General features: G+C 67.1%; 54 protein-coding genes and 1 pseudogene. 11 read left to right on the top strand and 44 right to left on the bottom strand.

Translation table 11 applies throughout. From position 1 onward, the window contains the following. Positions 1–93 precede the first annotated feature (93 nt). Entirely contained in the window at positions 94–528 is a 435-nt protein-coding gene (locus tag LL236_RS13725; RefSeq protein WP_228179396.1) for a GNAT family N-acetyltransferase, read from the top strand. A gap of 90 nt (positions 529–618) precedes the next feature. Here LL236_RS13725 and LL236_RS13730 read toward each other — a convergent pair whose 3' ends face one another. From LL236_RS13730 to LL236_RS13740, 3 genes are read right to left on the bottom strand one after another with little or no spacing between them, the layout of a single operon-like run. Then, positions 619–1,404 carry a dienelactone hydrolase family protein gene (locus LL236_RS13730; RefSeq protein ID WP_228179397.1) on the bottom strand — a complete coding sequence of 262 codons (786 nt, stop codon included), beginning with the start codon at positions 1,402–1,404 and terminating at the stop codon, positions 619–621. Between the two features lie 8 nt (positions 1,405–1,412). Next, positions 1,413–2,216, bottom strand: coding sequence for an alpha/beta fold hydrolase (locus LL236_RS13735; protein ID WP_228179398.1), 804 nt, complete (start codon positions 2,214–2,216; stop codon positions 1,413–1,415). A gap of 47 nt (positions 2,217–2,263) precedes the next feature. Continuing rightward, positions 2,264–3,220, bottom strand: a complete 957-nt coding sequence (locus LL236_RS13740; RefSeq protein ID WP_228179399.1) for a LysR family transcriptional regulator — start codon at positions 3,218–3,220, stop codon at positions 2,264–2,266. 85 nt (positions 3,221–3,305) lie between these two features. On the opposite strand from LL236_RS13740, the gene LL236_RS13745 reads away from it, so the two are divergent. Then, positions 3,306–3,995 (top strand): aspartate/glutamate racemase family protein, encoded by a 690-nt coding sequence (locus LL236_RS13745; protein WP_228179400.1) that lies wholly within the window; start codon positions 3,306–3,308, stop codon positions 3,993–3,995. Positions 3,996–4,019: 24 nt separating this feature from the next. Here the strand turns inward: LL236_RS13745 and LL236_RS13750 are convergent, their stop codons facing one another. After that, positions 4,020–4,433, bottom strand: a complete 414-nt coding sequence (locus LL236_RS13750) for a VOC family protein (RefSeq protein ID WP_228179401.1) — start codon at positions 4,431–4,433, stop codon at positions 4,020–4,022. Between the two features lie 107 nt (positions 4,434–4,540). On the opposite strand from LL236_RS13750, the gene LL236_RS15165 reads away from it, so the two are divergent. Beyond that, complete coding sequence (locus LL236_RS15165; RefSeq protein ID WP_414683113.1) at positions 4,541–4,801, top strand: hypothetical protein; 261 nt, start codon at positions 4,541–4,543, stop codon at positions 4,799–4,801. After that, complete coding sequence (locus LL236_RS15170) at positions 4,779–5,213, top strand: hypothetical protein (protein WP_445241961.1); 435 nt, start codon at positions 4,779–4,781, stop codon at positions 5,211–5,213. Before LL236_RS15165 ends, LL236_RS15170 begins: the two co-directional genes overlap by 23 nt. On the opposite strand, the gene LL236_RS13760 is transcribed toward LL236_RS15170, so the two are convergent. Further along, a complete protein-coding gene (locus LL236_RS13760) occupies positions 5,191–5,598 on the bottom strand; it encodes a helix-turn-helix transcriptional regulator (protein WP_228179402.1) in 408 nt (135 codons plus the stop codon). The genes LL236_RS15170 and LL236_RS13760 overlap by 23 nt on opposite strands. 63 nt (positions 5,599–5,661) lie before the next feature. Between LL236_RS13760 and LL236_RS13765 the strand changes: the two genes are divergently transcribed. Continuing rightward, the gene (locus LL236_RS13765; protein WP_228179403.1) at positions 5,662–6,051 is read left to right on the top strand and encodes a TIGR03618 family F420-dependent PPOX class oxidoreductase; all 390 of its coding nucleotides are present in this window, start codon (positions 5,662–5,664) and stop codon (positions 6,049–6,051) included. Between the two features lie 29 nt (positions 6,052–6,080). Next, positions 6,081–7,370, top strand: coding sequence for an NAD(P)/FAD-dependent oxidoreductase (locus tag LL236_RS13770; RefSeq protein ID WP_228179404.1), 1,290 nt, complete (start codon positions 6,081–6,083; stop codon positions 7,368–7,370). Between the two features lie 17 nt (positions 7,371–7,387). On the opposite strand, the gene LL236_RS13775 is transcribed toward LL236_RS13770, so the two are convergent. The 7 genes from LL236_RS13775 to LL236_RS13805 form a co-directional block, all read right to left on the bottom strand. Continuing rightward, positions 7,388–8,095, bottom strand: a complete 708-nt coding sequence (locus LL236_RS13775) for a substrate-binding domain-containing protein (protein WP_228179405.1) — start codon at positions 8,093–8,095, stop codon at positions 7,388–7,390. Continuing rightward, positions 8,092–9,066 (bottom strand): aldo/keto reductase, encoded by a 975-nt coding sequence (locus LL236_RS13780; protein ID WP_228179406.1) that lies wholly within the window; start codon positions 9,064–9,066, stop codon positions 8,092–8,094. Before LL236_RS13780 ends, LL236_RS13775 begins: the two co-directional genes overlap by 4 nt. Beyond that, positions 9,063–10,019 carry a Gfo/Idh/MocA family oxidoreductase gene (locus tag LL236_RS13785; protein WP_228179407.1) on the bottom strand — a complete coding sequence of 319 codons (957 nt, stop codon included), beginning with the start codon at positions 10,017–10,019 and terminating at the stop codon, positions 9,063–9,065. The genes LL236_RS13780 and LL236_RS13785 overlap by 4 nt, the downstream gene beginning before the upstream one ends. An 80-nt stretch (positions 10,020–10,099) precedes the next feature. Further along, positions 10,100–11,458: a protocatechuate 4,5-dioxygenase subunit alpha/beta gene (locus LL236_RS13790; protein WP_228179408.1), complete on the bottom strand. Its 1,359-nt coding sequence runs from the start codon at positions 11,456–11,458 to the stop codon at positions 10,100–10,102. A gap of 2 nt (positions 11,459–11,460) precedes the next feature. Beyond that, positions 11,461–12,396 carry an amidohydrolase family protein gene (locus tag LL236_RS13795; RefSeq protein WP_228179409.1) on the bottom strand — a complete coding sequence of 312 codons (936 nt, stop codon included), beginning with the start codon at positions 12,394–12,396 and terminating at the stop codon, positions 11,461–11,463. A gap of 2 nt (positions 12,397–12,398) precedes the next feature. After that, positions 12,399–13,091, bottom strand: coding sequence for a 4-carboxy-4-hydroxy-2-oxoadipate aldolase/oxaloacetate decarboxylase (gene ligK / locus LL236_RS13800; RefSeq protein ID WP_228179410.1), 693 nt, complete (start codon positions 13,089–13,091; stop codon positions 12,399–12,401). A 10-nt stretch (positions 13,092–13,101) separates the two neighbouring features. Further along, a complete protein-coding gene (locus LL236_RS13805) occupies positions 13,102–14,130 on the bottom strand; it encodes an amidohydrolase family protein (protein WP_228179411.1) in 1,029 nt (342 codons plus the stop codon). Between the two features lie 133 nt (positions 14,131–14,263). Between LL236_RS13805 and LL236_RS13810 the strand changes: the two genes are divergently transcribed. Then, positions 14,264–15,169, top strand: coding sequence for a LysR family transcriptional regulator (locus tag LL236_RS13810; RefSeq protein WP_228179412.1), 906 nt, complete (start codon positions 14,264–14,266; stop codon positions 15,167–15,169). Between the two features lie 87 nt (positions 15,170–15,256). Here LL236_RS13810 and LL236_RS13815 read toward each other — a convergent pair whose 3' ends face one another. The 6 genes from LL236_RS13815 to LL236_RS13840 all read right to left on the bottom strand — a co-directional run bounded on the left by LL236_RS13815 (position 15,257) and on the right by LL236_RS13840 (position 19,894). After that, positions 15,257–15,910 carry a hypothetical protein gene (locus LL236_RS13815; protein WP_228179413.1) on the bottom strand — a complete coding sequence of 218 codons (654 nt, stop codon included), beginning with the start codon at positions 15,908–15,910 and terminating at the stop codon, positions 15,257–15,259. A gap of 55 nt (positions 15,911–15,965) precedes the next feature. Then, positions 15,966–16,709, bottom strand: coding sequence for an alpha/beta fold hydrolase (locus tag LL236_RS13820; RefSeq protein ID WP_228179414.1), 744 nt, complete (start codon positions 16,707–16,709; stop codon positions 15,966–15,968). A 49-nt stretch (positions 16,710–16,758) separates the two neighbouring features. After that, positions 16,759–17,199 (bottom strand): TA system VapC family ribonuclease toxin, encoded by a 441-nt coding sequence (locus LL236_RS13825; RefSeq protein WP_228179415.1) that lies wholly within the window; start codon positions 17,197–17,199, stop codon positions 16,759–16,761. Next, positions 17,196–17,423 (bottom strand): hypothetical protein, encoded by a 228-nt coding sequence (locus tag LL236_RS13830; protein WP_228179416.1) that lies wholly within the window; start codon positions 17,421–17,423, stop codon positions 17,196–17,198. The genes LL236_RS13825 and LL236_RS13830 overlap by 4 nt, the downstream gene beginning before the upstream one ends. A 31-nt stretch (positions 17,424–17,454) precedes the next feature. Next, positions 17,455–18,744 carry a hemolysin family protein gene (locus LL236_RS13835; RefSeq protein WP_228179417.1) on the bottom strand — a complete coding sequence of 430 codons (1,290 nt, stop codon included), beginning with the start codon at positions 18,742–18,744 and terminating at the stop codon, positions 17,455–17,457. 94 nt (positions 18,745–18,838) lie between these two features. Then, a complete protein-coding gene (locus LL236_RS13840; protein ID WP_228179418.1) occupies positions 18,839–19,894 on the bottom strand; it encodes a TerC family protein in 1,056 nt (351 codons plus the stop codon). Between the two features lie 243 nt (positions 19,895–20,137). On the opposite strand from LL236_RS13840, the gene LL236_RS13845 reads away from it, so the two are divergent. Continuing rightward, the gene (locus LL236_RS13845) at positions 20,138–20,974 is read left to right on the top strand and encodes a formate/nitrite transporter family protein (protein ID WP_228179419.1); all 837 of its coding nucleotides are present in this window, start codon (positions 20,138–20,140) and stop codon (positions 20,972–20,974) included. Positions 20,975–21,000: 26 nt separating this feature from the next. Here the strand turns inward: LL236_RS13845 and LL236_RS13850 are convergent, their stop codons facing one another. Both LL236_RS13850 and LL236_RS13855 read right to left on the bottom strand, forming a co-directional pair. After that, positions 21,001–22,512: an MATE family efflux transporter gene (locus LL236_RS13850; RefSeq protein ID WP_228179420.1), complete on the bottom strand. Its 1,512-nt coding sequence runs from the start codon at positions 22,510–22,512 to the stop codon at positions 21,001–21,003. A gap of 465 nt (positions 22,513–22,977) precedes the next feature. Then, complete coding sequence (locus LL236_RS13855; RefSeq protein ID WP_228179421.1) at positions 22,978–23,319, bottom strand: ArsR/SmtB family transcription factor; 342 nt, start codon at positions 23,317–23,319, stop codon at positions 22,978–22,980. An 80-nt stretch (positions 23,320–23,399) separates the two neighbouring features. Here LL236_RS13855 and LL236_RS13860 point away from each other — a divergent pair, with 80 nt between their 5' ends. Further along, the gene (locus LL236_RS13860) at positions 23,400–25,433 is read left to right on the top strand and encodes a heavy metal translocating P-type ATPase (RefSeq protein WP_228179422.1); all 2,034 of its coding nucleotides are present in this window, start codon (positions 23,400–23,402) and stop codon (positions 25,431–25,433) included. Between the two features lie 40 nt (positions 25,434–25,473). Here LL236_RS13860 and ccsB read toward each other — a convergent pair whose 3' ends face one another. The 24 genes and pseudogenes from ccsB to LL236_RS13980 form a co-directional block, all read right to left on the bottom strand. After that, the gene (ccsB, locus tag LL236_RS13865) at positions 25,474–26,508 is read right to left on the bottom strand and encodes a c-type cytochrome biogenesis protein CcsB (RefSeq protein WP_228179423.1); all 1,035 of its coding nucleotides are present in this window, start codon (positions 26,506–26,508) and stop codon (positions 25,474–25,476) included. A 34-nt stretch (positions 26,509–26,542) separates the two neighbouring features. Continuing rightward, the gene (locus tag LL236_RS13870) at positions 26,543–27,250 is read right to left on the bottom strand and encodes a M23 family metallopeptidase (RefSeq protein ID WP_228179424.1); all 708 of its coding nucleotides are present in this window, start codon (positions 27,248–27,250) and stop codon (positions 26,543–26,545) included. Positions 27,251–27,441: 191 nt separating this feature from the next. Next, positions 27,442–29,055: an apolipoprotein N-acyltransferase gene (gene lnt / locus LL236_RS13875; protein WP_228179425.1), complete on the bottom strand. Its 1,614-nt coding sequence runs from the start codon at positions 29,053–29,055 to the stop codon at positions 27,442–27,444. Then, positions 29,055–29,999, bottom strand: a complete 945-nt coding sequence (locus LL236_RS13880) for a cytochrome c oxidase assembly protein (protein WP_374198037.1) — start codon at positions 29,997–29,999, stop codon at positions 29,055–29,057. The genes lnt and LL236_RS13880 overlap by 1 nt, the downstream gene beginning before the upstream one ends. A 19-nt stretch (positions 30,000–30,018) precedes the next feature. Next, positions 30,019–30,279, bottom strand: a complete 261-nt coding sequence (locus tag LL236_RS13885) for a TFIIB-type zinc ribbon-containing protein (protein ID WP_228179427.1) — start codon at positions 30,277–30,279, stop codon at positions 30,019–30,021. After that, positions 30,276–31,968: pseudogene (gene resB, locus LL236_RS13890) on the bottom strand (cytochrome c biogenesis protein ResB). The gene LL236_RS13885 and the pseudogene resB overlap by 4 nt, the downstream one beginning before the upstream one ends. Then, positions 31,949–32,713, bottom strand: a complete 765-nt coding sequence (locus tag LL236_RS13895; protein ID WP_228179442.1) for a cytochrome c biogenesis CcdA family protein — start codon at positions 32,711–32,713, stop codon at positions 31,949–31,951. The pseudogene resB and the gene LL236_RS13895 overlap by 20 nt, the downstream one beginning before the upstream one ends. Further along, a complete protein-coding gene (locus LL236_RS13900; RefSeq protein WP_228179428.1) occupies positions 32,713–33,315 on the bottom strand; it encodes a TlpA family protein disulfide reductase in 603 nt (200 codons plus the stop codon). Before LL236_RS13900 ends, LL236_RS13895 begins: the two co-directional genes overlap by 1 nt. Further along, positions 33,312–33,647 (bottom strand): DUF6804 family protein, encoded by a 336-nt coding sequence (locus LL236_RS13905; protein ID WP_228179429.1) that lies wholly within the window; start codon positions 33,645–33,647, stop codon positions 33,312–33,314. Before LL236_RS13905 ends, LL236_RS13900 begins: the two co-directional genes overlap by 4 nt. Continuing rightward, on the bottom strand, positions 33,644–34,186 hold the full coding sequence (locus tag LL236_RS13910; RefSeq protein WP_228179430.1) for a signal peptidase II: 543 nt from the start codon (positions 34,184–34,186) through the stop codon (positions 33,644–33,646). The genes LL236_RS13905 and LL236_RS13910 overlap by 4 nt, the downstream gene beginning before the upstream one ends. Continuing rightward, positions 34,176–34,682 carry a hypothetical protein gene (locus tag LL236_RS13915; protein WP_228179431.1) on the bottom strand — a complete coding sequence of 169 codons (507 nt, stop codon included), beginning with the start codon at positions 34,680–34,682 and terminating at the stop codon, positions 34,176–34,178. The genes LL236_RS13910 and LL236_RS13915 overlap by 11 nt, the downstream gene beginning before the upstream one ends. Before the next feature lie 10 nt (positions 34,683–34,692). Next, positions 34,693–35,712: an NAD(P)-binding domain-containing protein gene (locus LL236_RS13920; protein ID WP_228179432.1), complete on the bottom strand. Its 1,020-nt coding sequence runs from the start codon at positions 35,710–35,712 to the stop codon at positions 34,693–34,695. Further along, positions 35,712–36,377, bottom strand: a complete 666-nt coding sequence (locus tag LL236_RS13925; protein ID WP_228179433.1) for a DsbA family protein — start codon at positions 36,375–36,377, stop codon at positions 35,712–35,714. The genes LL236_RS13920 and LL236_RS13925 overlap by 1 nt, the downstream gene beginning before the upstream one ends. A 91-nt stretch (positions 36,378–36,468) precedes the next feature. After that, on the bottom strand, positions 36,469–36,936 hold the full coding sequence (locus tag LL236_RS13930) for a hypothetical protein (protein ID WP_228179434.1): 468 nt from the start codon (positions 36,934–36,936) through the stop codon (positions 36,469–36,471). A gap of 326 nt (positions 36,937–37,262) precedes the next feature. After that, the gene (locus LL236_RS13935) at positions 37,263–38,099 is read right to left on the bottom strand and encodes a F510_1955 family glycosylhydrolase (RefSeq protein WP_228179435.1); all 837 of its coding nucleotides are present in this window, start codon (positions 38,097–38,099) and stop codon (positions 37,263–37,265) included. A gap of 27 nt (positions 38,100–38,126) precedes the next feature. Next, entirely contained in the window at positions 38,127–38,738 is a 612-nt protein-coding gene (locus tag LL236_RS13940; RefSeq protein ID WP_228179436.1) for a DUF305 domain-containing protein, read from the bottom strand. 96 nt (positions 38,739–38,834) lie between these two features. Continuing rightward, complete coding sequence (locus LL236_RS13945; protein ID WP_228179437.1) at positions 38,835–39,272, bottom strand: DUF6153 family protein; 438 nt, start codon at positions 39,270–39,272, stop codon at positions 38,835–38,837. Between the two features lie 35 nt (positions 39,273–39,307). Next, a complete protein-coding gene (locus LL236_RS13950; protein ID WP_374198036.1) occupies positions 39,308–41,491 on the bottom strand; it encodes a heavy metal translocating P-type ATPase in 2,184 nt (727 codons plus the stop codon). Between the two features lie 40 nt (positions 41,492–41,531). Then, positions 41,532–43,805, bottom strand: coding sequence for a heavy metal translocating P-type ATPase (locus LL236_RS13955; RefSeq protein ID WP_228179438.1), 2,274 nt, complete (start codon positions 43,803–43,805; stop codon positions 41,532–41,534). Further along, on the bottom strand, positions 43,802–44,131 hold the full coding sequence (locus LL236_RS13960; protein WP_228179439.1) for a heavy-metal-associated domain-containing protein: 330 nt from the start codon (positions 44,129–44,131) through the stop codon (positions 43,802–43,804). The genes LL236_RS13955 and LL236_RS13960 overlap by 4 nt, the downstream gene beginning before the upstream one ends. 32 nt (positions 44,132–44,163) lie before the next feature. Continuing rightward, a complete protein-coding gene (locus LL236_RS13965; RefSeq protein ID WP_228179440.1) occupies positions 44,164–44,445 on the bottom strand; it encodes a metal-sensitive transcriptional regulator in 282 nt (93 codons plus the stop codon). Positions 44,446–45,031: 586 nt separating this feature from the next. Beyond that, complete coding sequence (locus LL236_RS13970) at positions 45,032–46,207, bottom strand: thiolase family protein (RefSeq protein ID WP_005055005.1); 1,176 nt, start codon at positions 46,205–46,207, stop codon at positions 45,032–45,034. Between the two features lie 30 nt (positions 46,208–46,237). Then, positions 46,238–47,440 (bottom strand): acyl-CoA dehydrogenase family protein, encoded by a 1,203-nt coding sequence (locus LL236_RS13975; RefSeq protein ID WP_194384091.1) that lies wholly within the window; start codon positions 47,438–47,440, stop codon positions 46,238–46,240. 3 nt (positions 47,441–47,443) lie between these two features. Beyond that, positions 47,444–48,766 (bottom strand): CaiB/BaiF CoA transferase family protein, encoded by a 1,323-nt coding sequence (locus LL236_RS13980; protein ID WP_228179441.1) that lies wholly within the window; start codon positions 48,764–48,766, stop codon positions 47,444–47,446. 151 nt (positions 48,767–48,917) lie between these two features. On the opposite strand from LL236_RS13980, the gene LL236_RS13985 reads away from it, so the two are divergent. Beyond that, on the top strand, positions 48,918–49,673 hold the full coding sequence (locus LL236_RS13985; RefSeq protein ID WP_135950158.1) for an SDR family NAD(P)-dependent oxidoreductase: 756 nt from the start codon (positions 48,918–48,920) through the stop codon (positions 49,671–49,673). 96 nt (positions 49,674–49,769) lie between these two features. Next, on the top strand, positions 49,770–50,669 hold the full coding sequence (locus LL236_RS13990; protein WP_135950159.1) for a LysR family transcriptional regulator: 900 nt from the start codon (positions 49,770–49,772) through the stop codon (positions 50,667–50,669). Positions 50,670–50,745 lie beyond the last annotated feature (76 nt).

Raw genomic sequence — 50,745 nt, forward strand, 5'->3', positions numbered from 1 at the left:
ACTTGAAATCCGTCATCGTTCCGTCCGTCCAATCTCCGCCAAGCATGCTCAAGCTTCACGATTTTTGCAACAGAGCCCGAGACGCTGTACCGGATGCTGTGGCTTCGGCTTCGCGTGTTCGTGGTCGAGCAGCGCGCGGCCTACCCGGAACTCGACGGCCGCGACATCGAGCCCGGCGCGGAGCTGATGTGGGCGAGCGACGGCGATGAGGTGCTGTCCACCCTGCGCATCCTCGTGGACCCGACCGAGATGCGCATCGGGCGGGTTGCCACTGACGCCGCAGCCCGCGGGCGCGGCATCGCGGCAGAGCTCATGCGTCGCGCCGTCGCTCGATGCGAGGAGCGGGAACCCGGGGTGCCGATCGTGCTCGACGCACAATCTCAGCTCGCCGACTGGTACGCGCGTTTCGGGTTCGAGGTATCGGGTCCGGCGTTCTCGGAGGACGACATCCCGCACGTACCGATGCGCCGCCCCGCGGGAGGCGGCTGGCGCCCGTCGAACCCCCGCCAACAAGCCCGATCCCGCTGAGCCAGCCCGCACTGCCGGCTCGTTCGGCGCGTGCTGGCTCGTTTGGTATTGGTGGAGGATGCCGACCTCGCGATCTGAGGGCTCGACGCCTTAACCGGTCAGGCGCTCGCGCAGGAAGTCGACCAGGAGTTCGTTCGCGCGATGGGTCGGGTGGGCGGGGACGTCTGCCGAGGCATCCGTCAGTACGGAGTGCGCGTTAGCGGGGATGCCGTGAGGATTGCCGGGCGACGAGTCGATCTCGAACGCACGCCAGCCCTCGCCGAGCAGGCGCTCGAAGGCGGCGAAGCGCTGCGGCGGCACGCTGCGGTCCTGCGTGAATCGAAGTCCGAGGGCACACAGGCCGTCCGCGGCGCGGCGGCTGACCGCCGCCTCCTCGATAATGCTCAGACCCGTCGCCGACTTACCTGCCCCGATCGGCGGCGGCATCGCCGGCTGCGAAAGCACGGGGGCCAGCACGCTCTCGTCAGCTGCTGCGGCGAGCGCGAATCCGCCCGAGAAGCACATCCCGATCACGCCCACACCGGGCCCGCCGCATTCGGCATGCAGTTGGCGGGCGAGTGCCCGCAGATAATGGGCGATCGGCCGGTCGGCGCGGCGCGCGAAGGCCGCGAACTCCCGCGAGACGCACATACGAAGCGCCGAGCCCGCGATGTATCCGCCGCTGATGGGACGCTCCGGCGTGCCGATCACCGACGGCATCGCGACCCGAAAACCGGCCGCAACCAGGCGCTCCCCGAGAGCGATCACCTCGGGGGTGGCTCCCGGTAACTCGGGGACCAGGATGACTCCCGGCCCGTCGCCCCGGTAGTAGACGTCGTGGCGTACCCCCTCGTGCTCGAAGGGGATCATCTGCCACTGCGCGAGAAGCTCGCTCACGCGCTCAGTCAATCACTCGTGGCGAAGAACTCGACGCCGGCGGCCCGGAAGTCGCGGGACCCTGGGGTGTTGAAGTGGTGCCGGTCGGGGATCTCGACGAACGTGCCGTTCGGAGTCGCCTCGGCAAGGCGCCGCGACCGCGGAAGAATCGCGTCTTCGCTGCCGGTCGCAAACAGCACGGGCTGTTGCGGAGGCCGGTCGGGGTCGGGGTCGCCGTCCTCACCGAAACGCATTCCCTCGGCGAGCGCGACGAGAGCTGTCAGATCGTTGCCCGGGACTCGCTCGGCCAGGGTCACGTAGTTGTTGGTGACCTTGTCGGTCACCGGAGTGCCGTCGGCGACATACGCCTTCGCCTGGTCGAGCTGGAGGCGTGCCAGCGGCGTGCCGTCGGGGATGCCGCCGAGAACTGCACGGCTCACCAGCTGCGGGCGGTCGACAGCGAGCTGCCATCCAACCCGAGCGCCGAGCGAATAGCCGAGGTAGCGCGCGGAGTCGATCAGGTACGTGTCGAGCACTGTTGCGAGGTCGTCGATGAACGCGGGCATCTCGTACGCGCGAGGATCGTGCGGCTTGTCGCTCGCACCGTGTCCGCGCTGATCCACGCCGAGAACGCGGAATCCGGCGCGAGTGAGGTCGCGGACCCAGCCGGTGTTCACCCAGTTGTCGCGGCAGCTCGACGAGAACCCGTGGACCGCGAGCACAGTCTCGGCGTCGGGATCGCCCCACGAGTACGTGGCGATGCGGTACCCCTCGCCCACCATGACGTACTGCGGGTCGGGCATTTCGGTCAGCGGGCGCGGTGCGGCATCCATGGGCCCATTCTTCCGCGGGCACGGGGAAGCGGGGTCGGATGCCGAGGTCAGACCCTTTCCAGGGCCTGGGCTGCCCGCTGTATTGCAGCGAGCGCGGCGCCCACCGACGGCACTGACCGAGCACTGCGCCGCGTGATGGCCGAGACACGGCGCGGAGCATGGTCGGCGAGCGGATGCACGGTCACGTCGGGGTTTCGGCTCGCACGAAGGGCGAGGGAGGGAAGGACGGCGACTGCCATGCGCGTGGCGACCAGTGCCTGCACGACGACGTAGTCATCAGTGCTGTGACGGATGTCGGGAGTGAACCCCGCAGCCGAGGTCGAGGTCAACAGGTGTTTGCGGCAGCTGATGCATCCGGTCACCCACTGTTCGTCGGCAAGATCGTCGAGCCGGATCTCGGACCGCGCCGTCAGCGGATGCCCGGGGGGAAGGACGATCTGGAGTGGATCAACCCCGAGGGGGGTGCGATCAGCGTCGGCCGGAACCGAGACGTGTCCATCGTCGTACTCGAAGACGATGGCGATATCGCACGCCCCCTCCTCGAGCGCGCGGAGGGCCTCGGGTGGTTCGAGCTGCTCCAGCCGCAGATCGATCCCCGGAAACCTCTCGGCCAGGTCGCTGACGGCACGCGCCGCGATCGTGGCGCTGGCCGAAGGGAAGGATGCGATCCTCACGCGGCCCGCGCGCAGGTGAGCGTGGTCGGCGAGCTCGTGCTCGGCGTCATGCAGAGCTGCAGCGAGGGCGTCGGCGTGACGCAGCAGGGCGCGCCCGGCATCCGTCACGACCACCCCGCGGCCCTCCCGCGCAAGGAGGGGAACGCCGGCGACCGCTTCGAGGCGCCGGACGTGTTGGCTGACCGCCGGCTGCGTCCAGCCGAGCACCTGGGCAGCGCCGGTGAGTGATCCGGTGCGTCCGACCTCGCGGAAGATCAGGATGCTGCGGGGGTCGAGCGCCGGCAGGGCGCGCGGCGCATCCAGGTCGGCGTGCGTCTCGTGCGGTTCCATGTCACCCCATTCATTAGCACTGCTTTGGTTTCTTCATACAAGTATGCCGTTGTGCTGAAGTATCGCGCGGTGGTCTTGTTGAAGCATGAAAACCATCGGCCTGCTGGGCGGCATGAGCTGGGAATCCACCGCGGAGTACTACCGCATCGCGAACCAGACGGTGCGCGATCGGATGGGCGGGCTGCACTCCGCGAAGATCCTGCTCGACTCCGTCGACTTCGCCGAGATCGGCCTGATGCAACGCGAGGATCGGTGGGGCGATGCGGCCGACCTTCTCGCGACTCACGCGCGCGGGTTGCAGGATGCCGGCGCCGAGATGGTGCTCATCTGCACCAACACGATGCACAAGGTCGCACCAGAGGTCTCTGCGGCGATCGATGTTCCGCTGCTGCACATCGCGGATGCCGCTGCAGTTGCGGTCCGCGCCGCCGGACTGTCTCGGGTCGGGCTCTTGGGCACGGCATTCACGATGGAGCAGACCTTCTACCGGGAACGCCTGGCCGAACACGGCTTGGACGTCGTCATCCCCGGTGATAGGGACCGCGACCTCGTGCACCGCGTGATCTTCGACGAGCTCGCCATGGGCATTGTCAGCGACGAGTCCCGCGCCTCGTACCGCCGGATCATCGAGGGCCTGGTCGCCGATGGTGCTGAGGGAATCATCCTGGGCTGCACCGAGATCGAACTGCTCGTAACGGGGGAGGACTGCCCCGTCCCGGTGTTCCCGACCGCCCGCCTGCACATCGAGGCGGCGGTCGAGGCAGCCTTCGCGTGATCTACAGCCCGGGAGTGCGACGCGTCAGTCGGTGAGCTGCTGAATGCGGATGAGGTTGCCGGCGGGGTCGCGCACCGCGCAGTCCCGCACGCCGTAGTCCTGATCGATCGGCTCCTGCACGATCTCGGCACCGGCGGCCTCGAGAGCCGCGAAGGTTGCGTCGAGGTCGCGGGTTGCCAGGTTGATCCCGAAGTACGAGCCCTTCGCGATCAGCTCCAGCAGTGTCGTGCGCTCCTGGTCGGTCAGTCCGGGGGTAGCGGCCGGCGGATGCAGCACGATCGCGGTGTCGGGCTGGCCTGCCGGACCGACCGTGATCCAGCGCAGGTCCTCGTACCCGACATCCAGCCGCACCTCGTACCCGAGAACGTCGCGGTAGAAGGCGAGCGACTGCTCGGGCTCGAGATGAGGAAGAAAGCTCGAGTGAATAGTGGTCTGCATACCCGTCACGGTAGTGGCCGAATCCGGTGTGCGCTTCTCGATTCGTGACCGATAGGGGCGCCCGCGACCCACTGTCGCGCGTCGGCGGCGTGACTTACCCTTCGGGCATGGACCGTGACGAGCTCGAGCAGTGGCTGTTGGATTCCGACCCCACACTGCGGTGGCAGGTGCAGCGCGATCTGACGGGCGCGCCCGAAGAGGTGTGGCAGGCGACGCGGGCGAGCATGGCGCATGAAGGCGACGCCGCGCGGCTGCTCGCGCTGCAGGATGCCGATGGCCAGTGGGCTGGGGGCGCCTACTTTCCGGCGGGGTATACGGGCGAGGGACCAGGCCAGCCGTGGACCGGTGCGCGGCATCCTGGCGTATGAGCAACTCACGGGCGATGACACCCTGGCGAAGGTCCGTCATCGCGGGGAGGAGTATCTGCTCGAGCGCCGCTTGCGCTACCGCCTGTCGACGGGCGAGCCGGTGGGGACGTGGGCGGATCTGCTGATGTACCCCTACCGGCACCCGCATACGGCGCTGAAGGCCGTCGACTACTTCACCGAGGCTGCCGCTCACGACGGCGTTCGACCCGACCTCCGCATTGCCGAGACCATCGACAGAGTTCGGGACGCACGGCAGCCCGACGGCAGATGGCTGCAAGGCGACAAACTCGAGGGCGCAGTGTGGTTCCCCCTGGACGTCGAACCGGGTGAACCGTCGAAGTGGGTGACGTTTCTCGCGCTGCGCGCGCTTCAGCGCTGGGATGCTGCGGTCAGCGCCGGATCGGCCGCGTGACCTGTTTCGCGACACAGGGAATCAGGCCCGCCGCGTCATGTTCGGCGAGCGCCCGATAAGCACTCGGCGGCATTCCGACGAGCTCGGTGAACCGGGTGCTGAAGGTGCCGAGGGACGCGCAACCCACCGCCAGCGACACCTCGGTGACGCTGAGATCTCCCCGTCGCAGCAGTGTCATGGCGCGCTCGATCCGGCGGGTCATGAGGTACGAGTACGGGCTCTCACCGAAGGCCGCCTTGAACTTTCGGCTCAGGTGCCCCGCTGACATGTGGGCGCCCCGGGCGAGTTCCTCGACACCCAGGGGCGCGGCGTACTCGCGGTCGATGCGGTCCCGGACGCGGCGCAGGAGCGCGAGATCGCGAAGATCGTCGGGATTCGGAGGCATGGTGCCCCGAGTCTCACACGATGTGGCGCGCTCTGTCGACGCTGGTGCGGCAGGATCGAGGGCATGGCCACGGCTCTCACCCACGACGGGCAGCGCTTCGTCTCGGACTACCACCTCGCAACACTGTCGACGCTCGCGCCCTCCGGGCTCCTCCACGTCGTCGCGGTCGGATTCAGCTTCGCAGACGGTCTGGTGCGGATCATCACGATGGACGGTAGCCAGAAGGTGCGCAACATCGAACGGGATGGTCGCGCTACCGTCGCGCAGATCGCGGGCCCTCAGTGGCTGAGCATTGCGGGGCACGCGACGGTGTCGCGCGATCCGGATGCCGTCGCGCGCGCCGTGGAACTCTATGCGGCGCGGTACCGGCAGCCGCAGCCCAATCCGCGCCGGGTGGCGATCGAGCTGCGGCCCGAGAAGATCATGGGTTCCGCGGGACTCGTGGCACCGTAGCGTCGTAGTACTGAGCCCGGAGGACAGTCATGGCACGAACGCCGCAGCATGATGTGGTCGTTGTCGGTGCCGGGCTGGCAGGACTTCGGGCAGCGATCACGCTCGGACACGCCGGACGCGACGTTGTCGTTCTCGAGGCTGCAGACACCGTCGGTAGCCGGCAGCGCACTGACGCCGTCGACGGCTTTCTGCTTGATCGCGGGTTCCAAGTGCTCAATCCCGCCTATCCCGCGGTGCGGCGCTGGGTGGACATTCAGGCGCTACGCCTGAAGCCGTTCCCCGTCGGGGTGCAGGTGCGGCGCGAGCGCGGCCTCGCGACGCTGGCAGATCCGCGCCGGCATCCGTCGATTCTCGCCGCGACACTTCGCAGTGGTCTTCTCGCGCCACGGGACGTTGCCGGACTGGTGCGTTGGGCCGCAACGGCGCTCAGCGCTCCCCGGCGCGTGATCCGCCAAGCCGCCGCCGGCCGCGATCTGCCGGTGCATGAGGCGTGGGATCGTGCCGGACTGACCGGCCCGCTGAGAACCGCGGTGCTCGAGCCGTTCCTTTCCGGCGTCATCGCTGACGGGAGCTTCGAGACCTCCGACGCCTTCGTTCGGCTGCTGATTCGCATGTTCGCGCTGGGCCGCCCGGGCCTGCCCGAGCGCGGCATCCAGGCCCTTCCCGAACAGCTCGCCGCCTACGCCCGGACGCTCGGCGCCGAAATCGCCGTGCAGCGTCGCGTGACCGCCCTCCGTGAGACTGCCGCGGGCGTCGAGGTCGCTGTTGCCGGGGCAGACCCGGTGAGCGCTGACGCGGTGATCGTCGCCGTCGGACCGGAGGCGGCATCAGGACTCGCGCCGATTCCCGTGCCGAGGACCCGCGGCCTGCAGACGTGGTGGTTCGCGACGGACGCCGCGCCGTCGGCATCCGGCATGATCGCGGTGGACGGCACGCGCGCCGGACCGGTCGTGAACACGGCGGTGATGTCGCACGCCGTGCCCTCGTATGCGCCGAAGGGCATGCACCTCGTCCAGGCGACCTGCCTGCTGCCGCCGGCGACACACCGAGGTTCCTTCGATTCTCCGACCGAGGCGCAGGTACGGCGGCACGCCTCTCAGATCTGGGGTACGGATGCCACTGACTGGCGCTTGTTGCGACGCGATGACATCCCGCACGCGCTGCCGGCGCAGTCAGTGCCGCTGCGAACCGTCACGCGCGCGCGACTCTCGGAACGCGTCTACATCGCGGGCGATCACCGCGACACCGCGTCGATTCAGGGCGCGCTGGTTTCCGGCGACCGGGTTGCCCGCGCTCTTATCGCCGGGGCGCCCAGCTGAAAGAAGCCGCCAGCGCGCTACGGCGCGGGCGGTGGCGCGAAGTGGCGCGAGCGCGCGATGTCGCGAGCAGCGTCGGTGCGCAGGAAGGCGAGGATTGCGGCCGCGCCCTCCGGCTCCGACGACGTCGCGGCAATCGCGCCCGAGAACACGGTGTCGATCGCGCAGTCCTGGGGCAAAACGCCCAGCACACTGACACCCGGGCTGCCGACGAGCTCACTCAGCTGCTGAAAGCCGAGATCGACGTCGCCATCGGCGAGAAGGCGCGCGACAGGGATGCCGGGCCTCGCCTGGACCAGCCGATCACCGACTTCCGCGCTCAGGCCCCAGTCCTCAATCATCGACACCAGTGCGGTGCCGCTCGGACCGGTCGAGTAGCCGATCTTCCTCGCCTCCCGAATCGCCTCCCGCACAGCGGCGGCATCCGGGAATGCGGGATCGGAGACCGCGGTCGCCGGAGCGTCAGTGCCCGACGGAGCGCCCACTGCCACCTGCGACAGCACGAGGGGCGCCACGGATGCCGCCACGACGTGTCCGCCGGCGGCGAGCTTCGCTAGCGCACCGTCGGCAAGGAAGACGAGGTCGAACTCTTCGCCGGCGGCGACCCGGTCAGCCGCGTCGACTCCACCGACCGACTCGATCTCGACGTGCCCGAGCCCGGCATCGTCGGCGGCCGCCATGAGGTCGGCAAGCAGCAGCCGCGTCGCCATCGACGAAATGGCCTTCACGCGGCATCCTCGAATGTCTCGGTGTCGACCTCGACAGCGTTGTTCGCCGGGTACCGGGGACCCGACACGGTTTCAGTGCCGATGAGCTCGCCGGCGCGCTCCAGTATGTCGGGCGTGACCTCGAGCTGCGCAGCGGCGATGATCTCGCGCAGGTGGTCGATGTTCGTCGTCCCGGGAATCGGGACGACATGCTCACCTCGAGACGACAGCCACGCGAGCGCGAGCTGGGCCGGGCTGACCCCTGCCTCAGCAGCGAGGGCGCGCCATGCCGGCAGCAGCGCTGCATTGGCTTCCCAGTGCGGCGACTGGAACCGCGGCATCCCGCGGCGGATGTCTTTGGCCACGAGCTCCTCGGGGTTGTGGACGGCATCGGCGAGGAACCCCCGCGCGACCGGCGAGAACGCCACGAGTGCGATGCCGTCGGATTTCGTCGCCTCGAGCATGCCCAGCTCCGCATTCCGGCTCCACAGGGAGTATTCGTTCTGCACCGCGGCGATGGGCGCGACCTGCTGCGCTTCCCGGAGTCGCGCCACCGAGACCTCCGAGAGTCCGATCGCACCGATCTTGCCGGCATCAACGGCTTCGGCGAGCGCCGCGACGCTATCGGCGATCGGCACCGACTTGTCCCAGCGGTGCAGGTAGTAGAGGTCGATGTGGTCGACGTCCAGTCGGCGAAGCGACGCATCCACCTGCGCCCGCAGCGTCTCAGGGCGACCATCGATGACGCGTGAACCGTCGACGATCGCCATCCCACCCTTGCTGGCAAGGATGATCTCGTCCCGTCGGCCCGCAATGGCCTTGCCGACGAGTTCTTCGTTGCGGCCGCCCCCGTACAGGGTCGCGGTGTCGAAGAACGTGACGCCTTCATCGAGCGCGGTCTGCAACAACCGCAGGCCCTCCTCGGGCTGCGGCGCCACCCCGTACGCGTGACTGAGTGACATGCATCCGAGCCCGTACCGGGGCAGGTTCATGCGAGCTGCTCCTCCAGCATCCCGAGCACGCGGTAGCAGTCGAAGACCTGCCGCACCGACGAATTGGGTTCGCGTCCCTCGCGGATCGCAGCCACGAACTCGCGGTCCTGCAGTTCGATGCCGTTCATGCTGACCGCGACCTGCGACACGTCGATCGGCTCTTCCTTGCCGTTCACGAGGTCGTCGTAGCGGGCGATGTAGGTGCCGGTGTCGCCGATGTAGCGGAAGAACGTGCCGAACGGTCCCTCGTTGTTGAACGAGAGCGAGAGGGTGCAGATCGCGCCGGTCTCAGCCTTGAGCTGGATCGACATGTCCATCGCGATCCCGAGCTCCGGGTGGATGGGACCCTGAATCGCATTGGCCTGGACGATGCGCCCCGCCTGGTAGGCGAACAGGTCGACGGTGTGGGCGGCGTGGTGCCACAGCAGGTGGTCGGTCCACGACCGCGGCTCGCCCTTCGCGTTCGTGTTGGTGCGACGGAAGAAGTAGGTCTGCACATCCATCTGCTGGATGTGGAACTGGTCGCTCTGGATGCGCTGGTGGATCCACTGGTGCGACGGATTGAACCGGCGGGTGTGTCCCACCATGGTGACGCGATCGGATGCCTCGGCGGCGGCGAGGGTGGCTTCGGCATCCGCAAGTGAATCGGCCAGCGGAATCTCGACCTGCACGTGCTTACCTGCGGCGAGCGCTGCCTGCGTCTGCGACGCGTGCATCCCGGTGGGGGTGGCGAGGATGACGGCATCCACGTCATCGCGCTCGAGGACGGCGTCGTAACCGACGACGGCGTTCGCAACCCCGTACTTTTCGGCGACGGCCTGCGTGGCCTCGGGCTTGGTGCCGCTGACGACCGTCACCTCTGCGTCGGGGATGTTGGCCAGGCCGTCGAGGTGCTTCATGCCGAAGGCGCCTGCCGCGCCGACAACGGCGATTCGGACCTTGTCACTGCTCATTCGGTGTCCTCCTTCGAACGTGGTGCGCTCCGTGGGGATCGCGCGACCGATCCCCACGGAGCGGGTCTATGGTCAGCCTGTCAGGCCGTTGCGCCGACAGGAACCTTCTCTTCTTCGACCTCGGCGTCGGCCGTGGGGGCTGCGACGGGGTTGGTGATGACGAGGTGACCGACAGCCGTGTTCGAGGCGGGTACGTGGTAGAACCGGTGGTTCACCTCGGGAGCGCCGCCACCGAACTGGTCGTCCATCGCGCCGCGGGCGATGAGCCACATGACCAGCTCGATGCCTTCCGAACCGGCCTCGTCGACGTAGTCGATGTGCGGCCATTCGGTCAGGCCCAGCGGGTCGGAGATCAGCATGTCGAGGAACGCGTTGTCCCATTCCTGGTTGATGAGCCCGGCGCGCGGGCCCTGGAGCTGGTGGCTCATGCCGCCGGTGCCCCAGATCTGCACGTTCAGCTCGGGGCCGTCCCACTTGTCGATGGCGCGGCGCAGTGCCTTGCCGAGCTCGTAGCAGCGGCGACCCGACGGTACCGGGTACTGCACGACGTTGACCGCGAGCGGGATGACCTTGACCGGCCATTCCTCGACCTGGCCGTACACGAGCGAGAGCGGCACGGTGAGTCCGTGGTCGACGACCATCTCGTTCACGAGGGTCAGGTCGAAGTCATCCTGGATGACCGACTGTGCCAGGTGGGCAGCGAACTCCGGGTAACCCTTGACGTCGGGCACCGGGCGGGGGCCGTAGCCCTCGTCGGCGACGGGGTACTCAGCGCCCGTACCGAGCACGAACGTCGGGATCAGCGAGGAGTCGAAAGCCGTGGCGTGGTCGTTGTAGACCAGGATGACGACGTCTGGCGTGTTCTCCTTGGCCCACTTGCGGGTCCAGGTGTAGCCGTCGAAGACCTTCTTCCAGTACGGCTCTTCGGTCTTGCCGAGGTCCATCGCCGCGCCGATTGCCGGCACGTGAGAGGTGTACAGGGCCGAGGTGAGCTTGGCGGGAGCATCCGGCCGCATCGTCTCGGCCTTCTCGCCGGGCTGCGGCGGCGTCCAGCCATCGAGGTCCTTCATGCGGTTGCCCTCGGGGCGGCGGCCGCCCGAGATCATCATGTCGCGGTAGGCGGCCTCGCTCATGCCGGTCATGGAACCGGCCATCTGCTGGAAGCTCAGACCGTGGGTGGCTCCGAGCTTGGCGAGGAAGTAGATGTTGCCACCCTCTTCCATCGCGGCGTTGAGGTCGAGGTCGAGGATCGCCTGCCGCGCCTTGGGTGTCAGCTGCCATTCGTCGAGGTAGGCCTCACGGTCGGCGAGGTACCGTTCGCGGTTCTCCGGCTTCATGAACGACATGCAGAGCTGGTTGATCTGGTAGCCCTTGCGGGCTTGCTCGGCGTCGAAAATGATCGTGCCGGGAACGTTCTTGTAGGGCTTGTCGAGTGCCATGGTCAGTCTCCTTCTGGCCAGTAGAGTCGCCGCGGGTTGTCGACCAGCAGCTTCTGCTGCAACTCGGCGGTCGTGGCGATCTGGGGGATGTAATCGACCAGCAAGCCATCATCGGGCATGTGGTCCTTGAGGTTGGGGTGGGGCCAATCTGTTCCCCACAGCACGCGGTCGGGGAATTCCTCGACCACGCGTCGGGCAAACGGCACGACATCGGTGTAGGCGTGCTGTTCACCGTCGAGAGCTCGGGGGCCGGTGATGCTCAGCCGCTCCGGGCACGACACCTTGGTCCACACGTTCGGGTTCTCCCGCATGAAGCGCAGGAAGAGGTCGAACTCGGGACCGTCGGGATCCTTGCTGACGTCGGGCCGGCCCATGTGGTCGACGACGACGTCGGTGGGAATGCTCGAGAAGAACTCGTAGAGGTCTGGTAGGTCCTCGGCCTCGAAGTAGATGACGACGTGCCATCCCAGCGGCGCGATCTTCGCGACGATCTCCTGCAGCGAATCGGTCGGCACACGGTCGACCAGTCGCTTGACGAAGTTGAAGCGCACCCCGCGCACACCGGCAGTGTGCAGGTCGGCGAGGTCGGCATCCGTCACATCGCGGCGCACCGTGGCCACCCCGCGAGCGCGGCCTTCGCTGCGGCGCAGCGCGTCGACGAGAGCGCGGTTGTCGGCGCCGTGGCAGGTGGCCTGCACGATGACGTTCCGGTCGAATCCGAGCTGATCACGCAGCGCGAAGAGCTGGTCGGCTGAGGCGTCGCACGGTGTGTACTTGCGCTCCGGGGCGTACGGGAACTGCTCTCCGGGTCCGAACACGTGGCAGTGCGCGTCGACCGCGCCCTCGGGCACCCGGAATTTCGGCGTCGAGGGACCGTCGTACCAGTCCAGCCATCCGGGGGTCTTCTCGAACCCGCCGCTCGTGTCTCCGTGGGCCATCGTCAGTCCTCCACGTACTCGAGGCCGGCGGCGGCAAGCGGCTCACGCATGCCGTAGATATCCAGGCCCAGCACGCCCTCGCGGAACTTCTGGCGCTTGGACTCTTCGTTGTCTTCGCGCTTCTGGCTGGCATCGGCCACTGCGCCGACGAGCTCGCGAGGCACGACCACGACACCGTCGACATCCGCGACAACGACATCGCCGGGGTGGACCAGGGCGTTCGCGACGACGACATCGACGTTGACCGAGCCGAGGGTCGCCTTGACAGTTCCCTTGGAGTTGATCGCGCGCGAGAAGACCGGGAAGTTCATCTTCTCGAGGTCGGCAACGTCGCGAACGCCGCCGTCGATGACCAGGCCCTTGCACCCCCGAGCGGTGAGGGAGGTGGCCAGGAGCTCGCCGAAGAAGCCGTCTTCACTCTCGGTCGTGCAGCCCGCGACGATCACGTCACCCTCCTGCACCTGCTCGGCAGCAACATGGAACATCCAGTTGTCACCGGGCTGCAGCAGCACTGTCACTGCCGGTCCGCACAGCTTCGCCCCGGTGTAGGCGGGACGGATGTAGGGGCGAAGCAGTCCGACGCGGCCCATCGCCTCATGGATCGTCGCGACACCGAACTGTGACAGGCGCGCGACATCGGCGGGGTCGGGCCGCTCGATCTTCGTGCGGACGATGCCGAGGTTGTTCAGTCGCATGATGGTCCTCTCACTTCCCCTGCGCCGCAAGTGCGCGATCCAGCCGCGGGTAGACCCGGCGGGCGTTGCCCTCGAAGACGAGCTCGCGTTCGGCATCCGTCAGGTTCGGGGTTGCGTCGACGTAGCGCTTGGTGTCGTCGAAGTAGTGGCCGGTGCGCGGGTCGATGTCGCGCACCGCCCCGATCATTTCGCTTGCGAACAGGATGTTCTCGGTCGGGATGACCTCAGTGAGCAGGTTGATGCCCGGCTGGTGGTAGACGCAGGTGTCGAAGAACACGTTGTTCAGCAGGTGCTCTTCGAGCTCGGGCTTGCCGAGGGCCATCGCGAGTCCCCGGAACCGGCCCCAGTGGTAGGGGACGGCGCCGCCGCCGTGCGGGATGACGAACTTCAGGTCGGGGAAGTCGCGGAACAGATCCCCCTTGAGCAGCTGCATGAAGGCAGTCGTGTCGGCGCCGAGGTAGTGATCGCCGGTGGTGTGGAACTGCGACTTGCACGAGGTGCTCACATGGATCATCGCGGGGATCTCGTACTCGACGAGCTTCTCGTAGACGGGGTACCAGGAGCGGTCGGTGAGCGCGGGTGCAGTCCACAGGCCACCGGACGGGTCGGGGTTGAGGTTGATCTCGACCGCGCCGAGTTCTTCGACCGCACGCACGAGCTCGGGCACCGACGTCGCCGGATCTTCGCCTGGCGATTGGGGGAGCATCGCGCCCATGATGAAGCGGTCGGGGAAGAGCCCGCTCACCCGCGCGACGAGGTCGTTGCAGATGCGCGCCCAGGTCTGGCTGACCTGAAGGTCGCCGATGTGGTGGGCCATGAAGGATGCCCGCGGGCTGAAGACCGTGAGGTCGGAGCCACGCTCATTCATGAGCTTCAGCTGGTTGGCTTCTATGGTTTCGCGGATGTCGTCGTCGCTGATGTGCAACGCGGCGGGATCGGGGGCTTCGCCCTGGCCGTTCGCGAAGGCAATCTGCAGGTCACGCCACGCTCCGAGCTGGGCCGGTGCGGTGGTGTAGTGGCCGTGGATGTCGATGATCACCGAGTGTCGTCCTTGTCACTGGATTGGCGCTGTCACTGGCGCTGTCGCGAGGGGTGCTTGTTTCGAGAGTAAGTCGGGGCTTCGGTATGGTCCAATAGATTCCGGAGTCCTTCTCCATAGACGGAGTCGATGCATGGCCATCCCGGATCTGAACCAACTGCGCACCTTTGTCGTGCTCTACGAACTGCGCAGCCTCACGGCGACCGCGGAGTTCCTGCATGTCACGCAGCCCACGGTGAGCTACACGCTCGCGCGTCTGAGAGAGCGCTTCGGCGACGATCTGTTCCGGCGCGAGGGGCACGTCATGGTGCCCACGACCCGCGCGACCCAGCTGTTCGGCCCGCTGCACGAAGCACTCGCGCAGATCGAGTCGACGGTGAGCGAGACGGCATCCTTTGATCCGTCGGCATTCACCGGAGAGCTCTCCCTCGGGCTGACCTCGATCGGTGAGCAGACGTTCCTGCCGCCGATCATGGCGGCCCTCGCGCGCGAGCGATCGACCGCGCGCCTCGCGGTGAAGCGGTTGGATGCCGACGAGGTGGAGGAAGAGCTCGTGCGGGGACACCTCGACCTCGCCATCACCGTCGCACTCATGGATGCCGCGCGCCTCTGGCGCACGCCGGTGCGCGCTGTGGAGTACGTGGCGCTCACCTCGCGACGGCATCCGTTGCCCCCACCGGGGCCTGACATGTTCGACGGACGCGGGTTCGTGCGCGTGTCATCCCGCGGCGGCCACACCTACCCGCTGCAGCTGCTGCTCGAGCACGGACTCATGCCGCAGGTCGCGCTGACTGTCGAGGAGTACGGCACGCTCCCGGCGGTGCTGCAAGACACCGATCTGGTGACGTTCTTGCCCCGTCACGTTGCTGAAGTGTTCTGCGGCTGGTTCCCGGCGCTCCGCATCGCGGACCTGCCCTGGCCGGGCCAGAGCACCCCGGTAGCGATCTTCACACGGCGCGAGTCGAGCCTCACACCGGCACAGCGCTGGTTCCGACGGCTCGTCCACGGCGCGGTCGTCGAGCCCGGCACCGAGATCTAGCCCGGCCCTCCGTTCAGTCGCGCCTTGATGCGGGTTCACCCGGCGCAGACCCACACTTAGGCGCGACCGAAAACAAGCCCCTTTGTTTCAGCTGCGTCGGGTGCGGTTCCAGCTCGCTTTGGCGGGTGCGAACGGGCTGCGGACGTGGATCGACCACGTCGAATGTGGGTGAATCGACAGGATCGCCTTCTCCCACCAGGTCCGCGCCTCTTCGGGAAGCGCGGGAAGGATGACGTCCTTGTCGGCTTCGTCGTCGGGGTAGGGCCGCAGTGCCTTCCAGACCAGCTGCACCTCGGGCGCGCCGGTGGGAATGTCATCGATGTCGAGGACTGCCTTCTCCCACGGGAGCTGTAGGCGAGGATCGCGCCGGTAGACCCAGCGGTCAGCGGTTCCGTCTTCGAGGTTGATCTGCAGGACCCAGGCATCCATCGCCTCGTCGAAGATCCAGGCCGACGGAATGTCGGCACCGTCGGGCAGGTCGGACCACCGGACGAGCTCGTCGCCGATCCGCGCCCAGCAGCTCATTCCGTCGGGGAGCGAGCCGACGATGTCATCGAGCTGGGTGTACACCGTGCTGATCGTGGTGCGGTCGCGCTCCCGCAGGGGTTCGCCGCGCCACTGGTCATAGGCGCTCCCGCCCGAGAGCCACCAGCGCGCCTCGGTGTCGGCGAGCAGGTCAGCGACGGATGCCGCGTCAAGTCGCGTCCACGGGGTGTCGAGGCTCGGCAGTGAGTCGGTCATGGTCCTATTGTGCTCCGCCACCGCGGCTCCCGCTCAGGAGGGCAGCGACTGCCGCTCAAGAGCGCAAGGACTCGGCGAACCCGCGCACGTGAGCGATGAGTTCCGTCGGCGTCGTGACCATCGGGAAGTGCCCCGTCGCGATCTCGACGACCTGCCATCCGGGCTCTTCGCGCACGAGGCGCCGCACCGGCTCGATCGTCGGATAGGCGGGATCCGTGCAGTCAATGAACAGGCGTGGGACCGCCTCGAGCAGGGCTGCGTCGTAGTCGAGCGGCTGCCGGTACATCCCGAACGGATGCGGCACGTGCCGGCGGTTCAGCCACGCTGCATCCTCGGGAGTGAGGTCGAAGCCTGATTCGGCGTTGGGCGCCGGGAGCGAGTTGTCGTTCTCTGCAGCTGCCGCCAGCCGCGCCGAGGCGACCTCGGGCGAATGGGCAACACCCCACCCGTCTCCGGGGCGCGGGAACATCGCGTCGACGTAGACCAGGCCCGAGAGCACGCCCGGATGCCGCTGCTGGAGTTCGACGGCGGCGCCCGTGATGACCATGCCGCCGTAGCTGTGCCCGACCAGCACGACGTTCTCGAGCTCTTCCATCTCGACCAGGCCGATGACATCGGCGATGTGCGTGTGCAGGTCGATGTCGGGTCGGCGCAGGTGTGCCCGCTCGCCGTCGCCGGTCAGGGTCACGGTGTGGACCTCGAACCCGGCATCCCGCAGCGGCGCCAGCACACGCCGCCAGACCCAGCCGCCTCCCCAGGCGCCATGGACCAGAACAAGGGTGGGGGCGGATGACGACATGGGCGAACCTCTCAAGACAGTGCCGACGCGACGATGCGGGCGACGGGAGTCAGGGTATCGGGCACAGCACTGCCTTGCCGCCCGGAACCGCGGCCGTCACGAGGCGGGTGTCGAAGGTGGCCAGCAGCGCGTCGTGGGACGCAGCGAGGTGCAGCAGGTAGGTATCCGTTACCTGTGAGCTGGCGAGCAGTCGCTCGGTGTGAATCGACGTGTCGAGCAGGCTCACCGAATCAGCGAGAAAGACGTGGTCCTCTCGCGCGGTCAGGCTCGCGAGGCTCGCGAGCACGACAGGAACCGGCTGAGTGTTCGGATACTTCGGGTGACTGACCACCCGCACGACGCCGTTCTGCACGATCGGGCACGTGTGCCACGCGCCGTCGCCGTCCCGCACCACTCGCGCGGCGAACCAGGCGTGCGCGCGTTCGTGATGGACGTGCAACGGGTCGATCAGAGCGATGATCGCGTTGACGTCCAGCAGATGGCGCGTCACTGGTTGTCATCTCGCAGTGCGTTGACATCGTCAAGGGTCGCGCGACCCGCCGCAGGCGTGGTCGGCAGCAGAACGATGCCGTTGCGCTTGTCGAAGCGCCGGCGTTCGGTCAAAGTGGCGCGAGCGAGCTGCGAAACCGCCTCTCCGAGCGTGATTCCCCGGGCGTCGGCGAACTGCTTCGCCGCGGCGAGAACGTCGTCGTCGATCGTGAGGGTCGTCCGCATGCATCAAGCATCACGCATCACGCATCCGTCGTCAACGCACTTGCCCAGCTTCATCCTCGGCGCGGGCAAGAAGTCGGACCGTCGCAATCCTGCGTCGATCCAGCGACGTGACCTGAAGCGTGGCGCCGGGGATGTCGACGGTGTCGCCCACGACGGCGAGGCGGCCGAGCTGCTCGATGACATATCCGGCGATCGTGTCTGAGCTTCCGCGAGGCAACTCGATTCCGGTGCGCTCCTCGAACTCCTGAAGGTTCAACCGGCCGTCGATCGTGTCGCTTCCGACCACCACGGTCTCGGCGGTGTCGTACTCGTCGAAGATCTCACCCACGACCTCTTCGACAAGGTCTTCCAAAGTCACGATGCCGTCGGTTCCGCCGTACTCGTCGACGACGACCGCGATGTGGTGCCCGCGGGCACGCAGGCTCGTGAGTGTCGGCAGGACTCGAGCGGTAGCGGGTACGTACGGGATGTCGCGCACGAGACGCGCAACGGGCTTACCGGCGTCGTCGCTGGCGGCATCGAACAGGTCGCGCACGTGCACGAAGCCGACGATGTCGTCGATGGAGGTGTCGGCGACGGGGTAGCGGGAGTAGGGCAGGTCGCGGATGCGCTCCACGGCCTCAGCCACCGTGATGCCGTCATCCAGAGCCACGACCTCGGGTCGCGGCCGCATGACCTCGCTCACCTGCCGGCCACGCAACGACAGCACGTCATCCAGGATGCGGCGCTCATCCTCGGGCAGGCCTTGATGGGACGTGACGATGTCACGGATCTCCTCATCGCTGAGCTCGTCGGCTGTCTTGTTCGGGTCGCCGCCGAGAAGCCGCACCAGCGCGTTCGTCGACACCGACAGCAGCCAGATGACCGGTCGCATCAGCACCGCGAACCCGTCGAGCACGGGAGCGACGGCATAGGCGAACTGTGCGTTGCGCTGGATCGCGAGGCGCTTGGGAACGAGTTCCCCGAGCACGAGCGAGAGGTATGCGATCACCAGCGTCAGCCCGATCGTCGCCATGGTCGCCGCGACCGGCTCCGCAAGACCAAGACGGGTAAGCAGCGGCGTCACCGAGGGGGCGATGGATGCCGCGCCATACGCGGCCGAGGCGAAGCCGGCGACCGTCACGCCGATCTGGACCGCGGAGAGGAACGTGTTCGGGTTCCGTGCGAGCGCGGCGACCTTCGCGCCGCGGCGCCCGCGTGCGGCGATCGCGTTGAGCTGGCTCTCGCGCAGAGTTACAAGCGCCATCTCGGTCGCGGCGAACACGCCGCCGATGAGCACGAACACCACGACCAGGGCGATGTTCCACCACAGGTCGGCCATCAGCGGGTCACCCCGTCGCGCGCGGTCTTGTTCTTGCCGCCCAGGGTCACCCGGGCGCCGGGTCTATCGCCGAGCGCGTCGGTGCCGGATGCGTTCACGAGCGGTCCCGGGCGTCGCTGCGCGCCTCGGAGATCGCGTCGGCTGCGGCATCCGCATCGTCCGCCTTCTCGGCGATAGCGCTGGCGCGACGGTCCTTGCGGGTCTTCGCGAGGCTCGCGACCGTGGCCACAGCGATCGTGCCCGCGATGAACAACAGCGAGATCCAGATCGGGATTTCCGGGATCACCGTGATCGGCTCGCCACCGTTCAGGAACGGCAGCTCGTTCTTGTGGAGCGCGTGGATGAGGAGCTTGACGCCGATGAAGGCGAGGATGACCGCGAGCCCCTGGGCGAGGTAGACCAGGCGCTCGAGGAGACCGCCGATCAGGAAGTAGAGCTGGCGCAGACCCATCAGGGCAAAGGCGTTCGCGGTGAAGACGATGTAGGCCTCTTGCGTGAGCCCATAGATCGCGGGAATCGAGTCGACGGCGAAGATGAGGTCGATGAACCCGATGGCGATGATGACGAGCAGCATCGGGGTGACGAAGCGGCGTCCGTCCTTCTTCACCGTCAGCCTGTCGCCGTTGTACTCGTTGCTCACGGGCAGGATGCGTCGCATGAAGCGCATGAACCGGCCATTGGCTGGGTCGGACTCACCGTGGGTGAACGCTTGGCGGTAGGCCAGGTACAGGAGCAGCGCGCCGAAGACCCAGAAGATCCACGAGAAGTTCTCGATGAGCGCGGCGCCCACCGCGATGAAGATCCCGCGCATGATGAGCGCGATGACGATGCCGATCATCAGCACTTTCTGCTGGTAGATCTTCGGCACCGCAAACCCCGTCATGACGATGAGGAAGACGAACAGGTTGTCGATCGACAGGGCCTTCTCGGTGAGGTAGCCGGCGAAGTACTCGCCGCCGAAGTCCCACCCCGAGACGAGCCCGATTCCGACGCCGAACAGCAGCGCGAGGCCGATGTAGAAGGCCGACCATCGGGCGGATTCGCCCAGGGTCGGCTCGTGGGGCTTGCGGACGTGCGCGTAGAACTCGTACACGAAGAACGCGATCGTGACCGCGATCGTGATGAGCCAGACCGTCAGGGTGACGTTCACAAGGGACTCCTGCCTTGGCGTTGATGATCAGATCTACGCCAAGGTCTTCTCCATCCCCGTCGCCGAGAACCGGTGACCCGGGACGCGAGAGCGTCCGTAATGACGAGCCGACCGTGGTGGAGTACTCCCCTTGGTTACGCGCGACGATACCGGAATCGCAGTTCCTGTCTCTGGGAAGGGGCTGGGAGCTGGGGTTTTCGACGTAGCCGCCCCGATGGCGCTCCCGGCTGCGAGGATGGCACGATGAGCGATTCGCGCGAAGCACGGGCAGAGCAGCGGCGCCAGGACGGCCCCAATGACGAGGCCGTCGAGGAAGAGATCGAGATCGAGTTTGAAGAGGTCGTCGGCGAGGGTGCCGAGCGGCTCCACCGTACCCTTCGCGCGACTCTGGTCACGGGCTTTCTGGGCGGTGTCGAAGTCGGCATCGGGGTGCTGGTCTACCTCGGCATCCTGTACCAGACGGGTGATCAGCTTCTCGCGGGCCTCGGATTCAGCATCGGTCTGATCGCGCTCCTGCTCGCCCACAGCGAGCTGTTCACCGAGAACTTCCTGCTGCCGATCGCCGCGCTCGTGGCGCGGGAAGGCACATGGCTCGACCTGGCCAAGCTCTGGGGAGGCACGCTGCTATCCAATCTGCTCGGCGGCTGGCTGATCATGGCGATCATCGTTCTCGCCTTTCCTGACTGGCACCCGGTCCTCGCCGAGACCGCCGAACACTTCATCGAGGCGCCTCTCACCCTCGAGTTTGCGGCCCTCGCAATTCTCGGCGGTGCCGTCATCACTCTTATGACGCGGATGCAGACGGGCACCGAATCCGTGCCCGCGAAGATCGCGGCGGCCGTGGCAGGCGGCTTCGTCCTCGCCGGCTTTCAGCTGTTCCACTCGATCCTCGACTCGCTGTTCGCCTTCGGAGCGATCATCAGCGGAGCACCGATCACGTACCTCGACTGGCTGCTCTGGTTCCTGCCGGTTCTCCTCCTGAACCTGGCTGGCGGCGTCTTGCTCGTCACGCTCCTGCGCATCGTGCGGACCGGCGAGCTATTCGAGCTCCGGCGGCGCAAGAACGCCGGCCGCGCTTAGCACCTGGCGCTAGTTACGAGCGGTGGTCAACGACGCATCCGCCGACGACGCGGGCGTATCGAGGGAAGACGCCCGAGCAGCCGCCGACGCTGCTCGGGGACGACGACCGGGACAGGAGCAGTCACGATCGCATCAACCGCCAGTGATCCGTTTGTCGGTCCGACGATCGGGATGGGCGTGGTCGGGGTCGGTGCGAGCGGCGAGACCGGCATCCGCAGGAGTGCGCGCCGTGCGTAAAGGTACGCGGGCACGAGCACGAGCGTGGCACCGATCCAGGCGAGCGGGTTGCTCCAGACGATGCCGATGAACCCGAACATCGCGCCCAGCACGATAGCTGCGCCCACGCGCATCGCGAGTTCGACGATCCCCGTGATGGTCGGGATCAGGGCGTGGCCCAGGCCCTGCAAGGCGCCGCGGAGCACGAACAGGATGCCGAGCGCGGCATAGCTGAAGGCGTTGACGACGAGCATCGTGGCGGCCATCGAGACGACGTTCTCGACCCCGCGGCCCACGAAGAGCTCGATGATCTGCCTCCCGAAGGCGACGAGCGCGACGCCGAGCACGACAGACGCGATCGTCGAGATCACCAGAGATTGCCTGACGCCGCGTAGGATGCGATCCGGTCGCCGAGCGCCGAAGTTCTGGGCGACGTACATCGACACGGCGAGACCTAGCGACTGGAGAAGAGCCACCGCGAGGCCATCGACCCGCGAGGCAGCGGTGTAGGCGGCGACTTCGGCGGTGCCCAGCTCGTTCAGGCGCACCTGCACCGTCAGGGTGCCGATCGCGATGATCGACGCCTGGAAGCCCATCGGCAAACCGAGCCGCAGGTGGTTGAGCACCTCCGCGCGGCGAAGTCGCCAGTCGGCGCGGTGCACATGCAGAGCAGGAGCCCGCCGGCGCACGTAGTCCAGGCACCAGATCACTGAGAGAGCCTGGGCGATGACGGTGGATGCCGCGGCTCCGGCGACTCCCCACTGGAGGGGTCCGACGGTGACGATGACGAAGGCGACGTTGAGCGCGCACGCGATGCTCAGGAACACCAGGGGCGTGCGGGAATCGCCGATCGCCCGGATAATCGCCGAGAGGTAGTTGAAGAACATGATCGCGCCCGACCCGAGGAAGCTCACCTGCGCGAACACCGTTGCTTGCGGAATCAGAGCGGGGGGCGTCTGCATCAGCACGAGGAGCGGTTCGGCGACTAGTGGTGCGACAACGGTCAGGACAACGGATGCTGCCGCCGTGAGCACCGTCCCGACAGCTACGGACCGGCGCACTGCAGCGCCGTCGTGCGCGCCGAACGCCTGCGCCGTCGGGATCGCGAACCCCGTCGTCATGCCCCACGCAAAGCCGAGCAAGAGGAACAGCAGGCTGCCCGTCGCCCCGACCGCCGCGAGCGCGTCAACGCCGAGCTGGCGCCCGACAACGATCGCGTCCACAAACTGGTAGAGCTGCTGCACGACGTTGCCGATCAGCAACGGTACGGAGAACAGAAGGATCACCCGCCAGGGGTGTCCGGTGATCAGGCTGCGCGCCATTCGTGCCCTCGAGTCGTGCGTCGAAGATGGGAAGACGGTGTCGTTGAGGGCACCACGATCCAGTGTATCGAATCGATTCGACACACTGGAAGGGAGGTCCGGCGGTTCGCACGGCGGCGAACTCCTGCAACCGGAGGCCAGGCCTTCCTAGGTCTCAGTCACGTCCCTGACGCTCTCTCATCCTCAATCGCCTCGTCTGGAACCCTGACACGGCACCGAGAACGAGACACACCGCGGCAAGCGGAACTGCGACCTGCCACCAGGAGTTTCCTGCGAGCAGGTTCGAGAACAAGATCAGCAGACAAAGGCCGTTCAATCCCAAGGCCACGTAGGCGTATTCAGCAGATGTCCACTTCCGCCGGTCGGATCGACGTGAACCGCTCGCGCTCACCGGGTTCCTTTCCATGTCGTGCCACTGATAGCCAATCCGGCCGTTGCCTATGCACGGATTCTGAACCCGCCCCGCTAACCCCGTTTGGATTCGGAGGCGAGGTGAGACAAATGGCCCACGGCCTCATCCAGAAGTTCTGCAACATGCTCGTCGTACAACACGTAGTGCACGTGGCGTCCGTCCCGGCTTCCCTCCACGAGGCTGAGGTGTCGCAGCAGCCGCAGGTGGTTGGATACGGTGGTCTGTCCCGACCCCAGTTCTTCGCTGAGCTCGGTGACTGTGCTCGGCCGGGCGCGCAGCACGCTCAGGATACGCAATCGCACGGGTGAGGCGAGAGCCTGCATGATCTCCGAAAGTCGCTCGGCGTCCGCAACTGATAGCACGCCATCCGCTTCGTGCAGGATCTCATCAGTCATGGACACCATTCTGCCCCCGCCGAATACGATAATCATACACATTTACAACATATCATGATGTTGTGATGTATGGTGAACGCATGACAGGCACCTCTCGAACTGCAGCACCTTCCACAGACGCACATGAGCATGCGCATGGCTCGACACGGTGGGAGCTGTGGTTTGCGATCGCGTCCGGCGTGACGTACACGGCCGGGATGATCACGGAGTTCGCGTTGGGGATGCCCTTGCTCGGGATGCCGCTGGCGTTCTTCCTCGCCACCTACTTCTTCGGCGGGTTCTTCACCTTCCGGTCGGCGATCACCTCGACGTTGCGAGGCAAGTTCGAGGTCGATTTCCTCATGCTCGTGGCCGCGATCGGCGCCGCACTGATCGGAAAATGGGCCGAGGGAGCGGTGCTGCTGTTCCTGTTCAGCCTGGGACACGCCCTGGAAGAGTACGCCCTGAGCCGGGCGAGCAAGTCCATCGAGGCCCTCGCGGAGCTCGCTCCTCGCACGGCGCTGGTCCGCCGCGACGGCGGGGAGCCGGTGGAGGTGCCGGTCGAGCAGATCGCGGTCGCGGACATCATCGTGATTCGCCCGAACTCACGAATCCCCTCGGACGGCTTCGTGATCTCGGGCGTCTCTGCCGTCGACCAGTCGGCGGTCACCGGCGAGTCCATCCCCGTGGAGAAGGAACCCGTCACCGATCCCGAGCGTGCGATGCGCACCATAGACACCCTGCCGGCCGCAAACCGAGTCTTCGCAGGAACCGTCAACGGATCAGGAGTGCTCGAGGTCGAGGTCACCGCCACGGCGGCCGACTCGACCCTGAGCAAAGTCGTCGAGCTCGTCCGGACCGCCGACCAGGCCACATCCCCGACCCAGCAGTTCATCGACCGGTTCCAGCGCTGGTACGTGCCCGCCGTGATCATCGGCGTCGCGGCCACCTTGCTGGTGGCGATGTTCGGGTTCGGGCAGCAGTTCAGCGACGCGTTCTATCTCTCGATGACCGTGCTCGTCGCCGCAAGTCCCTGCGCTCTCGCGATCGCCACCCCCGCAGCCGTACTCGCGGGGGTTGCCCGCGCCGCTCGCGCGGGCGTGCTCGTCAAGGGAGGCGCGCCCCTGGAGACCCTCGGCCGGGTCAAGGCGATGGCATTCGACAAGACCGGCACGCTCACCTGGGGCCTTCCCCGCGTCACCTCCGTCATCCCGGTCGACGGCGACGACGGAGCGCTGCTGATCCCGACACTGGTCGCGGTCGAAGCCCTCAGCGATCACCCTCTTGCCACAGCGATCGTCCGCGATCTCGCCGACCGCGTCTCCGAGTCCGAGCGGGTCGACGCCACAGATCTGAACGCGGTGATCGGCCGCGGTGTGCGCGCCACAATCGACGGTGAGACGGTGGAGGTCGGCAACCTCCGCATGTTCGACGAGCAGCAGATCACCCTCCCTCCTGCGCTCGACGCGGCGTACGGACATGCCCGCGACTCCGGGCAGACGCTGATGATCGTGCGGCGCGGCGACCGGTTCCTCGGTCTCGTCGGCGTCATGGACGCCTCCCGCGCGGAGTCGGCCCAGGTGCTCGCCGCGCTGCGCGGCACGAACGTCGGGCGGCTCGTGATGATCTCGGGCGACAATCAGCGGGTCGCTGACGCCGTCGGGCGTGAAGTCGGAGTCGACACGGCCATCGGAGAGCTGCTGCCCGAGGACAAGGTCGCCGAGATCACCCGCCTCGCCCAGTCCCACCGCCCGATCGCCATGGTCGGCGACGGGGTGAACGACGCCCCAGCGATGGCGCGCGCCGATATCGGCATCGCGATGGGCGCCGCCGGCTCCACCGTCGCGCTCGAGACCTGCGACATCGCCCTGATGAGCGACGACCTCGGGCGCGTGCCGTTCGCCGTGCGGCTCAGCCGTGCCACCAGCCGGATCATCCGCCAGAACCTGATCGCCAGCCTCGCCGTCGTCGTCTTCCTCATCATCGCCACCTTCGTCGGCCTGAACATCGGCGCCGTCGTCCTCATCCACGAGGGATCCACCCTGATCGTGGTCGGCAACGCCCTCCGGCTCCTCGCCTTCGAGCGCGGTAAGGAACACCACGGCATCGACCACGAGGACAAGCCCGCCCTGTGACCTGCGGGTCGAGCGCTCGACCCGTGCGGTGCGCCTGGGGTCAGCTCAGGCCGGAGTAGGCGTGAAGTCCTTTGAAGAACATGTTGACGACCGTGAAGTTGAAGAGCACCGCGAGGAAACCGACGATGCACAGCCACGCGGAGCGGGCACCTCGCCACCCCCGTGTGGCGCGGGCATGGATGTAGCCGGCATAGAGCACCCAGATCACGAAGGTCCAGACCTCCTTGGTGTCGAACCCCCAGTACCTTCCCCAGGAGTCATTGGCCCAGATCGCGCCGGCAACCAGTGTGAAAGTCCAGAACACGAAACCGACGATCACGAACCGGTACGCGAGAGACTCGAGCGCTCCCGAGGGCGGCAGCGTGGCCAGGACCCGCGGTCCGCTGTGTGGCGCGCCATCCGCAGGGGCGGCTGCCGTGAGGCGTTCGCGGCGGGCTTGCAGGAGCTGGGTGACCGACAGGCCGCAGGCGATCGCGAACAGTGCGGTGGCAAGGGATGCGACGAAGACGTGGATGACCAGCCACACACTTTTGAGCGGGTCCATGAGTGGGACGACGTCGACGTAGAAGGTGATGGTGGCGCCACCCAGCAGCAGCACCACCATCCCGATGAGGAACGCGCCGAGGAAGCGGAGGTCGTAGCGGCGCAACACAAGCAGGTACACCGCGACGATCAGGACGGTTCCGGTGAGCGCGAACTCGTACATGTTGGCCCACGGCACCCGTCCGGCCGCGATCCCTCGCAGGACTGTGCCGGCCAGGTGGAACAGGAAACCGAGCATTGTCAGCGCCGTTCCGAGCCGTGCCCACAGCGGCCTCGGTTGAGAACGTGCCGGCTCCGGGCTCACCGGGCGCCGTTCCTGCCAGGCATCTGTGACCGCGGGTGCCGTCGCTGCTCCGACCAGCGCCGAGTCCCTCAGCGGCACGGCAAAGTCCCTCAGCGGCACGGCAACGGGAACGGAGCGACGAGCGAGGTCGATGGTGTACGCGATGAACGCGAGGACGTAGGTGGCGATCGCGGTCCAGACCAGCAACAGTGAGATGCCATCGAGCGTGAGCGCAGATGATCCGGTCATGATGTGGGGGCCTTCTTTGTCAGGGGTTTGGGCCTCAGCCGGCGTTCGCTTGCAGCCAGATCAGTGAGTCGACGGCGGTTTCGTCGATGTACACCTCGAAGTGCAGATGGTTGCCGGTGGAGCGTCCCGTGGTTCCGACCAGTCCGACCGTCTGACCGGCAGTGACGGTCTGGCCGACAGAGACCAGTCGGCTCCCGGTCTGCATATGTGGGTAGACGGTGCGGACGCGCTGACCGTTCAGGACGGACTCGATCATGACGGTGACGCCGTAGGCGCCATAGCCATCCTGCGAGACGCTGACGACACCGCCTAGGGACGCGTAGACCGGGGTGCCACCGGCGGCGGCCATGTCGGTGCCCATATGCGCACCGCCGCGGTCGCCGAACCGGTCGGTCACGGTGAACGGGCCGCCTACCGGCCACCGCACGATGCCGCTGCCGGGGGTGACCATGCTGTAGTCGAACGGCACCAACGCCACGCGCTCCGAAGCGCGAGCACGAGACGCGGCGGCCTCCGCCGCCTCCCTCCGGTCGATCTCCTCCGGGGTCGTAGCCGAGTAGCTGTCGCGCGTGAGCTGTGTCTGCGTCGCGTCGGACGCCACGATGAGAGACTGCGCGTCTTCCGAGGCGACCCGCTGCATTGTCGGTGGCAGGGGGTCTGTAGACCGCCAGGCGCCGTATGCGGGCAACGCCACGGTCGTGATCAGTCCGCTGACAATAGCGAGCGCAGTCAGTCTCCGCACCGGATGGATCGTCCGGGGACCGCGCGATGGCGCTGCCGCGACGGCCGGCCGCGGGGTGGGGTCCACGATCGTGCGCGACGGGGAGCCTTCTTGCCGGAGACTGCGACGTGTGGGGAACGCGCGAGGCTGGTCGCTCGACGGTTCTCCACCTGGCGGGCTGGACCAGGCCTCCGCGACGGGTCTTGGTGCTCTCATAGCGGTGTCGACCTCCGTGGTTCGGCGTGCTTACGCGGGATGAGGGGCCGGACGCGGTCCTGGATCCCGAGCCCGATGAGGGTGATGGCCGCGAGGACGGGGACCAACCCGGTCAGCCACGGCCCGATGAACACGGCTGCGGTGAGCCCGGTGCGCAATGGAATCGTGCTGATCTCCGCGGCCGTGGTGTCGACGCCGACGCTGTCGGTCGTGCCGCCGCCGGGCGCGATGACTTCGCTGGTGCCCACGGTGGAGACGTTGACCACAGTCCGGCCGGTTTCGATGGCGCGCATTCTCGCGAAGGCGAGCTGTTGCAGGTTCTCGTCGGTCCCTCGGAAGTCGGCGTTGTTGGTCTGGAACACGTAGAGTTCCGCGCCGGCGCGGGCACCGTCCCAGATCACCTGGTCGTAGATGACGTCAAAGCAGATCGCCAGCCCGACGCCGACGTCGTTCACGGTGACGATCGGCGGGTTGCTGCCGGGGGTGTACTCCCGCTGGATCAGCCCGACGAGGTCCGGGGCGATGCGTTCATACAGCCAACGGTCGGGTACGTATTCGCCGAACGGAACCGGGTTCACCTTGTCGTGCCACTGGCGGGCATCGACATCGGCTGTCCACAGCAGCGACGTGTTGAACACGTCCGCACCGCGGGTGGTGGCCGCGTTCATCAGCAGTGGCGCCCCCGCCTCGGCCACGACACGGTCCAGCCGAGTCGCGACCGTGGGTGTCCGCAGGGGGTCAGCATCCACGCTGCCTTCCGGCCACACCAGCAGGTCCATCTGCTGTCCGAGCAGCGGTCGGGAGGCGGCTGCCTGCACGTCGAGCATTTCGCCGGGCGCCTTGGTGTCGAAGTAGCCGGCGGGGCCATTGCCCTGAACCCACCCGACCCGAAGCGTCCCAGCGTCAGTGGTGGGAAATTGCGGGGTTCCGACGAGGACGAGTGTAAGGATCGCGGCGGGGATGATCCCGCGCAAGAACCGAATGCCGCCCGCGCGAACCCATTGCAGAATGCCCGCGCACAGGGCCACGATCAGCAGACTCAGTCCCGTCACTCCGGTCCATGAGACGGCCTGAACCAGGGGGCCATCGACCTGTGTCATACCAATCCGCAGCCAGGGGAATCCACCGTAGGGCCACGACCCCATCACGACTTCACGCGTGGCCCAGAGCCCGCCGATCAGCAGCGGCACGGCGATCAGCTGCACAGCCCCACGCGATCGATACCGCTCCGTCCACCGGTAGGCGAGGGTGATCGGGATGGCCCCGGCACCGAACAGCACGGCCTGCAGGCTGGCGAGAGCCACCCAGGGCACCGGGCCAAGGAACTGCCCGACCCAGACCAGATGGGTGAAGAAGAACACGACGCCGAAAACCGTGCCGACGAGGAATGCGGTGAGGGCGCTGCGGCCGATCAGGCTAACCAGCGACATCGTGACTGCCACCAGCGCCAACGGCCACCACCCGATCGCCGGAGTGGCCAGATCCAGCACGAACCCGCCAGCGCCAGCCACCGCAATCGCTGCCCACAATGGCAGCCGTGCCGTGCGACCCAGAGGGGGCGCGGTGGTCGTTTCCGGCGGAAACGCGGTGGCGAGAGTGGTCGTGGCCATCAGCTGCTGTCCTTTTGACGAAGCGTGTCGAGGTAGGCGTTGTAGGCGTCGAGTTCGGGGTCGCCATGGGTGTCGGCGTAGCGGGCGGCAGCGGCATCCCGGGCGGTGTCATCGCGGAACCAGCGGTGCATGACGAAGATCAGCATCAGCAGGGTCGGCGCTTCTCCGTATGACCAGGCCAGGCCGCCGGCGAGACGCTGGTCCTCGATCGGATCGATGCCCAGCGCCAGCGTGGGCGCGGCGAACGCGTCGACGAGCAGAGTGGTCGCCACCATCAGGAACACCCCGAAGAACGCATGCAGGGCGGCCTCGGCGAACACGTCCAGCGCGCGACCGCCATGGCTGAGTCGCACCGGCAGTGGGTCGGCGGAGAGCACCGGGATGGTGAACAGGATCCCGGCCACCAGGAACCCGACCTCGAGGCCCACGTGTCCCCCGGGTGCTTGGAGGATGCGGTCGGCGGCATCGGCGAGGTACAGCCCGTAGAACGCGAACAGGTACAGCGGAAGCGCCACCCAGGGGCTCAGTGCCCACCGCGCGACGCGGCTGCGCAGTCCCGCGTGTGCTATGCGGAGCATGAGCCGGCCGAGCCCGTGGTGGGGTGTGGCTCGAAGCAGGAGTGTGCCCGGGGATCCGAGCACCAGCAGCGGGGGGATGGCCATCATGAGGGTCAGCTGCTGAAACATGAACACCGAGAACAGTGCGTACCCATATGCCTCCACACCCAGACCGGTGACCGCAGCCAGAGCAACGCAACCGAGCAAGAAGCTGACCGTGCGCCACACCGGCCACCGCCGCCGGCCGATCCACAGTCGGATCGCGCCGGCGAGGTAGGCGGCAGCAAGCACGGCGGCGACCAGCGGCAGCAGCGGGAACGGCAACGGCGCGGGGCTGAGCAAGCTGAGCAAAGTCGGCGGCGTGCCAGGGATCCAGTCGTTCACGATGTCATGTCTGGTCAGGCGATCAGAAGTCGAACAGCTCTCCCAGGAGCCCGTCGCGGCGACGACGCCCGTTCCGGCCCTGGTGCGAGTCGCCCCTGTCGTGGCGGATATCACGGGTACCGGGTTCCGGATATCGCGGGGCACGAGTGTCGGTGGCCCGGTCGAGGATCTTGTCCAGTTCGCCGCGGTCCAGCCAGACGCCGCGACACCCGGGGCAGTAGTCGATCTCGACGCCGGCGCGCTCGCTCACCAGCAGCAGAGTGTCATCAACGGGGCATTTCATCGGGTCTCTCCTTCGGGGTTCGCGCCGCGCGCGCGGTTCAGAGCGGCGGCGTGGTCGTTCGCGATATCACGGACGGCCGTGTGGAGCGTGGGGTCTTCGCCGCGGGCGAGGCCCGCGTATTCGAGGTGTACGCCCGCGGGGACGGTTCGGGCTTTGACCCAGATGCGTCGGCGGGGCACGAACAGAGCGGCGAACAGTCCCGCCATGGCGAGAATCGCAAAGGCGAGCACCCATCCGCTGGTGGGATCGTGCTGGATCTGCAGGGACGCGAACCGTTTCACCGGCTCCTGCTCGGACGCTGCCTCCCAGGTGATCGTGCCCCACCCGTTGGGCAGGTTGACGGTGGCGCCGGGGGTGAGCTCGAGGGAGTCCAGCCCCGTGTCGCCGCCGGTGTGCTGGGTGAGTCCGTCGACCTCGAGGGTGTACACCGACCGGGGTGTGCCGTCATCGATGCCGAGGTCTCCGCTGAACACGTTGAGAGTGAGCACCGGGTTGACCACGTCCGGGTAAACGGAAGTGAACGCTCCGGAGGGAAGCACACCCTGAGTGGGGTAGAAGAAGCCGACCAGCCCAAGCTGCTCGGGAAGCCCGTCCGGAATCTTGATGATCCCGAGCGATGTCATGTTCGAGTCCTGCGGCAGGAACGGCTGCGATTCGCTCCACACGACCTCTCCTGCGGCGTCACGGACGGTGAGGGGTGGGGGCGTAGCCGTTGCCGAGCAGGTAGATGCGGTCACCGGCGACGGTGATCGGATAGTTCACGATCACGCTCTCGGTCCGGTCGTCCCGACCGGAGCTGCGGATCGTGACGTCGGCGGAGAAGTCACCCGCTTGCCCGGCACCGGGCATGCCGGGCAGCTGATAAGAGACCCGGAAGTCGTCGAGGGTGATCGAGTACGGGGCCAAGCGGGTGCCGTCGATGAAGCGGCCGGGGTTGAAGGAGGAATAGTCGCTGAGCGCGTTGACGAACGTCGTGCCCTCCACCACGACCCGCTGGCCGGTGTAGGCGAACCCGCCGCCGATCGCGACCGAGACGAGCACCCCGACCAGAGCGATGTGGAAGACCAGATTGCCGGTCTCCCGCAGATACCCCCTCTCGGCCGAGACCGAAGCCCACCCCGGCTCGTCGTAACGGTGGACTCGGTAACCGGCTCGACGCAGCTGGTGCTGCGCTAGCCGTACCGCATCCCCGGCCGGATCCGCAGTGGCTTCGTCGGTCGCGATCATCGTCTCCTGATAGTCGACCAGGCGGGACAGTCGTGCGGGAGTGCGCGGCGGCACGGACCGGAGCGCCTTGTAGTGGTGCTTGGCCCGGGGGATGACGCAGCCGATGAGGGATGCGAACAGCAGCAGGTAGATCGCGGAGAACCAGGGGGACGAGTACACATCGAACAGGCCGACCGCGTCGGCAAGGGGGAACACGTCAGGGTTGTCGCGCTGCCACTGGGTGACCCCGTTGGGGTCGGCGGTGCGCTGCGGGAACAGCGACCCGGGGACGGCGGCGATCGCGAGGAACAGCAGCAGCACCAGGGCGGTGCGCATGCTGGTCAGCTGCCTCCACGCCCACCGGGCCCAGCCGCCCACACCGAGGGCAGGACCGTTGATCTCGGACGGGGCGTCGGAGTCGCGGTGATCAGCGGGGCGCAGCGGGTCGACAACCGTGCCGGTCTCAGAGCGGGACGGGGACATTGATCACCACCTGCTGCAGAGCGGACATCAGCATGGTCCACAACCCGGTCACCATGAGAACCCCGAGCAACACCAGCAGGACGCCACCGATGATGTTCAGGGCGCGGATGTGGCGACGCAGAAGCGACACCGAGCGCGAAGCCCACCCCCAGCCCATAGCGAGCAGGAGGAACGGGAGACCCAGCCCGAGCGAGTAGGCAAGACCAAGCAGGCCGGCTCGGGTGGGATCGCCGAGGTTCCATGACATCGACAGGATCGCCGCGAGCGTCGGACCGATACAGGGGGTCCACCCCACTCCGAGCGCAAACCCGAGAAGCGGGGCGCCGATCAGGCCGGCGCGGCTCTGGATCCGAGGACGGAGGCTACGTTGGGCGATACCGAAGAACCCGATGAACACCAGGCCGAGGACGATCACAACCGCCCCCAGGAGTCGGGTGAGGATGTTGGCGTACTGCAGCAGCAGGAGCCCGAACGTGCCGCCCAGGATCGTCACGGTGACGAAGACCACCGTGAACCCGGCGATGAACAGGCCCACGCCGAGCAGCAGGCGGGTGCGCTCCGCCCTTACCGTCGACCCGGTCCCGGCGGCACCCGGGTTGCTGCCGGCGGCGCCGCCGAGGTAGCCGAGGTAGCCGGGCACCAGAGGCAGCACGCAAGGGGAGATGAACGAGACCAGGCCTGCGAGGGCCGCGATCGGGATCGCGATCCACAGAGCACCGTCGACGACCAGAGGCCCGGGGTTGATCACGGATTCTCCTCGGCGAGGGTGTCGGCGACCAGGGTGGCCAGGATGGAGGCGCTGGCCAGCTGGCCGATGACCCGGGCAGCGACTCTCCCGTCCCGGTCGAGCACCAGCGTGGTGGGGGTGGCCTGGATCGGGGTGACCTGCGCGAACGCTAGCTTGACCTTGCCGTCGTTGACGTCGATCACGCTCGGGTACGTGACGTTGTTGTCGCGAGCGAAAGACAGGGCGGTGGCGGGCTGGTCGTAGGTGTTGACGCCGAGGAATGCGACGCCTTGGTCCTGGTACCTCTGCCAGACCTCTTCGAGCAGCGGCGCCTCGACGATGCACGGACCGCACGCGGCATACCAGAAGTTCACCACCAGCACCCCGCCGCGGTAGTCGTCGCTGGTCACTCTCTCGCCGGTCTCGGTGAGCCCCTCGAAAGCGACCGGTTCACCGCGGTCGGACTCCAGGATCTGCACCACTTGGAAGTCGCCGGCGATGTAGCCCTTCTCGTTCCCGTCCCGATACTGCTGGGCGAGCGAATCGTTGCTCGCACAGCCAGTCACCACGCTGACCGCGAGCAGCGCGAAGACGGCGGCGAAGACGCGGCGGCGAGTCACGAGCGACGCACCTTGATCATCGCTCCGGCGACCAGGAAGATCACCGCGGCAGCCGGTTGCGCGAACGACCAGAGTGGCCCGGAGAACGGAAACGGGAATAGCGGGTTCCACAGCACCGCTATCGCGGCGAACGCCGGAAGCCACCACCACTGCCTGGCCTGTACGGCGAACCAGCCGACGATGACAGCGAGGATCGCGGTGACGAACAGCACCAGGAGGAACCAGTCTCCGCTCATCAGCGCCGGGGCCAGGAACAGGACGACGGCTGCGAGCAGCCCCGGGGCGAAAGCATTGCGCTGATAGACGGACGGCATGCGTTGCTTGGCCATCATGGTCTCCGCGCCTCCGCGACAGGCTCGGGCTCGTTCGTCGCCGCTTCGGCGCGGCGCCCGGTGGCTGCTCCCCGGTGTGCCCAGAGAACGCTGGCGAGGAGGATCACGCCAGCGCCGAGCGCGACGTCGGCGAGGTTGCCGATGAACCAGGTGCCGTAGGCGAGGAAATCGGTGACGTGCCCGACGCCGAACCCGGGTGGAGAGAACAGCCGGTCGATGAGGTTCCCGATCGCACCGCCGAGGATCAACCCGAGTCCCACAGCCCACCACACGGTGCGAGCTCGGACGACGGCGATCACCAGCAGCACCACGGCAGCCACCCCGACGAGCGTCAGCAGCCCGGTGAAGCCAGCGCCCAGGGAGAGGATCGCACCGGGGTTGAACGCGAGCTGCAGTCCGAGCAGATCACCCAGCAGGGGGATGCGCTGCTGGGTGCTCAGCCCCGACACCGCCGCCGCCTTGGTGGCCTGGTCGATCACCACGACCACCGCGGCGATCATGCAGGCGACCGCGAGTCGGGTGCCGCTGTTACGAGCCATCGGTCTTCTCCTCCGTCGAGGGCTGTGCCCGGGTCGCTTCTGTCGCGGCGCGGTCGCGGCGGCGGCGTTCCCAGGCCACCATGAGCACCACGATCAGTGCGCCGCCGATGATGACCACGCCGCTGATGACAGCAAGCACGGGAAAGAGCTCTCCCCCGCCGGAGGCCTGACCGCCGTAGCCGTCGTCCGTGGATTCGGCGGTGGAACGGATAGGAGATGGCTCAAGCGCCTGCTTCGTGGCGGTGAGCTCGGGAGTGGGGGCACTCTCGGGAACCGCGGCCGATTCGAGGGTGAGCGAGATCTCCTGCGGCGCCACGCCGATGGTCGCGTCAGCATCGGGGGTGGCCGAGACGATGCTGTCATGTGCGGCCGCGGATGATGCGGTCGAGAGCACCATGCCAGCTGCCAGCAGCAGGCTCACCCCCAGGGCGACGAATGCGGCAGGACGACATCTGAGCAGCATCGGGGTGGCCTCGGTGGGCGGGGAGGATGACATGGCGTGGCTTTCAGGGACGGTTGATGATGTGATGGGCGATTGTGGTGGCGTCTCGCCAGACCCCGGTGATGGTGTCCGCACCGCGGCCGCTGTACTGCGGCATACCGGCGACGAACAGTCCCGGGATCCCGGTCCGGGTACGGGCTCCCCGCTCGGCGTGCGCGGCATCCGGCAGCCAGTCATCACCCGGTGCGTAGCCGGTGGCGAAGATCACGGAGTCCGGTGAGAGCTCACTGCCATCAGCGAGCGTCACCACGCCGCCGTCTGCGGCAGTCGCCGCGGGAACGATGGAGACCCCGGCGCGGCGCAGCCGCTCGTAGCTGTCGCCGAACACCGGTTCGGGATGCCGCCTGCGGGTGAGCCACGAGACTGCCTGTCCGGCAGCTGACGGGTAGCTGCCGCTCGGCCGGTGCCCCCGCGGGGTGCGTATAGACAAGGTGATCGTGTGAGAAGTGGTCAGCTCACGTGCCAGCTGCACCCCGCTGTTGCCGCCTCCGACGACGAGCACATGTCCCGGCTCGATCTGGTTTGGGTACAGGTAGTCGCTGCTGTGCATCACGACGCCTGGAACGCTCAGGGTCGCAGCCCACTCCGGCACACGCGGATACGCTGCCGCGGCGGTCGCGCACACGACGTTGCGGGTCTGTACGTCCCCTGCGGTCGTGGACAGCAGCAGAGTGGTTCCGGTGCCGGGACGCTCTATTCCGGTGGCGCGGACCCCCCAGACCGTCTCGACACGAAGTCCCCCCTCGACGAAGGCCAGATAATCGACGATCTCGTCAGCGCGGGGACGCCGACGCTGATCGCCGGGGAGCCCTCGAGGCGGGATCACGCTATGCCGGGCGTCGCTGAGCAGCTCCATCGAATGCCATCGAGATGCCCAGCTGCGCTGCCCCTTGCGAGCCGCGTCGATCACGACGAAATCCTGCTGCGGGCGCAGGCCCTTGGCATTCAACGCTGCGGCAACTGCCAGTCCGGACTGCCCGGCTCCGACGATGATCACTCGTCGGTGCGACAGGCTCGTCTGCATCACCGACCACCGGAGAGGGCAGCCGCGATTGCGTCTTCGAGGTCGTTCAGCGTCTGCAGCTCGAGCTTCTCCCCGCCGACGAAGAACGTCGGCGTGCTGCCGACCCCCAGAGCGCGTCCCTCGTTGAAATCGAGCTCCACGCGTTCGGTGGTGGCGGGATCGGCAACGGCCGCATCATAGGCGGTCATGTCCAATCCGAGCTGTTCGGCGAAGCCGCGGAACAGCTCGGCACGAGACTCCTGCGCCTCACCCCACTCCGCCTGTGTCTCGAACAGTCGGTGATACATGTCCTCGAATCGGTCCTGCTGTGCGGCAGCCTCCGCGGCGATCGCCGCGTTCTTCGAGTTGAAATGACCGGGCAGCGGGAAGTATCGCACCACGTAGGTGATCTGGCCGGCGTACCTCTCCCGGATATCCTCGACGATCGGGTAGAACGCGCCGCACGCCTCACACTCGAAGTCCAGGAACTCCACCACCGTCACCGCATCCGGACCACCGTCATCCAGAACGTGCGAGCTCTCTCCCACCACGGAGGTGCCGGTGCTGCTTCCTTCGCCGGGAGGCGGGGTGGGGTTCTGATTGACCAGCGCATAGATGATCGCGACCAGCACCATCACGACGACCACAGCCAGAGTGACCAACGTCGCCTTCACAGGGGTTTTCATTCGAGTACTCCAAACCAAGACACGACACATGACAGAACCCGGGCGTGAGCCCGGGGCGAATCGCCGTCCCGGAAGGACGGCACGCCGAATGTCAGGTTCGGGAGATGCTCAACTGCGTCAGCGAAAGGATGCTCACCCGCGAAATCGTCGACGGGTGGGGAAAGAGCGAGAGTACCCGCGGCCAGATCCCACGATCAGGGAGGACGCGGCTGCGCCACAGCCGGTAAGTCAGCACCGCGAGCACCAGCCCGCACAGCATTCCCAGAACACACAGCGCTGCCCCCATCAGCGCGCTGGCCCCCGAGGATTCGCCAACCACCGTCTGCTGTTCTCTGCCGTCGCGTGCATCGGTGGCGCCGCCACTCAGCGGCTCGACGTGCGGGTCCACGAGTGCGGACATTCCCAGCGGCACCGGCGTGGTGCCATCGGTCTCGAGGTGTCCAGCAGCGGCGATGCCCAACATCAGCAGGAGCGCCAGGCCGAGAGCAGTAACGATCCTCGTTATCAGAAGACGCTCGCTCAGCACGGCTGCGCGCTGAGTTCGAGTCGTCGGGGTCATCACCAAAAGCCTACCGTGGGCACCCATTCTAGGCTATGAACAGGCTCAGACACCGACCAGCTGACGCTCCTTCACCGCCGCGAGCTCCTGCCCCCGGCCACGCCGTGCCGAAAGGTCCTGCTCGTGTCGGACGATTGGGCTGCCCGGCGCATCGTCGGCGCGACATGCCGGATCCGACTCGGGAGTGGTCGGCCTGGCAACTACTACTGTAGGAACCGCTGGAAGATGTCCATGTGGCCCGTGTCGGGGATGGATTTACAGCGACAGATGGCCGCCGATTCGCCTCCACTCTCCGGCTTGAGTTGTCCATGAGACGACCGCGTGCCTCACTGACGCGGTGAGGGCAGCAGGCTGAGTCCGCTGTCGTCGACGACGAGCACGTCGCCCTCGTCGGTGATCGTGATGGCTTGGGCAGTGCCGTGTACGGTGCCGACCTCCTGCCATGACCCAGCCCCCGTGACGGTCCAGATCGTGTCGTTGGCATCAACGCCGACCAACCGCTGGCGGTCCGGGGAGGCTGCCATGAGGAACAGGTTGGGTGCGTCGGTGAGAGCCGCGAAGCTCTCACCGCGGTCCGTGCTGACCTGCGGGCCGTCAGGAGTGACCGCGATGATCCGACCGACTGCATCCACCTCCAGACCGAAGGCGAGCAGGGTGCTACCGGTGGGCGACCACGAGACACCGCCGTCCGTGCTGATGAGCACGGCGCCGTCTCCGGCGTCTTGCCCATAAAGGGTGCCGTCCGGGCCGGCGGTGAGGGCGTGGAAGTCTTTCTCTCCGGTGAACGCGACCGGCTCCCAGGTCTCGCCGCCGTCTTGGCTGCGGATGATGCCGAGGTTCCTCTCCCCCAGCTCGGCGGGTGTGTTGCGGCCGGGGTGGCCGGAAGCGATCAGATCCCCATTCAGCGCGGTGAGCCCCATCGCGTCGAAGTCGTTACCGCCGACACGAGGACCGATCTCGCCGTCCGCGGTGGCAGTGAAGATGCCTTCGTGGGTGCCGAGGAGGAACCCGTCCCCGTCAGGTGCGGGAACGATGGCGTGCACGTGGGCAACAACCTGGGCGTGTTCGGCACCGGTGGAGGGCGGTGCAGCAGCTGCACAGCCGGTGAGAGTCAGAGCAGAAAGCGCGACAAGACTCGTTGTCGCGCGCAGGGGCGTGCGCATACGCACCCTTTCGAGTCCAGGGTGCGGTCAGAGCTGCGCGAGCAGCTCCTGCATGGTGGCGATCTCCGCGGTCTGCGTGTCGATGATGGTCTGCGCCATCGCGATCGCGTCCGGATTCTGCCCGTTGTCGACTTCATCCTGCGCCATAGTGATGGCGCCTTCGTGGTGCATCGTCATCTGTTCGAGGAACAGCCGCGACGCCTCCGCTCCGGTAGCCGCTTCCAGCGCCGCCATGTCGTCGCCGCTCATCATGCCGCCGCCGTGGTCCATGCCTTCCATGGAGCCGGTGTCGCTATCGGCACCCCACTCTTCCAGCCATGATTGCAGCTGGTCGATCTCGGGCTGCTGGGCGGCTTTAATATCGGAGGCCAGGGTGAGGACACCCGGGTCGATGCCTTCCTTGTCCAGGACCATGTCCGACATCTCGACGGCCTGTTCGTGGTGCGGGATCATCATCTGCGCGAACATCACATCCGCGTCATTGAAGTCCGCCGTCGCGGCAGACGAGGAGGACGACGGGGCCGAGCTGCCGTGGTCCATGCCAGGCATGGACTCTGAGCCGGAGTCGCCGGCGCAGCCCGCGAGAGTGAGCGCAGCGGCGAGGGTGAGTGCGGCGGTTGCCGCGGTACGAATCTTCATCAGAGTTCTCCAATACAGGGGTACGTGAAGCAGCGCCGGTCAGGATGACGGGCGTGCGGGTGCAAGAGCCAGCACAAAGGTCCGGCCCCGGACGCATCACGTACGGCTGATGCAGAGAACGGTGAGTGAAGGAGGCCGCAGGGCCGGCCCGGTAAACAGCGCCGACGCGACCGCGGGTCTTGGTCGAGGGAGGATCGACAACCATCGCATGGCCGCGCCGGGCCGCACCAGCAACAGCACGGTCACCAGCAATGCCAGCACGCACGCCATCGCGAGCATGGTGGAGTGTCCGTTGCCGCAATCCGCGCACGGCTCATCAGTTGCGGTGGTGCCGGCGTGGTGATCGCCGGCACCTGTCGTGGCAGAAGCGGTGGCGGTGGTCTGATGACTGGTGTCGGTGGCGGTGTGGGTGTTGAGGGAATGCATGGCCAGCAGGCCCACGATGATCGCGCCGGTGACTGCGACGAGCAGCAGGAGGGTGCGAGCCATGGATCGGCCGGTGTGGACCCGGTCCGTCAGTGCGATCAGCGACATGTCACCTCCCTCCCTTACACGCTACGTCAGACCGGTCAGCGACGGATGACCGCGTCGGGGCTGAGATCCAACCGGCGCAGCAGCTGAGCGTTGAGAGCGACGACGATCGTGGACAGCGACATGAGGATCGCGCCCACCGACATCGGCAGCACGAACCCGATCGGGGCGAGGATGCCGGCGGCCAGCGGCACCGAAATGAGGTTGTACCCGGCAGCCCACCACAAGTTCTGCTTCATCTTCCGGTAGCTCGCGCGGGACAGCTCGATCACCGACAGCACCGAGCGGGGGTCATCGCTCGCGAGGATGACGCCGGCCGACGCGATCGCCACGTCCGTGCCGGCACCGATGGCGATACCGACATCCGCCTGCGCGAGAGCGGGCGCGTCATTCACACCGTCGCCGACCATCGCGACCTTCCGGCCCTCATCCTGCAGCTGCTTCACCTTGGACGCCTTGTCCTCCGGCCGCACACCCGCGAAGAACCGGTCGATGCCAAGTTCAGCGGCCACGGACGCGGCGACGGCCTCGGCGTCGCCGGTGATCATCACGACCTGCACGTTTCGGGCGTGCAGTGCGTCGATCGCCTGCCGGGACTCGGGACGGATCTCATCGGCCAATCGGAGCGCGCCGGCGACCTTCCCATCAACGAGGACGTGCAGGATGATCGCACCCTCCTCCCGCCAGGCGTCCGCGATCGGCAGCTCCTGGCCACCGGTCTGCTCGAGCAGGTACGGTCCGCCCACCTGCACCACCTGGCCGTCGACGGTCGCGCGGACACCGACCGCGGGTGAGGACTCGAAGTCCGTCGACCTGGGCACGGACAGGTCCTTCTCCCGCGCGGCGGTGACGATGGCACGGGCCAGCGGATGCTCGGAATCAGACTCCGCAGCGGCCGCGAGAGCCATCAGCCGGTCCGCATCCATCCCGTCGACCGGTTCCACCGCGGTGACGGCGGGAGCGCCCTTGGTGAGAGTGCCGGTCTTGTCGAACAACACCGTGTTCACGGTGCGCATACTCTCCAACGCCAGACGGTCCTTGATCAACACCCCGCCCCGGGCAGCGCGCTCGGTGGCGATGGACACCACCAGCGGGATCGCCAGACCCAGGGCGTGCGGGCAGGCGATCACCAGAACCGTGATAGTGCGAATCACCGCGTCATCGGGGAGCCCGACTACCGTCCACACGACCGCGGTGATGGCCGCGGCGATCAGCGCGAACCAGAACAGCCACCCGGCGGCACGGTCGGCGAGACGCTGCGCTTTCGAGGACGAGTTCTGCGCCTCGGTAACCAGGCGTTGGATGCCGGCGAGGGCAGTGTCCTCCCCCACCGCGCTGATCTCGACACGGATTCCGGAGTCGGTGGCGACGGTGCCGGCCACGACCGCGTCCCCATCGCTGCGGCGGACCGGCTTGGATTCGCCGGTGATCATCGACTCGTCCATGCTCGCCGAACCCTGCACCACCCGACCGTCAGCCGGAACCCGCCCACCAGGGCGGACCACTACAACGTCACCGACCTGCAGATCCGCGGGCGCGACGGTGACAGTGGTGTCCCCGTCGACCTTCTCCGCCTCGTCGGGGAGGAGCGCGGCGAGGGAGTCCAGTGCCGAGGTGGTCTGCGCGAGCGACCGCATCTCGATCCAGTGCCCAAGGAGCATGATGACGATCAGCAGCGCCAGCTCCCACCAGAAGTCCAGCTCGTGATCCAGCAGCCCGAGACTCGCCCCCCATGACGCGACGAACGCGACGGTGATCGCCAGCCCGATCAGCAGCATCATGCCGGGCTTACGGGCACGCAGTTCGCTGACCGCGCCGGTCAGGAACGGGGCACCACCCCACACATACATGACGGTGCCGAGAACCGGGGAGATCCACCCCACCAACGCTGCGTCGGGGAGGGAATAGCCGAGCAGCATCGAGAACATGCCCGAGAACGCCACCACCGGGACGGCGAGGATCAGGTTGATCCAGAACAATCGACGGAACCGTGCGACATGGTCCGCGCCGTGCCCGGCATGCCCACCATGAGCACCGTGCTGCATCCCCGCGTGCGCGCCGCCGTGTCCCTCATCAGGGCTGTTCTGCGTGGTGTGGTGTGCGTGCGGGTTGTCGACGGTGTCGGATTCGGCGACGGTCTCGCGCAGCTCCTGCGCAGTGTCATCACCGCCGGCGCCGGTAGCCGTGGGGTGGTGGTGTGCGTGGTGATCGTGCTGGCTCATGATGAGCGTCCTTCCACTGTTCACATCCAGCAGATGCAGGTCAGACCCGGGCGGAAACGCGGGCCGGTTCAGGGGTAGCGGTCGTCGAGCTCGCCGGGATGGTGCGGAACCCGCGCAGGCGCAGACTGTTCGTGACGACGAACACCGAGGACAAGGCCATCGCGGCCGCGGCAACCAGCGGGTTCAGCAACCCGGCCATCGCGACCGGGATCGCGGCGACGTTGTACGCGAACGCCCAAAACAGGTTGCCCTTGATCGTCCCCAGGGTGCGGCGTGCCAACCGGATCGCGTCAGCGACGACCAGCAGGTCACCCGAGACCACGGTGATATCGCTCGCAGCGATCGCGGCATCCGTTCCCCCGCCCATCGCGAGACCGAGGTCAGCGGCAGCGAGAGCAGCGGCGTCGTTGACCCCGTCACCGACCATCGCCACCACACGCCCGTCGCCCTGTAGCTGGCGGACCACGTCGAGCTTCCCGGCCGGGGTTACCCCGGCGTGCACCTGGTCGATGCCGACCTGTCGAGCGATCTCCCGTGCAGCGCCATCGTTGTCGCCGGTGAGCAGCACCGGTGTCATACCCAACGCCCGGAACCGGGCGACCGCCTCCGCGCTGGTGGGTTTGACTGTGTCGGCGACCGCGATGATGCCCAGGTGGGTGCCGTCACGACCGATGGCGACGACGGTCGCTCCCGCGGTTTGCAGCTCGTCGGCGTCGTGCTGCAGCTGCGCGGTGGGGTGAATGCTCCACTGCTCCTGCAGCCAAGACGGACGGCCGGCGACGACGAGAGAGCCTGCGACGATGCCCTGCACCCCGAACCCGGCGTGAGAGTCGAACGTCTCCGCCGGCGGGACGGGGACGCTTCCGGCGACGATCGCGCGGGCAACAGGATGCTCCGACCCGAACTCCACCGCCGCGGCCGCGGCCAGCAGCTGCTCCCGGGTGACTCCGGGTGCGGGGTGGACGGCTGTGACGGCCATGGTTCCCGTGGTGACGGTGCCGGTCTTGTCCAGCACGATCGTGTCGACCGTGCGGGTTTGCTCCAGTACCTGCGGTCCCCGGATGAGGATTCCCATCTGAGAGCCGCGACCGGTGCCCACCAACAGAGCGGTCGGCGTGGCCAGCCCGAGCGCGCACGGGCACGCGATGATGAGCGTCGCGATCGCGGCGGTGAACGCCAGCTCCACAGACCCGCCGACCAGCAGCCAGCCCGCGAACGCGGCGATAGCCAGCATCATCACGATGGGCACGAAGATCCCGGACACCCGGTCCGCGAGACGCTGCACGCGGGCTTTGCCGGTCTGCGCCTCCTCCATCAGCCGCCGCATCCGCGACAGTTCGGTGTCCACGCCCACGCGGGTGATCTCCACCGTAAGCCGGCCGCCGACGTTGACCGTCGCACCCACCACACGGGAACCCGCACCGACCTCAACCGGGGCCGATTCGCCCGTGAGCATGCTCGCATCAATCGCCGAGGACCCGTCGACGACGAGTCCATCGGAGGGGATCTTCTCCCCCGGCCGCACCAGAACGGCATCCCCCACCATCAGCTGGCTGACCGGGACTCGCTGTTCCACACCATCGACGAGCTTGACGGCGTCTTTCGCTCCCAGCTCCAGCAAAGCGCGCAGCGCCTCAGAGGACGACTTGCGGGCGCGGGCCTCGGCGTACCGGCCCGCGAGGATGAACACCGTCACCAACGCGGCGACCTCGAGGTAGATCTCATGCCCGCCCGCCCGCGGGGTGCCGATGAGAGTAAACGTCATCGTCATCCCGGGCATACCGGCGCCACCAAAGAACAGGGCATACAGCGACCAGCCGAACGCGGCAATCACCCCGACGCTAATGAGCGTGTCCATCGTGGCGGCACCGTGACGGGCGTTAACCGCCGCAGCACGGTGAAACGGCCACGCGCCCCACACCGCCACCGGGGCGGTGAGGGTGAGCGCCAGCCACTGCCAGAACTCGAACTGCAGCGCGGGAATCATCGACAGCACCGCGACCGGCACCGACAAAGCGGCGCTGATCAGCAGACGCTGCCGCAGCGAAACCAGATCGCGGTCCACCGGCGCACCGGGTTCACCCGCAGCCTCGACGACCGTCGGCGCAGGAAGCGCCGCTTGGTAGCCGGCGGATTCGACCGCCGCGATCAATGTGGCCGAATCGACGTCCTCACCGCGCACGCGAGCCTTCTCGGTGGCGTAGTTGACGGTCGCTTCCACACCCGGCAGCTTGTTGAGCTTCCGCTCGATCCGCGTCGCACACGACGCGCAGGTCATCCCGGCGATGTCGAGCTCGACATCGACCATGCTCATGACGGGCTGCCGGCCACGGCGTAGCCAGCCTCCTCCACCGCCGCCTCCACGGCAGCAGCAGGGATCGCCGTCGAGCTGCGGATCGTCACCCGCGACGCGCCGCCCGCGTTCAGGTCCACCGACACACCCTCGACCCCGTCGATCGCGGACAACTCCTCGGTGACGCTCGACACGCAGTGCGAGCAGGTCATCCCCGTCACCAGCACGTCAGCCGTCACGGCCGCCGTGGCCGCATCCGCGGTCTCGGGGGTTGATGCGGTCGCGCAGCAGGCGCAACCAGCGCCGGTGTCCTTCAAGCCCAGGTCGTTGCGGTTCTCGGTGTTCATCATCGTCTCCTCGTCGTGAGTGGGCAGGTGGGTCAGGAACGGACCAGACGGGCGATCGCCTCGTTGGCTTCGCGGATCTTCTCGTCCGCAACGGCACCACCCTCGGCGCTGGCTTCGGCAACACAGTGCGAAAGATGGTCACCCAACAAAGACAGCGCGACGGACTCAAGGGCCTTCGTGGCCGCCGAGACCTGCGTGAGGATGTCGATGCAGTACTTGTCCTCCTCGACCATCCGCGCGATCCCACGAACCTGACCCTCCACGCGACGCAGCCGCTTCAGAAGGTCATCCTTGCTCGCCGTGTAACCATTCATGGCAAGTACCATACCCCCCTACCGTATGTAGAGCAAGCGATTCGATTCACGGACTCACCCAGAAACCTTCAGTGACTTGGGGGACGGAGATCGCCGGGCAAATGCGGTGAAGCGACAGCAGGCAGCACCGCACGGATTGGTCAGTGGCCCTTGGTGCTGCTTGCCGCCATCAATCTCCGCGGAGGACGAGGATGCGCGACTGACCAAAGTTTGCTCATCGCCGAAATGTCCGAATGGACACACCGTGGACACTTCATCTGCGAAATGGACAAGTTCAAGAAAGACCTACACCTATTGTAGGTTCCCGCTCGAGATGGCGGATAACCCCAGGGATTCCACGCTAGTTGGCGGTGGTCCCGGACTCAGGATTCCACGGGAAATGGCGGATTCCTACACCGCTCTCTGACGCGCCGACCCTGTCTGGTCAGCGGCCTGTCACGGCGGCGAGAGCGCTGGAGGTCACTGCAGCTGGCCGAGCTCGAGCATCTCACCGTCGAGGAAGAACGTCGGAGGGGAATGCTGAAGCTTCGGTTGACTCTGGGACTGCCAATGACCCCACCACGAACGGATGCTCGCGGTCTCACTGTCACCGTTCCAGCACGACGGCGAGGCCTTGACCCACGCCGATGCAGATCGCCACGACGGCGACGCCGCCTCCGCGTCGCGCAAGCTCATGCGCGGCATGCCCGAGAATGCGGCCCCCCGAAGCGCCCAGCGGATGGCCGATGGCCAGCGCTCCGCCGTGGATGTTGACCCGCTCAGGATCAAGTTCAGGCCACCCGGCGACGCATGCGAGCGACTGTGAAGCGAACGCCTCGTTGAGCTCGACCACGTCGACATCGGCCCAGGACCGGCCGGCGCGTGCGAGCGCCTTGTTCGCCGCCTCGATCGGCGCGATCGGGAACAGATGCGGATCGACGCCATGCGCCCCGCGTCCCGCAATCCGCGCGAGTGGCTCGCCGGGCAGCGCACCCTCCGCGGCGATCAGAACGGCGGAAGCGCCGTCGTTGATCGGCGAGGAGTTGCCGGCGGTGACGGTGCCTTCGCCGTCGCGCGCGAACAGCGGAGTAAGCCCGGCGAGCTTGTCCACGGAAGTGTCGTCCCGGATGCCCTCGTCGCGTGCCAGGTCGGCCCCTGGCACGTGCACGATCTCGCCATCGTAGACCCCGTCAGCCCACGCTTTAGCTGCCAGCCGGTGAGAGCGCACGGCGAACTCGTCCTGGGCATCTCGGGAGATTCCCCACTCTCGGGCGATCTTCTCCGCCGATTCTCCATTGGAGATGGTCCACTGCTTCGGCAGCTTCGGGTTGGTCATCCGCCACCCGATGGAGGTGTTCCACAGTGTCTGGTTACCGACCGCCGGCCACGGCCTCGGCGACTTCTCCACGATGAACGGCGCCCGGCTCATCGACTCCACTCCGCCGGCGAGCACGAGACCGGCGTCGCCGGTCTCGACAGCGCGGGCGGCCTGGATCACCGCTTCCAGCGACGACGAGCAGAGTCGGTTGACGGTCACGCCGGTGACACTGGTGGGGAAGCCTGCCAGCAGCGCCCCGAAACGGGCGACGTCGCGGTTGTCCTCTCCTGCTTGGTTCGCATCGCCGAAGATCACGTCATCGATGCGCGCGGGGTCGAGGCCCATGCGCGCGACGGTCGCCTTCATGACGACTGCGGCGAGATCGTCGGGCCGGATGCCGCTGAGCGCGCCACCCGCCCGCCCGAAGGGGGTGCGGACAGCATCGTAGACAAAGCTCGCGGTCATGGCGGGCTCCCTTCCGTGGTCGGCCGAGGGTCAGGCGAACGCCGATATTCCGGTGATCTGGCGGCCGATGATGAGCGACTGGATGAAGTCGGTCCCCTCATATGTGTGGACGACTTCCATGTCGGTGAGGTGGCGGGCGACGTGGTTCTCCAGAAGGAGTCCGTTGCCGCCGAGGAGGTCGCGGGCATCCCGGCAGAGTGCACGCGCGTGCTGGCCGGTGAACATCTTCGCGAGCGAGGCCTGTTCGTTCGTCAGTCGCCCTTCATCCTGCAGAGTGGCTGTGCGGAAGCAGAGCAACTGCATCGCGGTGAGATCGGCGAGCATGTTGGCCAGCTTGTTCTGCACCAGCTGGAAGCTGGCGATGGGCTTGCCGAACTGGACACGTTCCTGGACGTAGACCGCCGCTGCCTCGTACGCGGCGAGAGCGTGCCCGAGCGCCTCCCACGCGACGGCGCTGCGGGTGCGGTTGAGGATCGCGGAGACGTCACGGAATGAGGTCGACTTCGCCAGCTTGTTCCCGGCAGGGATCCTCAGTCCGGAGATCTCGATGTGCGCCTGCTGGATCGCGCGCTTAGCGATCTTCCCGGTGATCGCCTCCGCAGAGTACCCCTCGGGATACTGTCCGTCAGCGCCTTTCTCGAGCACGAATGCCTTCACTTTGGCATCCGCTGTGTCGCGGGCCCAGATGATGACGAGGTCCGCAACGTGTCCGAGCCCGATCCACCGTTTGGCACCGTCTATGACATACGCGCTCCCGTCGCGGCGGGCAGTGGTCTCCAGGGCGACGGAGTCGGAGCCGTGATCGGGCTCGGTCAGCGCGAACGCGCCGAGCTTGCGGAGGGCTGCCATTTCGGGCAGCCAGCGCTGCTTCTGCTCGTCGTCGCCGAGCAACGCGATGCTGCCCATCGCAAGTCCCGAGTGCACGGCATTGAGCGTGTTCACACTCCCGTCTCCACGAGACAGTTCCATCGCGACGAGGCCGGTCTGCAGTCGGGTCAGTCCCGGACAGCCGTAGCCCTGGATCGCGGTGCCCACGATTCCCAGCTCGCCCAGTGCGGGGAGGATCTGGTAAGGGAAGTCCGCTAACTCCCAGTACTCGTTGATAACTGGCAGGACCTCGGAATCCACGAATCCGCGCACACGTGTGATGAGATTGCGGTCGTCGTCGCCGAGAAGATCACCGATCTGATAAAAGTCCGTATCCACCGGATGTGCCGCCTTCGTGATCGTCATCTCTCAGCGTCCCTCTTTCCGAATCGCCGGGACGGTAACCCGATCGCCGACGTGGTCTTCATCGTCTTCCGCGACTTGCAGCCACCGTCGGACCGCCTCGCCATCCTGGTCGAGTGCAGGAGGCGCGGCGCGGTAACTCGCGGGGGTGCGGGAGAACGTTATGGGGTTGCGAATGGTGGGCACCGCGTGGTCGCCGGTGCCGGCCGCGACGCTGGGCTCCAGGCCGATCTTCGCAGCGAACTCGACGCCTCCACGGACATCCAGGACCGGCGCACACGGGACCTGCAACGGGCTGAAGATGTCGAACCACTCCCATGCGGTCTTGGTGACCAGCCGCGCTGTCAGCAGCGGGCGCAGGGCGTCTCGGTGCGCGCTGCGGTCTGCGTTGGACGCGAAGCGAGTGTCTGCGGCCAGCTGCGGCAGCCCGATGGCGTCGCAGAACGTAGCGAACTGCGCGTCGTTGCCGATCGCGAGCACCAGTTCCCCGTCATGGGTGCGAAACGGTGCGTAGGGGTAGATACTGGGGTGGTCATTGCCCATCCGGGTCGGAGACTGCCCGCTCAGCAGAAACCCGCCGGTCTGGTTGACCATGCCCGACAATGCGGAGGACAGCAGGTTCAGTTCGACGTGCTGTCCCTCTCCCGAGCGCTGTCGGTGGTAAAGGGCGGAGGTGATCGCGATGCACGTGTGCAACCCGGTGATCACATCGAACACCGCGACGCCCGCGCGGAACCCTTCCGTGTTCGGCGCGCCGGTCACGCTCATCAGTCCAGACAGCGCCTGTGCGAGCAGGTCGTAGCCGGCGAGCCCCGCGCCTCCCGCGGTACCGAAGCCGGTGATCGACGCATAGATCACACTGGGGTTCTCCCGCTTGACGGACTCGTAGTCCAAGCCGAATCGCCGGAGCCCGCCGGGTTTGAAGTTCTCTGTGACCACATCGGCTCGGGCCGCGAGACGCTGTGCGAGGACAAGGTCATCGGGGTTGCGGAAGTCCAGCACCACAGACTGCTTGTTCCTGTTAATGGAGAGGAAGTAGGTCGACTCGCCTCGGTACTCCGGTGGCCGGTAGCTGCGTGTCTCGTCCCCTAGCGGACTCTCCACCTTGATGACCGTCGCCCCGAGGTCCGCGAGCAGCATCGTGCAGTAGGGGCCAGCGAGTACCCGGCCGAAATCCGCGACCAGGAGACCCTCGAAAGGACCACCGGCCACGTCCTGCACCGTCCGGCCATCCGGGAGCGAGCTCTTCATCATCGGGAACACCTCAGTCGTCGTGTTCGTCCAGACTCCCAGCAGCCGTTTATGTCCGTCCAATACCTGATCAGGCACGTATTGATGCTCTAATCTCATGAAACGAGGGCTGTTCCAGAACGGCACACTCGAGGCTCCCCATTTCGACGCCACCCTGGTGGTGTCGAGGCGATGGGGCCGGGAGCGGCCCGCGCCTGGGCGTGATCAGCAATGAGGCTAAGGAGAACCCATGGGTAGCAGGCTTGCAGGCAAGGTCGCGATCGTCACCGGCGCGGCGAACGGGATGGGGCGCGCACATGTGCGCCGCCTCGCCCAGGAAGGGGCGAGCGTCCTCGCCACCGACGTCGACTCGGCCGGGCTCGAGCACACCGTCGCCGAAGCGAACCGTGACGGCGGGACGGTCGTGGGGCTGGAGCAGGATGTCGCGATCGCGGCGAGGTGGGACGAGATCGTGGCAGAAGCCGAGCAGCGTTTCGGCCGGCTCGACATTCTGGTCAACAACGCGGGGGTGCTCATCCTCAAGCCCGTCGAGGAGACCACAGAGGAGGAGTGGGACCTCATCTTCCGCATCAACGCCAAGGGTGTCTTCCTCGGCACCAAGGCCGCGGTGCCTGCTCTGGTCCGCGCAGGCGGGGGATCGATCGTGAACATCTCGTCGATCTACGGCATCATCGGCGCACCGAGCGCCGCCGCGTACGAGGCGTCAAAGGGCGCCGTCCGGCTGCTGACCAAGGCCAGCGCGGTGGACCTGGCCAAGTACGGCATCCGGGTGAACTCTGTGCATCCCGGTGTCATCGCCACCCCCATGACCACGGGGCTGCTGGCGACGCCGGAGTCGACGAAAGCCGTGCTGTCCACGACGATCCTCGACCGGCCCGGCCAGCCCGAGGAAGTCTCGAACGTCGTACTCTTCCTCGCCTCGGACGAGGCTTCCTTCGTCACCGGCGCCGAGTATGTCGTGGATGGCGGCTATACCGCGCAGTGATCTCGGTCGGCCGGGGTCTGCGCGACCCCGGCCGACTCATCCAGACTTGTATGCCAATCCACCTTCCATCGGTACGGATTATGCAATAATCCCTGGATGGATCTGCAGCAGCTGCGCACCTTCCTCGCCGTCGCCGAGGAACTGCACTTCGGACGGGCAGCCGAGCGCCTGCATATGGCGCAGCCGCCGATCAGCCGCGGCATCCAGCAGCTGGAGCGGGAGTTGGGTGCGCGGCTGTTCGAGCGGAGCACCCGCAAGGTAACGCTGACCTCGGTGGGCGAGGCCCTCGTCGCCCCCGCCCAGGAGGTCCTGGACGCGCTGGACCGGGTGAGCAGGGTCGCCCGCGCAGCCGGGACGGGCGAGATCGGTCACGTCCGTCTGGCGTACGCGGGTGCGTCCTCCAACGTGATGGTCGGATTGCTCGCCCGAGCAGTCAACCAGAACCACCCAGGCATCCACCTCGAGCTGCTCAGTCAGCACTTCGCCCAACCGGCGATGCAGCTGCTCACCCGCGGCGACATCGACATCGCCCTCGGCAGGTGGGACCACATTCCCGCCGCCGTGCGCACCCGCGTGATCGCTGTCGAGGAACTCGTCATCGCCGTCCCGGAGACCCACCGTCTAGCCGACGCCGGTGCCGTGTCGATCGCGCAGTTCGAGGGTGAGCCGTTCGTGTCGCTCCAACCGCAGACCGGCACGTTGCTGCTGGAGCGGCTGCGACAGATGAGTAGAGCCGCCGGGTTCAACGCCGATGTCGTCCAGCACGCACCGGACTCGTGGACGCTGATGTCCCTCGTCTCCGCCGAGATCGGCTGCTCATTGACCCTGTCCTCGGTGATCGACAGCATCGCCGACCCGCACTTGCGCTTCCTGCGCCTGACCGACGACGTCGCACCTGTCGAGCTGCGGATGGCGTGGCTGCGCGACAGCGACGACCGTGCCTTGCACGCCGTGCTCCGGTTGTCCGAATCCGTCCTCCCGACGCCGCAGGACTAAGCCTCGATCCACCGATGGACGGGGCGTTGAGCGAGCGTCGTGACGTAGAAATGCCCCTCTGATCAGGAAGAATAGA

Source organism: Microbacterium schleiferi, assembly GCF_020781975.1.
In the GTDB taxonomy this organism is placed as follows: domain Bacteria; phylum Actinomycetota; class Actinomycetes; order Actinomycetales; family Microbacteriaceae; genus Microbacterium.

Excerpts from the sequence above, each read along its gene's own strand:
- LL236_RS13725 (WP_228179396.1), top strand. The coding sequence starts at position 94 with ATGCTGTGGCTTCGGCTTCGCGTGTTCGTGGTCGAGCAGCGCGCGGCC.
- LL236_RS13735 (WP_228179398.1), bottom strand. The coding sequence starts at position 2,216 with ATGGATGCCGCACCGCGCCCGCTGACCGAAATGCCCGACCCGCAGTAC.
- LL236_RS13740 (WP_228179399.1), bottom strand. The coding sequence starts at position 3,220 with ATGGAACCGCACGAGACGCACGCCGACCTGGATGCGCCGCGCGCCCTG.
- LL236_RS13745 (WP_228179400.1), top strand. The coding sequence starts at position 3,306 with ATGAAAACCATCGGCCTGCTGGGCGGCATGAGCTGGGAATCCACCGCG.
- LL236_RS13750 (WP_228179401.1), bottom strand. The coding sequence starts at position 4,433 with ATGCAGACCACTATTCACTCGAGCTTTCTTCCTCATCTCGAGCCCGAG.
- LL236_RS15165 (WP_414683113.1), top strand. The coding sequence starts at position 4,541 with ATGGACCGTGACGAGCTCGAGCAGTGGCTGTTGGATTCCGACCCCACA.
- LL236_RS13760 (WP_228179402.1), bottom strand. The coding sequence starts at position 5,598 with ATGCCTCCGAATCCCGACGATCTTCGCGATCTCGCGCTCCTGCGCCGC.
- LL236_RS13765 (WP_228179403.1), top strand. The coding sequence starts at position 5,662 with ATGGCCACGGCTCTCACCCACGACGGGCAGCGCTTCGTCTCGGACTAC.
- LL236_RS13770 (WP_228179404.1), top strand. The coding sequence starts at position 6,081 with ATGGCACGAACGCCGCAGCATGATGTGGTCGTTGTCGGTGCCGGGCTG.
- LL236_RS13780 (WP_228179406.1), bottom strand. The coding sequence starts at position 9,066 with ATGAACCTGCCCCGGTACGGGCTCGGATGCATGTCACTCAGTCACGCG.
- LL236_RS13785 (WP_228179407.1), bottom strand. The coding sequence starts at position 10,019 with ATGAGCAGTGACAAGGTCCGAATCGCCGTTGTCGGCGCGGCAGGCGCC.
- LL236_RS13790 (WP_228179408.1), bottom strand. The coding sequence starts at position 11,458 with ATGGCACTCGACAAGCCCTACAAGAACGTTCCCGGCACGATCATTTTC.
- LL236_RS13795 (WP_228179409.1), bottom strand. The coding sequence starts at position 12,396 with ATGGCCCACGGAGACACGAGCGGCGGGTTCGAGAAGACCCCCGGATGG.
- ligK (WP_228179410.1), bottom strand. The coding sequence starts at position 13,091 with ATGCGACTGAACAACCTCGGCATCGTCCGCACGAAGATCGAGCGGCCC.
- LL236_RS13810 (WP_228179412.1), top strand. The coding sequence starts at position 14,264 with ATGGCCATCCCGGATCTGAACCAACTGCGCACCTTTGTCGTGCTCTAC.
- LL236_RS13815 (WP_228179413.1), bottom strand. The coding sequence starts at position 15,910 with ATGACCGACTCACTGCCGAGCCTCGACACCCCGTGGACGCGACTTGAC.
- LL236_RS13820 (WP_228179414.1), bottom strand. The coding sequence starts at position 16,709 with ATGTCGTCATCCGCCCCCACCCTTGTTCTGGTCCATGGCGCCTGGGGA.
- LL236_RS13830 (WP_228179416.1), bottom strand. The coding sequence starts at position 17,423 with ATGCGGACGACCCTCACGATCGACGACGACGTTCTCGCCGCGGCGAAG.
- LL236_RS13835 (WP_228179417.1), bottom strand. The coding sequence starts at position 18,744 with ATGGCCGACCTGTGGTGGAACATCGCCCTGGTCGTGGTGTTCGTGCTC.
- LL236_RS13845 (WP_228179419.1), top strand. The coding sequence starts at position 20,138 with ATGAGCGATTCGCGCGAAGCACGGGCAGAGCAGCGGCGCCAGGACGGC.
- LL236_RS13850 (WP_228179420.1), bottom strand. The coding sequence starts at position 22,512 with ATGGCGCGCAGCCTGATCACCGGACACCCCTGGCGGGTGATCCTTCTG.
- LL236_RS13855 (WP_228179421.1), bottom strand. The coding sequence starts at position 23,319 with ATGACTGATGAGATCCTGCACGAAGCGGATGGCGTGCTATCAGTTGCG.
- LL236_RS13860 (WP_228179422.1), top strand. The coding sequence starts at position 23,400 with ATGACAGGCACCTCTCGAACTGCAGCACCTTCCACAGACGCACATGAG.
- ccsB (WP_228179423.1), bottom strand. The coding sequence starts at position 26,508 with ATGACCGGATCATCTGCGCTCACGCTCGATGGCATCTCACTGTTGCTG.
- lnt (WP_228179425.1), bottom strand. The coding sequence starts at position 29,055 with ATGGCCACGACCACTCTCGCCACCGCGTTTCCGCCGGAAACGACCACC.
- LL236_RS13885 (WP_228179427.1), bottom strand. The coding sequence starts at position 30,279 with ATGAAATGCCCCGTTGATGACACTCTGCTGCTGGTGAGCGAGCGCGCC.
- LL236_RS13905 (WP_228179429.1), bottom strand. The coding sequence starts at position 33,647 with ATGATGGCCAAGCAACGCATGCCGTCCGTCTATCAGCGCAATGCTTTC.
- LL236_RS13910 (WP_228179430.1), bottom strand. The coding sequence starts at position 34,186 with ATGGCTCGTAACAGCGGCACCCGACTCGCGGTCGCCTGCATGATCGCC.
- LL236_RS13915 (WP_228179431.1), bottom strand. The coding sequence starts at position 34,682 with ATGTCATCCTCCCCGCCCACCGAGGCCACCCCGATGCTGCTCAGATGT.
- LL236_RS13920 (WP_228179432.1), bottom strand. The coding sequence starts at position 35,712 with ATGCAGACGAGCCTGTCGCACCGACGAGTGATCATCGTCGGAGCCGGG.
- LL236_RS13925 (WP_228179433.1), bottom strand. The coding sequence starts at position 36,377 with ATGAAAACCCCTGTGAAGGCGACGTTGGTCACTCTGGCTGTGGTCGTC.
- LL236_RS13930 (WP_228179434.1), bottom strand. The coding sequence starts at position 36,936 with ATGACCCCGACGACTCGAACTCAGCGCGCAGCCGTGCTGAGCGAGCGT.
- LL236_RS13935 (WP_228179435.1), bottom strand. The coding sequence starts at position 38,099 with ATGCGCACGCCCCTGCGCGCGACAACGAGTCTTGTCGCGCTTTCTGCT.
- LL236_RS13940 (WP_228179436.1), bottom strand. The coding sequence starts at position 38,738 with ATGAAGATTCGTACCGCGGCAACCGCCGCACTCACCCTCGCCGCTGCG.
- LL236_RS13945 (WP_228179437.1), bottom strand. The coding sequence starts at position 39,272 with ATGTCGCTGATCGCACTGACGGACCGGGTCCACACCGGCCGATCCATG.
- LL236_RS13950 (WP_374198036.1), bottom strand. The coding sequence starts at position 41,491 with ATGAGCCAGCACGATCACCACGCACACCACCACCCCACGGCTACCGGC.
- LL236_RS13955 (WP_228179438.1), bottom strand. The coding sequence starts at position 43,805 with ATGAGCATGGTCGATGTCGAGCTCGACATCGCCGGGATGACCTGCGCG.
- LL236_RS13960 (WP_228179439.1), bottom strand. The coding sequence starts at position 44,131 with ATGAACACCGAGAACCGCAACGACCTGGGCTTGAAGGACACCGGCGCT.
- LL236_RS13965 (WP_228179440.1), bottom strand. The coding sequence starts at position 44,445 with ATGAATGGTTACACGGCGAGCAAGGATGACCTTCTGAAGCGGCTGCGT.
- LL236_RS13970 (WP_005055005.1), bottom strand. The coding sequence starts at position 46,207 with ATGACCGCGAGCTTTGTCTACGATGCTGTCCGCACCCCCTTCGGGCGG.
- LL236_RS13975 (WP_194384091.1), bottom strand. The coding sequence starts at position 47,440 with ATGACGATCACGAAGGCGGCACATCCGGTGGATACGGACTTTTATCAG.
- LL236_RS13985 (WP_135950158.1), top strand. The coding sequence starts at position 48,918 with ATGGGTAGCAGGCTTGCAGGCAAGGTCGCGATCGTCACCGGCGCGGCG.
- LL236_RS13990 (WP_135950159.1), top strand. The coding sequence starts at position 49,770 with ATGGATCTGCAGCAGCTGCGCACCTTCCTCGCCGTCGCCGAGGAACTG.